Source organism: Sporolactobacillus spathodeae, from assembly GCF_016908935.1.
Classification (GTDB): domain Bacteria; phylum Bacillota; class Bacilli; order Bacillales; family Sporolactobacillaceae; genus Sporolactobacillus; species Sporolactobacillus spathodeae.
The window spans coordinates 1-57,671 of record NZ_JAFBEV010000015.1 but is presented as its reverse complement, the minus strand read 5'-3'; the positions used below and the strand labels follow the sequence as shown (position 1 = coordinate 57,671).

Sequence of the window (57,671 nt, the reverse complement as noted above, 5' to 3'; positions counted from 1 at the left end):
GCGGAAATGATTGAAAAAGTTGGTCTCGGCGTTGCGATGCGAAATGCCGTACCAGAAGTCAAAGAAAAGGCAGACTGGATTACGCGATCGAATAATATGGATGGCGTTGCTTATGTTGTCCGCGAAGTCTTTCGCAAACAATTGCGTGTGCATTAATACTAAAATTGTGTAATCAAATACGTTGATGAAACTCCTCATTCGAGGAGTTTTTTATTTAAAGATAGGCTCTGTTAAATATTAATGTTGATTTTCCCGAAAAAAAAACTATGTGTGAGACGCCTGCGGGAACAGCGTGCCAGACGGGCCTCGCAGATTATTGCCTGTTCGAGGAGGCTCGAGGGTAGCGCCCGCGGCAAGCGAACACATGACAAATAAATGATTGAAAACAACAACAGACTTTAACAGAGCCTAAAGATCAGCTTGCTGAGGCTGAGTGGATAATATTCAAACTACGGTGATTTACTTGCTCACAGAGCCGAATTCGCTCAACCTGCATGTATCCTCAACTCACCGATGATTGAGAACGTGTGATCGGTTGTGCTAAAATGGAAGAAAAAGGACAGGGACGAAGAATCATGATTCGATTTATTCATGCAGCGGATTTGCATCTCGATCGACCGTTTGAGGGATTATCTGATCTGCCTGCATCGATCCATGAACGAGTGAAAAACAGTATTTTTGAAGCACTGGATCAGCTGGTGCATCATGCAGTCATGGAAAAAGTTGATTTTGTGATTCTTGCTGGTGACATCTTTGATGATAGCCGGCGCAGCATCCGCGCACAAAAACAATTTATTCGGGCGATGGATGTGCTGAATCAATCTGATATCCCGGTGTGCCTTGTATTCGGCAATCATGATTATCTGGATAACCATTCGAAACGGCTTGACTTGCCGGCAAATGTGCATGTGTTCCCGGAACGGCCTGAGCCGTTTCGGATTGAAACGGCTTCTGGAGAAATAGCGGCTGTCTATGGATTCAGTTACCACCGTCGTCATATCAGCGAGGATATGGTCAAGTACTTTAAAAAGGACGGCAATGCGGATTATCATATTGGCATTCTCCATGGTGCTCAGCGGATGGCAGCTTCCGAGGATGTTTATGCGCCGTTTACGATCGAAGATTTACGTGCGAAAGCATTCGACTATTGGGCACTCGGTCATATTCATAAACGTGAGTCACTCGCAAGTGATCCGCCGATTGAGTACAGCGGCGATATTCAAGGACTGTCGATTAAGGAAACGGGAGAAAAGGGGATCTCGCTCGTCGCACTAGACGCATCAGGGGCCCATGTGCAGTTGCTTCCGACCGCGAGTATTCTTTGGGAAACTGCCGAATTATCTATCGCACCGCCGCATCTGAACCTGAACGACATTGATGAAGCGCTTAGTCAGGTCAGAGAGAAAAACCGTTTGCGCGATCGCGCAGTATTTCTCCGCGTTAAGGCAATTGTGACGAAGGCGGAACAAGAAATGGATGTTCTCGAACAAGAGATCAGTGATTTGATCGACGCCGGAAATGATGCGGAAGTTGATCGCAATAACTTTGTCTGGCTGCTTGACGCTTCAATCGATATTAAACCGATATGGTCCCATGAAGAAATGCTTGCGCGCCCGAATTTTATCGGCGACTTATTTCGGACGATTGATGCCCAGACTGATTTGGAGCCAGTTGTCCAGCCACTGCTTGCCCATCGCCAGGGCAGAAGATATCTTCGAATGCCTGATGACAATGAAGCGATGGAGATTCGGCAGAAAGCAGAGCAGATTCTGGCTGAGGCCTTGCTGCGCAAAAATTAACGGAATTTTTGGCAGAACACAGCAGATTGGCGCCTTTACGTCGAAAGGCAAGGGTTTCAAGGACTCTGAAAAAAGAAGGTGTTACATGATGCGGATCAAGAAGCTGGATATCAATCAATTCGGTTCATTCGAGAAAAGAAGCATTCGTTTTCCCGACTCGCCATTTGTGATTGTTTACGGGGAAAACGAGGCCGGAAAATCGACATTGATGCATTATTTGCTCTGTGTTCTTTTTGGATTTCCTCAGCGAAGCACGTGGATCAAATGGGGACGGGATTGTTCTGAGGAGCGGTTCGGCGGCGCTGTTACATTTGAGACGAGTGACCGAGAGATATACCGAATGGAACGACTATACAGCAATGGAAACACGCCGTCACTTCGCGATATCAGCGGCAATGATATTTCAGTGGCTGAATTTTTTGCTCACTTTGATCGCTATCTTTATGAAAATGTGTTCTGTTTCGATCTAGATGGGCTGCAAGGTATCGAACGATTCCGTCCGGAACAATTGAATAATTTGCTGCTTGGCGCGGGCATGCTCGGCAATCAGACAGTGTCGGATCTAGAACAGACACTAGATAAAAAAATGAATGCATTGTTTAAGAAAGGCGGAAAGATCCCTGATATCAATAATCTTTTTCACGAACTGGATTCAACTGAAAAGGAATTAAAGAAATGGGAAGAAAAACTGGATGCTTTTCAAGAACTTCAGGAAAAAATAAAAAAAGATCGCAAAACGCTGGTAACATTGGCTTCAGACAAAAAAGCAGAGATGAAATGCTACGAAAAGTGGAAAATATACAGTCGACTGATTCCGCTTTGGGCTAGCAACCGGGCACTCTCAGAAGAGCTTGAAAAAATGATGGGTCTGCCGGATTTGTCTTCGGAATGTCTCGAACAGCACCGTGCACTTTGTGATAAAATTCAATCACTGGAGGAGGATCTTGCAGCGCTTCGAGAAGAGAAAAGTCTGTTGGAAGAACAATTGAACGCGGTTCGTCATCAGCCGATTTGGTGTAATAATGAATCGCGCATTGTGGCGTTAAGCCGGGCTGCCATTATTGATGAACAGAATCAGATCGCGCTCGGTCAGCTAAAAAACGACCAACAGCATGCAACCTCAGAATATTCCGTATTGATGGCGCGACTTGGTAAAGGCTGGACCCCTGAACGTATTGAAGTAGCATCTATTGACCTTAGTTTTCAAAAGGAACTGAGCCATCGGATGGCGTCTTGGAAAGAAAAAAAATCCGAAAAAGAAAATGCTCAATCTGAAATACAGATGCAGCATGAACGCATGCGACAGATGAAGGAGAAAATGGATGTCCTGCAGCAAGACAGGTATACTGAAACTTCTGATCGTCGCCAGAATTTGTCAGCAAATCATTCGTTCAAGTCGGCCATTATCATGCCCCTAGCGGTTGTCTCTGTCATCCTTGCCCTCGTAGCCGGGGTGATCCTTGGAATAGCGGCAGCGCTCTTTACTCTTGCAACAGGGCTTCTCTGCATGTTTCTCGCTGTTTTTGTTGCCGGAAAGAAGCGCCCGTTCATGGACGCAAACACTGCTGCATTCGCGCAGCAGCGCCAAGTGGAGCGGGCGATGCTTGCTGATCAGTTGGATTTAGCGCAACGCACGCTTACGCGACTGGCTCAGCAGCAGGAGAAGGCGGAGCAGGAACAGCTACAACAGACACGAAATTTATCGGACTGGCTGCATGTACACGGCTATCCTGCAACCGATGATTTCGAAAGTATGCCGGCGCTCGTTGCACTGCTGATTGAATCCCGAAAAGCAATTGATCAGCTCCGCGGGCTGCAAACTGAAGCTGAGGAACGCCGCGCAGAACATCAGAACTTTCTCCAGACTCAGGATAAGCTCGCTCGTGATCTTGGCGTATCAGGTGCTGATGTGCGATCCATGGAGCAAAGGCTGAAAAAGGAAAAAGAAGCGGAGAATAAACGTCTTGCACGCGCCAATCAGCTTGATTTTTATATAAAGAAAATAACGCTTGGCGAGGAACGTCTTCAGAAACTGATGGAGGAAAAAGCGCGGCAGCTCAAGCAGGCTGGCGTGGCAAGCAGCGAGGCCCTCAACGAACGCGCCAAACAGGTTAACCGGCGTGAGGAGTTGCTGGACAAGCAAGGACGGCAGCAATTGCAAATGTATGAGATCGCAGGTGGAGAAGCATCGTTCCATGCCTGGATTGACGATTTGAAATCGGCGAAGTGGGATTCTTTTTCAAAAGAGGAATTCAGCAGCCGATTAACAGCGCTCGAACAAGAGGAAGATACGCTTCGAGAGCGTTTGATTCAAGAGGAGTCGACCTTAAAAAGTCTTGAGTCGGGTGACAGCTATCGAGAAACAAAGGATCGGTTTGCTGCACTACAAACGGAACTCAAAAATAAAGCAGATAAGTGGTGCGCCTATCAGACGGCGCGGTGGGCGATTCATGAAGTCAAGAACAAATATCGGCTTGAACGCATGCCACAGGTACTTGAACGGGCGGGACATTATTTGGAAGCCATCACTTGTGGCACTTACCATAAGCTGGAATTGACGGATTCAGATGGATTTATTGCTTGTCGACAAGATGGACATCGCTTTTTTGCATCGGAATTGAGCCGTGGAACTGCAGAACAGGTATATCTGTCGCTTCGGTTCGCTTTGACGGATATGTATCGGTTTGGCCAAGAACACCTGCCGATTATCGTTGATGAGGGTTTTGTCAACTTTGACGAGCAGCGCGCGGAACAGACTTATCAAGTTCTTTCCCGTCTGTCTGCGCAAAGACAGATTATCCTGTTCACCTGTCATTATTCGGATTATTTGGATCAGCATCCCCAATCGGTGCTTGCCCTGTCTGAAATAAAGAGACGTGTGCTCTGAATTCGTTGCCTCTTTTCGGCACGGATTATGAAAAATCTTCACGAACATTCACGGCATGCAGCTACATGGTATAATTTCAAGTAAAGCAACCCGCATGAAATCTGTAAACTATAAGGATGAGTGGATTATGGGTGAACCAATTTTTCAAATAAACCTCGTGGAAGATGAAGAAAGTCTGTCTTCTTTACTTCAAGCCTATATGGAGAAGGAAGGCTGGAACGTATCCGTTTTCCATACCGCAGAGGAAGCAGTCAAATTTATGCATAATGGTGTACATCTTTGGATTCTCGATATTATGCTTCCTGGGATGAACGGCTACGATTTAATTAAGAAAATAAAAGAGAATCATTCGGAACAACCAGTTATTTTCATCTCGGCACGCGATCAGGACTTGGATAAAATTATCGGTCTCGAACTTGGCAGTGATGACTACTTAGCCAAACCGTTTATGCCCAGAGAATTAATTATTCGTGTTAAAAAATTGCTTCACAGAGTCTATGGGAGCGGCATTCATGAAAACCGGTTGACGATTTCTAAATATCAAATTGATGTGGTCAAGCGCAAAGTTTTCGATGAAGGCGAAGGTGCTATCGAACTGACCACCAAAGAATTCGATGTATTGCTCTTTCTCGTTGAAAATGCGAACGTCGCTAAATCAAGACGTGATATTCTCGAAGAGGTATGGGGAAAAGATTATGTCGGATCCGATCGTGCGGTGGATGACGTTGTTCGCAGAATTCGACGAAAATTAAATCGGTTATCGCTCGAAACCGTATACGGTTCCGGCTACAGGGTTGTGTCTTGATGTTCCGGCTCAAATGGACGTTGACGAAACGAATCTGGCTCTCATTTGCCTTTCTTATTTTCTTGATGGGGCTGATCATGGCTGTTGTTTACCCTTTCTTGATAAAAAGTGCGCTGAGTGAAGATGCGTTTGCAACGATTGAATCGGTGCAAAGAAACGGCTATCAATTTCCAGGCGATTACAGCTTTGGCAATGCAAAAGACGGGGCGCTACGTCAGCAGGATGAAAAAGTTGTCGGAAATCTGCAGGTCGATCAAAATAATCAATTGGTTTACGGAAATCCGATTGCCCCTTCGATTTACCGGGAAATGCTACAAAAAGCGAAACATCAGAACAGTGAATCCGGTCATTATACCGTGCAATATAAGGGTGCAACACTCTATTATGTCATTAAACGGATCGATGATAATTCCGGAAACGGCTATTACATCTCTTTTATGTGGGATACGTATCCAAATACGTTGATGCATATGCTTTGGTGGCGGATGATTTTTATCTTCATTATGGTTGGAATTCTCAGTTTGGTTATCGCTTTTTGGCTGGCAAGGTATTTGAAACGTCCGCTTGATATTCTCGGACGTCGTTTTGAGGAAATTGCACGGATGAATTGGGAAAAGCCTTTTGAGTGGAAAGGCGATGAGGAATTCGAACGATTATCTTCACAATTCGAAAAGATGCGCCTGAACTTGATCAATTATGATCATGCGCAGAAAGTTTTTCTCCAGCAGGCCTCACATGAGCTAAAAACACCGATTATGGTTGTGCAAAGCTATGCCCAATCTGTCAAAGACGGCATTTTCCCGAGAGGCACGATCAACGATTCCATGGATGTCATTATTCATGAATCAGAGCAGATGGAGAAAAGGGTCCGCAAGCTGATCTATTTTACACGTTTTGATTCGCTGCGTAATCAGCAAATGAAATTGACGGAAGTTGTGTTCGGCACGCTCGCTGATCGCATCAAGCAACGTTTTATAACCCAACGCCCGGATATTAAAATTCAGGTTTCCGGTGAGTCCGTTCGTCTTTGGGCAGACTTGGAGCAGATGCAAGTCGTCCTTGAGAATTTGGTTGAAAACGGCTTACGCTACGCAAAGCAAAATCTTTGGCTTGCAGCAGAACAGAGGAATGGAATGACCACGATTACAATTAAAAATGACGGTCAGCCAATTCCAAATTCTGAGAAGCAAGCGTTGTTTGAGCCTTTTAAAAAAGGAAAAAAAGGCCAATTTGGTCTTGGTTTAGCGATTGTCAAACGGATTATCTCGGCACATCAGGGGAAAATTGAGATTAACAATCTTGACAATGGGGTTGCTTTCGTTATTCGCATTCCGAAAAAACCGGATCAGCGGAGAAATGATGGAGTTAGAGGAAAGGGAGGATGGAAGTGAGCGGTATTGCATATTGCAAGGAGGGCGATCGGGTCCACGAATTTCTGTTAATTAAGGATGTCAGCAAGGGGACGGCGAGTAATGGGAAACCTTTTCTGACCCTTATCCTTCAAGATAAAACGGGGGATGTTGAAGCGAAACTCTGGGGCATCTCTAATGAAGATGAGAAAAATTATAGTGTTGGTGCGGTGGTTTTGATTGAGGGTGACATGACCACATTTCGCGGTCGTAATCAACTCAAGATCCGAAACATTCGCTTGGCGAACGAACAGGATGAAGTCGTAAAAGCCAATCTTGTTATGTCGGCACCTTTATCGGCAGAGGCACTAAATGAAAAAGTGACACAATATCTTTTTGAGATTAAAAATCCAGTGATTCAACGGTTAACCCGATCGCTGCTCAAAAAAAATCAAGAGGCATTTTTCGATTATCCAGCTGCGATGAGCATTCATCATAATTTTCTTTCCGGATTAGCCTACCATGTTTGCTGCATGCTTGATATGGCAAAATCTGTCGTTCAGCTTTATCCTGAAGTGAATCAAGATCTGTTATATGCTGGCATTATTTTGCACGATATGGGTAAATTGAAGGAATTATCCGGTGTTACGGCCACGACTTATACGCTTGAAGGCAATATGCTTGGCCATATTTCGATAATGGTCGACCAAATTGGCGAAGCGGCACGGGAACTTCAACTGGAAGATAAGGAAGAAGTGCTCCTGCTCCAGCATATGGTGCTGAGTCACCATGAGAATCCAGAATGGGGCAGTCCGAAGGCACCGTTGTTTAAAGAAGCAGAAATCCTTCATGTACTTGATGATTTGGATGCGAAGATGAACATCATGACGCGTGCCTTACGTAAAACACGCCCAGGGGAATTTTCTGAACGGCTCTTTGCTATGAATAACCGTAGCCTGTACCGACCCGTTTTTGAAACAGAAAACGAGTAAATAGAATACACGATGCGAAGGGTGCCTGAAAATCGATTGTAATCGATGACTCTAGGACACCCTTTTAGATAAAGCATAAGGTTTATCGCTTCCTGAACCAGCTCGAATTTGCCTGGCGATGGTTTCTGCACCCACTCAGTACTGATGACTGAGTTCAGCCGCTGGTGGCTCTATCATTCCATAATAAGAATAGGGAACTTCTATGTTTAAAAACAAGAAATTAAGTCGGAAAGAACAAGAAGATGCCATTTTAGAAAAAGTCTTTAATCTTATTCTTGATGAACAAACACAAGATGAGGAACGCGATGCGTTAATTCCTTTAAAAATGATGTTGTTTGTTCATTCGTTTATTACCCTGTGTTCGCCCTTTAATAATAGGCTCTGTAAAATTTCAATGTTGATTTGCCGAACAAAACAATGTGTGAGAGGCCTGCGGGAACAGCGTGCCAGACTTTCCTTTGCAGATTATTGCCTATTCGAGGAGGCTCGAGGGTAGCGCCCGCGGCAAGCGAACACATGCCAAATAAATGATTGAAAACAACAACAGACTTTAACAGAGAGCATCCCAGTGCTAATAACTGTGATGCTTTTTTTTATGGACTTTAAACTTATTTTTCCAACGCAGCTTTCGTTAGTGTTGTGGCAAAATTGAAGCGGCGCTTGCAAAACATGTGGTTCATTTTTGCATACTTGTCCCGTTTCAAACATAAAGTTAACTGACAGGTAAGCCAATCTGTGAATTTCCAAAAAGGAGATGAAGGAAATGAAGCAGATCAAACGCTCGCTTTTTGCATTGGCGTTGCTTTTTCTGCTATTTATCGGGCAGCAATTCGGTTTGATCGGTCCACTCCTTACCAGGATGAGCCATATTGCTTGGTGGGTTTATCTTGTTATTGCCGGTATTCTCTTCAGTGGCTATCAAGCTTATGCATTGACGAAGCAAGATCAAGTCATTGATGACCAATGGAACGAACAGCAGGGAGATGTTTATATGAAGCGGATGCAAGATGAAAAAGAACGGCGCAAACAGGCGAAAAAAACGAAAGCAATTTAGACCCGCTTTCGCTTTTTTTTTGAGAATGGATAAGATTCTGCACGAAAAAATGCAGCGCAGGTGCTCTGGCGCCTTGCGGGAGAAGCGAGCCAAGTGAGCCCCCACAGATTCCAGCCTGTTTGAGGAGACGCGCGGCGCCCGCGGCAAGTGAGCAGCCGGAGCATAATTTTTGCAATAAAAGACTTGGCGTAGCCAAGTCTTACTTAACATGCTTGAATGAAACATGGCATCGTGTGACCAAAAAAGATGCCTCAAGCTCGAAAAATCGGCTTTGAGACATCCTATTTCTAAAATGGGGTTGATTCAGTTTAGAAAATGACTTATTGAGCAGTTGTCGTCGTTGAGCTACTGTTGAACAAATTTTTGAAGCTCTTGTCGTTGACTTTGATGTTTGCTTTTTTAATCAAACTGTTCATGACAGCAGTTTGAGATTTTTCTTTGCTTGCAAGATAAGCGTCTTTTACGGAAGACTTCAGACTATTATAATCATCGCGCTTGCCTTCAAGTTTGATGATGTGATAACCGCCATCACTGCTTGCGTAAACCGGTGCGCTAATCTGTCCGACTTTCAATTTCATCGCGGCATTGCTGAAGGCTGCAACCATTGTCGACTGTTTGAACCAGCCAAGTTCGCCGCCTTTAGCCTGTGAACCTGTATCAATCGAATATTTTTTGGCGAGCGTGGCAAAATCCGCGCCGCTCTTCAGTTTCTTTTCGATCATCTGTGCCGTTTTCTTTGACTTCACAAGAATATGGCGTGCCTTCAGCTCAGTCAGCTGAATTTTATTCTGGTTGTAATAGCTTTGCAATGCTTTGTCGGTGACTTTAACTCCAGCTTGCTGCGCCTTTGTCATCATTAGCGAATCTTTAATTTGTTTTTTGAATGAACTTTTCGTCAGGCTGTTTGAAGATAGAGCTTGTTCAAATTGAGCTTCAGTAGAGAATGTTTTGCGAACCTGATCGTATTTGGCATTCACCGCTTTTTGCGACACAGGGTAGCTCTTCTCAAGCAGTTTTTCATAAACAAGGTTCTGCAGCACGGTTTCGCCGCTCTGTTTCTTTAATGCATCATAAAATTCTTGTTTGGTGATATTGCCGCTCTTGGTTTCAACAACGGCAGCGTTATCACCGCTGTTGCCACAAGCTGCAAGGCTTGATAGGCCGACAACCGCGGCTAAAATAATGATTAGTTTCTTCACTCTGTCCACTCCTATTATATTTGTCCCCGTATAAAAACCTTCGCAGGAACATGTATTTATCCGTCGCATTGCTTGTCCGGAATTCGATGATTGTTTTCCTGCTCACGGCTTCATCCTTGTTTATTTTAACCGAAAGCACAAACAAATGCGAGGAAATGCAAAATAATGGGTAAATAAATTCCTTTCTGATACTTTCTCATGACAGCCATTGAGAGGCAGACGTCTGCGCGAGTGGCAGACACGAGAGAAAATCACTGCTCGCAAATTGCTGAGTAAATGATCTATAATATATGAATCGTAAAGCCATTAAGTGCTTGATCCATGATTGCCTCCTTTTGGAATAATTAATAAGAAAAAATAGCGAAGGCGCAGGATGGCCTGCGGGAAAAGCGAGCCAAGTGAGACCCCGCAGAATTTAGCCTGTCTGAGAGACGCGCGGCGCCCGCGGCAAGCGAGCAGCTGAAGCGCATTGTTGCAAAAAAAGATTTGGCGAACCCTATTTTTCTTATTCAGACCATGAAAAAAACCTAGCTTTCCTATCTAGGAGTTCACCAATGGGTATCTGTTTATTCAATTTTGACGGATATAGTTTAAAATTTGCTTAACGATGAGCGATGAGGGGAGCCAATATTTGTGAATGAAATGAGACGATCCTCAAGGATCAGAAAAAGTTCGAGTCTATGGCGTGCCGCCTTCTTTACCTTGTTGTTCTTGGTGGTGGCGACTGTAGGAATTGCCCTGTATTATTTGTCGTCTGGCTTTTCTGGCGACAGTGGAACACCGCAAAATTTTAGCGATCGTCAAACGAATCGGGCGATTTTCAGTGTTCAGGCAAATAAGGAGCAGCTGCAAAGCTTGATTAATCAGCAAATTGCGGACAATCGTGATAAACGGCTGAGTTATCACGTGGCAATTGGCGATCAGGTTGTCCTTAAAGGAAGCTATAAACTACTGTTTACCGGTATCCCATTCTCATTATCCTTTGAACCAGTCGTCAGTAATGGTGATATTATTTTGAAAGAAACCGGTGTGCGATTGGGTGATGTCAAATTACCGGATGAAGAAGTACTTGCCTTTCTCAAAAGTGGCACAAAGTTCCCCAAATGGGTGGCCATTCAGCCGGCTAAAAAGCAAGTCTACCTGAATCTGACTCGTGTTCAGGTGCAGAAAGGACTGTACCTGCGGGCGGAGACGATTAACCTGCCGCAAAACATTGTTTCTTTTTCCGTCCATCAGAAAAGCAAGTAACCCAGCAAGATGAATGAAATAGACCAAACCATTAACCTTAAATAGTATCTAGGAGGGATCGATCATGAGAACTTTTGCTCAGAGTCTTGAGAAATATGCGGAATTAGCTGTGTCTGTCGGTGCCAATGTTCAGAAGGGACAGAATGTGGTCATTAAGGCACCCGTTGATGCGGGTCCGCTTGTCCGTTTAGTGACGGAAAAAGCGTATCTTCGCGGAGCGCGGCAGGTTTATTTTAATTGGACGGATGACGGACTCGATCATCTTCGGCTGATGCATGCCTCAATGGAAGAAATAAGCGTTTACCCACAGTGGAAAGCGCAGTATCTTGAAAACTTGGTTCGTGGCGGGGCGGCATGCATTGATATTCGAACGACGGGCATTGGAGTGACTGACGGTATTGATTCTGCGAAAGTAGCTGCTGATCAAGATGCCTATTGGAAGGCGCTCCATACGTATTATGATTTTCGCATGTCTGATCGGGTGAGCTGGACGATTCTAATCTATCCGAGCACTGAATGGGCGAAAAAAATGTTTCCTGGGAAAATCCGTGAATCGGCGATAAACGATTTATGGTCGGAAATATTCAACTTCACGCGCGTTAATCAGCCAGATCCGGTGGCTGCCTGGAAAATGCATTTGGCGAATCTAGAAGAGAAAAAGTCGGTTCTTAATCAGAAGAAGTTCCGCAAATTGCATTACAAAGGACCAGGCACGGACCTTGAAATCAGTTTCGACGCGCAATATCATTGGGACGGCGGCGCTTCTGAGACGACGGATGGTGTGACTTTCGTGGCGAATATGCCAACCGAGGAAGTGTATACCTTGCCGAGTAAGACCGGAATCAATGGCACCGTGCGAAGCACGCGACCGCTCGTCTATGCGGGAACACTCATCGAGGGTATAGAACTGACGTTTAAGGATGGCCGGATCACGCAGCTACACGCCGATGCTGGTGAAGAGGTGCTTCGTCAAATCGTTGAGACAGACGAAGGCGCGCATTATCTTGGCGAAGTCGCGCTTGTAGCTAATGATTCGCCAATTTCTGCTTCAGGCAAAGTTTTTTATACGACGCTATTTGATGAGAATGCCTCTTGTCACTTAGCAATTGGAAAAGCTTATCCGACATGCCTCGATGGGGGTACGGAGATGACACGTGAAGAATTAAATGCCCATGGTGCTAACGACAGTCTTGTTCATGTTGATTTCATGATCGGATCCGGGGAACTAGATATAGATGGGCAAAAAGAGGACGGCAGCTGGGAGCCAGTGTTCCGCCAGGGATTATGGGCTTTCTGATTTGGTAACGCTCTAACGCCTTGCGGGAAAAGCGAGCCGAGTGAGCCCCCAAAGATTCTAGCTTGTTTGGGGATGCTCGCGGTACACTCGCGGCAAGCGAGCAGTCGAAGCTAATTTGCTGAGAAAATTGAAAAATTCAATTGAATGAAGTAAAAAAATTAAGGCTTCGCCATGGTCCACAAAGGACTTGGCGAAGCCTTAATAGCTCTCTCAGAGCGAAGGTGGTGTTTGTTCTTCGCCCGGCTTTTTTTCCGGTGCCTGTTCGGTCATTTTATTACTCAATTTTTCTTTAGCTGCTTCAAGCTGAACCACGTTGTTTTTAATTCGGGTCAAGTAAGGCTGGATGTCTTCTTTCCAATCCTTAAGCAGATTGCCAATGTCAGAAACCGTCGATTTTAAGACAGGAACGCTATCCTCTTTAAGGGCCATCACTCGTTCTTTGACTGCTGAAAGATTGTTCGCTGCATCCTTTAATGGCTGCTGGAAGTTTGATGCCTTTTCCTTTAAGTCATTACGGAATTCTTCGCCCCTTTTCGGTGTTGTTAGCAGTACAGTTGCACCGCCAACCACGCCACCGATAATCGCGCCTAACGTATAGGAAAGAAATTTGCCCATTTTAAGTTCACCCCAATTTCCAAATTTACGCTTCTTTATATTATTATACCCTAGCAACCAGGGATTATCACCCAATAGGTGATTAAGGATATGTCGGTTTGAAGCAAAAAATAACCCCCTCTTTGATTGGAGAGGGGGTTATACAAAACATATTAGACAGTGATCTCAGATTACCGAGCAGGTGTCGCAGCAATTTTGATAAAGCCGGCGCGTTCGCCAATCTTGATAACTAGCGGATAGAGCGCGGCAAAAAGAATCAAATTCACGGCTGCAGTTGGAAGAACCATGCCAACGAACATTGCCAGGAATAATGCTGCCGGAAGATTGGCGATCAGAATTGCCGCTGTCAGAAATATCGTTCCGCTCAGCACAGTTCCGAGTCCAGCAATCACGACGCTCAGCGCATATTTGGCTTTGCCTGTGGCTAAACGCGACACCAAAGTGAAAATCAAGAAAACGACGGAAGCCGTAATTGTTTTATCAATGACATTTGGAAAAAAACCGCCAGGAAGCGATGTTGTCAATCCAGCAAGAATTCCAGCAACAAGTCCAATCACAAGAAAGCTTTTCTTGTCGGCAAAAAAGACAAGCGCCAAGAATAGCATAACAAGTGAAAGATCGGATTTCATCCCAAAGATAATTCCAGGAAAAACAGCATGCAAAACGGTTCCAATGGCAAGAAACAATGCGACAACAATCAAATTTTTCAACTTCATAACACTAATCTCTCCTCAATCTATCTAAGCTCTTATTCCTCCGGCGGTGCCCTTATGGCCTGCCGCGAGGTGTAAAAATACTATACACTCTCATTCAGAAAAATGCAACAGATTTCAGTGCATTTTCATAGGAAATGATTTTCCTGTCACAAGACGGGGCAGAAAGTCTGCTTGAATATCCATTGCAGACAATTATTTTTCGAGATTTTCGGCGATCGATGCCGCCATTGCTGTCCGATCGTCATTGGAATAGTCATCCATATGGCTGGTAAATGTAAAATGGAACGTGTCCTCCGAACCGTAGCGTGGAATCAGATGGATGTGATAATGAAGAACCGATTGGCCGGCCGGTTCGCCATTATTATTCAGCACATTGAGCCCAACTGGATGAAAGGTCTTCTTTAGGGCAGAAGCAATCATTGGGACACGCTTGTATAATTTAGCGGCAGTCTCAGCATCCAGTTCGAAGATGTCTTTCTTATGATTTTTCGGAATGACGAGCGTATGACCTTTTGTCACTTGTCCTAAATCAAGGAAAGCAAGTACATCGTCGTCTTCGTACACCTTGGCACAAGGGATTTCGCCCTTAATGATTTTGCAAAAAATACAATCGTTCGCTTCTGACATGGCAAACATCCTTTCTGAACTCACTCATAAATTGTCTCTATTTTATCACAATTCTCATTCGGAGCGAACGTCTGCCTGAAAGCAGACGGCAAGCGCTTGCTTCGATGGGGAAAGGTTCAGTACAATAGAAGCGAGAGGAAAATAATGATTGGTTAATCATGATGGGGATCGTTTGATGACCAGCCGAAAAATGAATAGAAACGGGGAAAATGATGACTTACTTATTTGCTTTTCTCGCCCTAACGCTTCAGCCATCTATCTGGAAACATTACGGCAAGAGTCGTTTTTTCTTATTTCTTCAAGGTGCGCGCTTTGCAAGCGGGCTGCTAATTGTTTTTGTTTTGACCTACTTCAGTCTAATTGACCAAAGCTGGCAAGCATTTTTCAGTATTGGCACACTTTTTCTCGGTATTTTCATGCTGCTTGATTTGATTTTTGTCCGTGTGCCCTATGGAAGCGTCACGCCTTTAATCGGTGCGCTTTGCTTGCTTTTTTTCAGCTTCATCCATTTCTTGTACCCGCTGATGCAGACCAAGGCGGAATATCAATTTATTTCCGGACGAACAACGATTGTGACCAAAAAGGAAGAGTCGATGGATGAACAGCATATACCTGTAGTTCCTGAACCTTATGCCCGTTATAAGAGTGAGAAACTACTTGGGGAAATTGCCCATGTTTCTTACTATGAACTCGGGCATACATCACTGCAGAAGATCGATGGCACGTTGTATTGGGTGACGCCGATTGAATTGAATGGTTTCTTTAAATGGCTGAAAAGCGGTGAGGTGCCTGGTTATATCAAGATGAGTGCGGAAGATGAAAACGCGAATGCCGTGCTTGTTCGTTCAAAAATGAAGTATGTGCCATCTGCTTATTTTAATGATAATCTGAAACGGCATGTCCGTCTCGCTTATTCAAATCCTGTTTTATTCGCGGCAAGTTTTGAACCGGATGATTCTGGCAAGCCTTACTATGTTATGCCTTATGGTTATTATCAGAAATTGCGGCAGATTCCTAATATTAAAGGTGTGATTCTTATCGATCCGGAGAACGGTTCGATGAAACGTTATCCGATCGATAAGGTGCCAACTTTTGTCGATCAAGTCATTCCATCGAAGGTTGCGGAAATGTGGAATCAATGGTACGGCGAGAATGTGCATGGTTATTGGAATAAGCTGCTGGCTCAGGAAGATATTAAAAAGCCAACAGCCTGGTCGCAATCTGATGAAGTCAACGGGGTTTTTGACCGTAGACTTCGATTGAACTGGTTCACCGATTTTACACGGCCAAAGTCAGGCAGCGGTGCGATGGTTGGCTATTCAATGCTCAACACGCGTACTGGAAAAATGACGTATTATTCCGGAGCCAATGGCTTGCTTAATGGAAAATCAGCAATGAATATCGCTGAGAAGACGTTCAAGCAGAATCGTTATAATGCTGGCATTCCGACACTCTATACAATTTATGGTCAAGAAACTTGGGTCGTTCCGCTGATGGATTCCAATGATGTGCTTCGGGAAATGATGTTGGTGAATGCGAAAAACGAGAGTGTTTACAGTGCCGAGACAGATAAGCAAACACTGTTCGATAATTATAAGTATATTCTTGCCACAAAAATGACCAATGACACGTCAGTACCGACGGATCATGCCCACTTGAAAACGGTGAAAGGGACCATAGACAAGATTTATAAGTACCAAGATGATCAGACACATCAAACGTTGATTGAATTTATGCTTCAGGGATATAAAAGAATTTATACGGTTTCTTCTGATCAGAATCCTTATGCTGTTTTTCTAGAGAATGGCGACAAAGTGTCGGTTGTCTACACAGACACTTCTGAAGTGATGACTATTATTCAGAAACTGAAGATTGAAACAACAAAGTAGAGTCATTTGACTCAATAATGAACCAATCAGCGGTTAAATGAGGAAGGCGATTTCATGGTAGTACCTATTTTATCCGTCAATCAGCTAAGCGGCGGTTATTCACGGCAGCGTCCTGTACTTCACGACGTGTCTTTTGATATTAAATCTGGAGAGCTCGTCGGGCTTGTCGGTCTGAACGGTGCAGGGAAAAGCACGACAATCAAGCATATTCTCGGCTTGCTTGAGCCTTTTAGCGGCGAGGTTCGGATTGACGGGCGGACACTTAAAGAAGATCAGCAGGCCTGCCGGCAAAAGATGGCTTATGTCCCCGAACTGCCAGAATTATATGAGCAAATGACTCTGGAAGAACATCTGCAGTTGACCGCGATGGCTTATCATTTAGACAGACAGACTTATCAAGAACGCAGCAAACAGCTGCTTGACCTATTTCATATGGAGAAGCGGCTTCATTGGTTTCCTGTTCACTTTTCGAAAGGGATGCGCCAGAAAGTGATGATTATGTGCGCCTTTCTCGCACATCCTGCGCTCTACATTGTCGACGAGCCGTTTGTCGGTCTCGATCCGCTCGGCATTCAATCACTACTCGATTTAATGGTCGCAATGAAAAAAGAAGGCGCGGGGATTCTGATGTCGACGCATATTCTGTCGACAGCTGAACAGTATTGTGATCGCTTTATCATTCTGCAAGATGGGCAGATTGTCGTCCAGGGAACAATGGAGGAAATTCGCGAGAAGTTTGGACAGAAGGATGCCTCATTGCATGAAATCTATCTGGCGGTTGCACGAGGTGAAAATGAATGGAAGCAATAAACCAGTTATGGAGAAGCCGCTGCTCAGAAAACTTTAGAAGACAGCTGCGCTATTGGAATCTGATCGGCAAAAATAGTGGTCTGATGTTTTTTGTCTATGCGATGATTCTTGCTGGTGCTTTCTATTATAAAAAATGGCTCGACAGCCTGCCCGCTCATTTTCCCGGTGGTTTGCTTCTCACTTTGCTATTCACTCTTTTGGTGGTTCCGTCGCCTATCCGCACTTTTCTCCAGCGTGCCGATTGTGTTTTCCTATTACCTGCCGAAAGTGAACTGAACAGTTATTTTGTGAAAAGTTGCTTGTATTCCTTTGCCATGCAGAGCCTACTGCTTTCCGTTTTCCTAATTATTAGCGCGCCGCTTTATTTTCAGCAGTCGGGAAACAGCGAGACCGCTTACCTGATTGCGGCGCTCGCAATTTTTGCCGCAAAAGGCTGGAATATCTATTGCCACTGGAGGGAACAACGAATTGACGAGACGAAACCGCTGATTATCCTGCGTACGTTCTTATCTTTTTTATTACTTTTCGCGGTTCTCAATGGTATGCGCTGGGTCGCCTACTTATCGTGTGCGGCGGTAATGCTCGTTATTTCTTTTCTGTTGTTTGAAAAACAAGCGGCGCGCGGTCTGCTGAGCTGGGAACGATTAATTGCGATGGAAACGCGGCAGGAGATGAAATTTCTTCGCTTTGCCAACCTTTTTACGGATGTACCGAAGCTCCGCCGGCATGTGCGACCGAGAATTTGGCTCACGCGCTTTGTGCCGGCACGCGGTTTTGATAGAAACGAGGTATATCGGCAGCTTTTTCTCAAAACATTTATCCGTGCGGACGACTATTTCGGTATTTATTGTCGGCTGAACATCATTGGCTGTCTGACGGTTTATTTTGTTTCTATGGGTATATGGACGTTGTTTCTTATCGCTTCTCTTGTTTATCTGACCGGTCTGCAGCTGTTGCCGCTTTGGCGCTATTCATTTCCACAGGCGCTTGAAGGCATGTACCCGGTGAAGAAGGTCTATAAAAAAAAGGCATTCACTCGCTTAATGGCTGGGTTGCTCGCTGCTGAAAGTGTGCTCCTCAGCATTTCGGGGCTGCTGGCGGATTGTAGTCTTTTGAACCTACTCCTTTATCTTATTTCCGGGCTTGGCGTTAGCTTTGTATTTGTTTTCGGCTATGTGCGGCATCTCTTTGAGAAAGAGGGAACGCAACGCTCATGAGTTAGCCCACGTGCCATGGAAAAAATTGCGGTTCAGTACGTTGGATTTGCAAGGAAGCCGAATAATATGAGAATAACTTGGCGTAGCCAAATCCTTTTTTGCATTAATTGCGCTACGGTCGCTCGCTTGCCGCGGGCGCCTATGCTACGTCTTATACACAAAATTATTTATTGCATGCGCGTAAAAAAGAGGTTGTCCACCGTGTGGGGACAACCTCTTTTTTACTGACTAGATTTAAGCGAAAACTGGATCTTTTAATATTTTGGTTAACTTTTCTAGGTGATTCTGCTCATCGGCAATCATGTCTTCCAACTTGACGACGAGTTCAATCAAGCCTAATTCCTGTGCCTGATTGCGGCGTTCTTTATAATTTTCCAATGTTGCAGCTTCAGCAGCCTTCGCGCCTTCAAGCATGGCTTTCGCATCGGTTACTTTTTTGACCGGAGCTGGCACTGTAACGGGTTCACCGCCTAGATTGAATACTTTTTCCGACAGGTATGCGGCATGGCCTAATTCATCAGGAATTTCCTCTTCAAAGAAAGGTTTGAGAATCTGATAATTGAGACCAGAAACAGTTGTTGCATAATAGTTGTATTGAATAACTGCTGAATATTCACCAGCCAGGTCCTTATTCAATCCATCAATTAATGCCTGAACTTTTTGATCCATAGGGCAACACTCCTTGGGTAATTAATATATAATGTATTTCCGTTCCCTATTTATAATAAACCTTATTAAATAATTATAATAAAAAAATGCCCCGTATTCACTATTTCTTCACATTTGCAGAGAGTCCATCAGACCGGAGACGGAGAAAATAACGGGTTACAGTCCCTAGAAAAGGAAAAATGGAGCCTGTATAGTAGAAATTGTTAAAGGCTCGTATTCACCGCTCAACTTAGCTGTTTCAGCAGAAAGGGTGATGCTTATGTCATTAGGTAAGGCAGGAATGGCATTAGCTATTATTTGTATTGGTATTTATTTTTTTCTGCAAAATTTGCATATTATTTCCCCGGGAATGATGTCACAATTTGGCAATTTTATTCCTTTGATAATTATTGCTTTTGCTTTGTTACTTCTCTTGGCCCCGCTATTGCACGGGCACAGACCACATATGTTTTGGGGACTCTTGCTTGGGTTATACGGCAGCTTGCTGCTTGCTGATCAATATGGCAAACTGACCTTTCACTCGCAAGACTTCTGGAAATTATGGCCATATTTAATTGTTTATTTTGGCTTGTCGCTTCTTTTTGGACATACCCATGCGATTCATCACAGAAAACGCTTAGAGGGTAGGGTGCACCATAAAATGAGCAGCGATGGAGGAGCGGCTTGGCGATTAACAGAAAAATTTGTGAACGAGGCAACTTTCCGCAGTGATAACTGGATGGCACAGTCACTTGATGAGCACGTACGGATCGGTGATTATCTTTTTGATTTTACAAAAGCGTTTATTCCAGATGAGACGATTCCCATTCATTTGAGTGGGTGGCTTGGCGATATCAAAATCACCGTGCCTGAGGACCTGGCTTTCCAGATGCACTTAAAAGCAAAAGTCGGTGAAGCGAAGATAGGCAATAACAAGCAGAGCGGCATGCTCAAGAATATCAGTTATAAAACGGCCAATTATGACGAAGCGAGCCGTCGTCTGGATTTTGATTTCGATTTTCAGGTCATTGACCTTAGAATTAATCAGGTGTAACGATGCTGAAGGATCAATTACAGACATTAAAAAAGCAACTCATTGCCGCTGTCTTTACTTGTTTTGGCCTATTTCTTTTTTTACAAATTTTATTCATTTACTATCCAGTGCACAATCAGTGGACGATTGGCAGCCTCGCTGCTTTTGCTGCCTTCAGTCTGCAAGCTTTGGTAGAATTATGGCTTCATACGAAGGCGTATCATCGATTGCGAGAAAAAATGGAGGCGATTGATGTCTTCATTCAGACACTGACCTCAGGAAAACTTTCAGCACGTCTCAGTGTCAGTACTGAGGGCGCGTGGAAGCCTGTCGAACAATCATTGAACGAATTGGCAGACAAGCTTGACACTCAGGTCAAATCGCTGCAGCGGCTTGTGGATGCGAATGTGACCATGATGAGTAAAATTAAAAATGAGGCGGTCACTGAAGAACGGCAGCGACTGGCGAGAGATTTGCATGACGCGGTCAGCCAGCAGCTTTTTGCTCTATCGATGCTTGCCTCAGCGGCTGAACGGACAATTCAGACGAACCCGAAGCTTGCCGCTGAGAATATTGCTGACGTGTCTGATATCGCTCGCAAAGCACAAGCGGAAATGCGCGCGTTGCTGCTTCATTTGCGTCCCGTACATCTTTCCGGCGAATCACTGGCTCAAGGACTGACCCAATTGATTGAGGAATTGAATGGTAAAACACCGATGCACTTTGAAGCATCGATCAGTCCGATCGACGGTTTATCGAAAGGCGTCGAAAATCACTTGTTTCGGCTTTGCCAGGAAGCACTGTCGAATGCGCTTCGCCATTCAGAGGCAACGATGGTCAAAGTGTCGCTGACAACTATAGATCAAACCCTCGTGCTCAATATTTACGACAATGGACGCGGGTTCGACCCGGAAACAGATAAAATTTCATCTTATGGACTGAAAACGATGCGTGAACGTGTGGAAGAGATCGGCGGTCATTTTTCGCTGACGACACATGCGGAAGAGGGAACATCGATTTGGATTCGTGTTCCCATTCAAAGGGAGATGACATGAGTGGATAAAATCAAAGTCATGATCGTTGACGATCACGATATGGTTCGCAAAGGGCTAAAAGCCTATCTTGCTAGCGAGCAGACGATTGAAGTTGTCGGCGAAGCCAAGAGCGGTCATCAGGCGTTAGCGATTTATAAAGACTTGAATCCAGAAGTGATTCTGATGGATTTGATCATGGATGATGGGAATGGAATTGAAGCAACGAAAGGTATTTTGGATGAAAGCCCGCAAAGTAAGATTATCATTCTCACCAGTTATTATGATGATCGGCAAGTTTTCCCGGCAATTGAGGCCGGCGCAATGAGTTATTTGCTCAAAACTGCATCAGGCGATGAAATCATCGAAGCGATTTATAAAGCACATCGCGGAAAAAATGTGATCGATGGCAAGGTTGCTCAGAAGCTTGTTGCGGGTGTTCGTCATACCCTTCACGATCAGCTGACGTCGAGGGAACGCGAGGTGTTACAGTTGATTGCGGAAGGTAAAAATAATGCCCAGATCGCTGAAACGCTATTTATCGGTATCAAAACGGTCAAGACGCACGTCAGCAGTATCTTCAGTAAATTAGAGGTTACAGATAGAACACAGGCGGCTGTCTATGCTTTTCAGCATCATTTGTTTGACTAGAGGACGGAATCCTATTGACAAATTTGTTAAATTTAAAGTATAATAGTCTCAAAGTTAATCAGACTCTCTGAAGGGGAGTAGCCGAAAAAGAAATGTCGTCACTACGGGAGCAATCCCCGGCATTCTTTGGCAGCGTCTGCTGCTAGGCGAGACCTTTGCCTCGAACGGATGAAAAGGCAAAGGTTTTTTTTGTGGGCAGCCTTTCCACCATGAGTTGGAGGGGCTGTTTTTCTTTGATTCTAAGCGCGGAGGCTGATTGAATGGAATTTTTGAACATCGACTTTCTGACATCGCTGCTCCTTATTGTTGGTATCGATCTTGTTCTGGCCGGTGACAATGCCATTGTTATTGCGCTTGCAGCTTCGAAATTGGAAGAAAAGCAGCGCAAGACTGCGATCATCATTGGGACGATCGGTGCGATTGGCATTCGGGCGATTGCCACACTTGTTGTCGTTTGGCTGCTTCAGGTACCTGGTCTGCATCTAATTGGCGGCCTGTTGCTCGTCTGGATTGCTTACAGCCTGCTTCTTAATCCTAAAGAAGAGAAAGGAATTGAGGCGAAGTCAAGTCTTGGTGCAGCTATTGGCACCATTGTCATGGCAGACGCGCTGATGGGTCTCGATAACGTATTGGCAGTTGGCGGTGCAGCGTCCGGACATTATCTGCTGGTCATTATCGGTTTATTAATCAGCATCCCGCTTGTCATGGGTGGCAGTGTTTTGTTTCTAAAACTTGTGGCACGTTATCCTTGGATCACTTTTGCCGGTTCTGGTATTCTTGCCTTTACCGCGGGAAAAATGATTTTTACCGAACCGTTTATTCGCACGACGCTAGATGAAATCATCTGGCTCAAATGGCCAGCCATCCTTTTAATTGTTGGTTCCGTTGTTTTTGCGGGGTGGAAAAAACAGCGAAAATCTGCAAAAACGGTCCTGAAAACAGAGTCTGTCTAAGAAGCAATGATTGTTTTGGTGTATAGCAAATAACGTGTGTGTTATTCATAGTAATTCGTGTTTGAGGAGGTCAATCGTTTTCATGGAAATTTTCACACTTGAATTTTGGTCATCTTTTATCGTCATCGTCGGCATTGACCTTTTTTTAGCCGGTGACAACGCGATTGTGATTGCGCTCGCCGCTGGCCGTCTGCCGCACGAACAGCGGAAAAAAGCGGTGTTGCTGGGCACAATCGGCGCCATCGCCATCCGTATTATTTGTACGGTGAGCGTTGTCTATCTGCTTATGGTTCCTGGTTTGCATTTTGCCGGAGGATTGGCGCTCATTTGGATCGCCTATAAACTGCTTGTTCCTCAAGCGGGGGGTGCCAAACAAATTAAGGCAGCGACGGGTATCTGGGCAGCTGTCCGCACGATTATTGTCGCCGATGCCCTGATGAGCCTGGATAATATGTTGGCAGTTGCCGGTGCGGCAAAAAGCGACCCGTTCCTTGTGATCTTCGGTCTTCTTGTTAGCGTCCCACTTCTGATGGGTGGCAGTGCGATCATCATGAAATTGATTGACCGCTACCAATGGTTGATTTATGTTGGATCAGGGATTTTGGCGATGACGGCAGGGGAAATGCTCTTTTCCGAAGGCTTTGTCCATCGTTTATTTGAGGGAACGGCCGATTGGGTGGAATGGCCAATCGTTCTTGTTATTATTGCCGTTGTCCTCGGTCTTGGCTATATAGAGAAAAAGAAAATGAATCAGCCGCAGAAACGGAATCAGGCGGTCTGAAGCGTTGCGTCTAGAAAAATGAAATAGCGATGTGCGCTCATAAATAAGGCGTCTGCAAATCCGTTCAAACCGGTTTTGCAGACGCTTCTTTTATATATCGCAGTAGCTCGCGCCCAATCGGAGCGTAATTTTTGCAAGAGCTATGTTTAAATTTAATGTTTGTTTCTTACCAATAAGCAATGTGTGCGCCGCCCACGGCAAGCGAAAACATGGCAACAAACGTGTAAAAACAACAACAGACTTTAACAAAGCCTTTGCAAAAAGGACTTGGCTAAGCTACGTTTTTCATGTATTATTTATCATCCTGGTTTACTCGCAAATCCTTATTTAATCGCGCAAAATAATCAAGGATGAAGTCATAGAATTGTCTAACGATCGGCGGATGATAGTGCTCCTGATTCCAGGCAAGACTAATTGTTCGATAGCAATGGGGGCGGGTGATTTTTAGCGGGACAATCGATGCGTCTTCAACGGCATGAAGCGTCAGCGAAGAGAAGAAGGCTATGCCGAGTCCTTCGCGGACAAGGCCGCGTATGGACAGAGAATCATCCACTTCAAAGGCAATATCTGGTTGAAAACCAGCCATTCGGCAATATCGGTCAGTCGTTTCACGAAAAGCGCCGTCCGCTTTCAATACAAAAGGCTCGTGAGCGACGTCGCGCAAATCGACGCTTGTTTGCTGAGCGAGCCGATGCGATTTTGGAACAACGACATAAATTTCGTCATTGAGCAGCAGCACACGGTTATACGGATGATTCTCGTGACCCGGATAAGGGGAGATGCAGATATCGACCTCACCGCTTTCCAGCTGTTGGCTGATCAGCCGTCGGGAAATCTGTTTGACACGGAACCGGACAAAAGGGTGCTGTTTGCGGAAACTGCTTAATAAATCGGGGATAAGCGGTGTGCGCATCACAGCGAGCGATATCGAATCTTCCTTGACATTCGCTAAATCGCTGACCTGTTGCTTCGCTTCCTGAAGAAGGGAAAAAGCAGCCTCCGTTTTATCGAGAAAAATTTTGCCATAGCGATTAAGCTTAATCCGTCGTCCTTTTCGTTCAAACAGCGGGACGCCAATTTCTTCCTCAAGGCGCCGTATTGTTTGACTAAGCGAAGGTTGAGCAATTGAGAGAATATGCGCCGCACGTGTCATATGTTCCAAATGGGCGACGGTCTGAAAATATTTAAGCTGTAAAAGATCCATCTTTTCACTTCCCGAATTTTTTCAATAAGCTTTATTAAAAATCAGCTACCGTCCAAGAAACTAGCTTCGCCAACTTCGAAAAGAGAAACATAGCCTGCATATTAAACAAGGCACGGTAATTCATAGGTTTGATACTATCTTTTTATAATAATATATATATTTGTTTTGATAAACAATACGGACTATCATAGAAACTGCAATTAAATGCGCCACTTTCATAATGGGCGCATTTTCTATCTTCTCACTTTTAAGCATTCAATTTCACTGGAATAGATCAAGTAAAGGCAGGCTTTTTTTGTGCAGCGACCTTTGTGGAAGAAAAATCTTTACGTTTGCTGGTTTGGCTCATTTGCGACTGCAGCGGGAATGAGTCAAATTATCCCATTTCTGCCCCTCTATATTGCGCAGCTCGGGATTCACAGCACGGCGGCTATTGAAAAATGGTCGGGGCTGATTTTCGGTGGAACGTTTTTAATTTCGGCTTTGGTTTCCCCGCTCTGGGGGAAACTGGCTGATAAATATGGACGTAAGCCGATGTTGCTGCGTGCCAGCCTTGGCATGTGTCTCGTCGTTTTTTTTATGTCATTTGTTCAAAATGTTTACGAATTGCTGGCTTTGCGGATGATTATGGGTCTGGTCTCTGGATTTATTCCAGCATCGATTACGTTAGTCGCTACACAGACGCCAAAAGAACGTTCCGGATGGGCGCTCGGCATGCTCTCGACCGGTGCGGTATCGGGTATGCTGATTGGTCCGCTTCTTGGTGGCTTTCTCTCCCAAATCATGGGCATGCGCTTTGTATTTATTGATACCAGTATCATGCTAGCTTGCGCCTTTCTGGCAGCCTTTTTCTTTGTCGAAGAACATTTTCAAGCACAAACAATCAAGCAGCCGACTTTTCGTGAAATGGTTGGCATGACCCCGCATTTTGGCTTGATTCTTTCGATGTTCCTGACAACGTTCATGGTTCAGCTAGCAAATATGTCGATTCAGCCGATTATTACGGTATATGTGCAGCTCCTTGATCCCCATTCGACAAATATGGCTTTGATTTCAGGGATCGTTGTTGCCGCCTCTGGCCTTGCCAGTGTCCTGTCAGCACCGTATCTAGGCAAACTTTCTGATCGAGTCGGTCCACGGCGTGTTCTGATTTTTGCACTGATCTTCACCGGTGTTGTTTTCATCCCGCAAGCTTTTGTCTCAAATCCATGGGAATTGACCATTCTCCGCTTTATTCTCGGATTGGCGACAGCGGGTATTTTGCCATCGATTAATTCAATTGTTAAGAAAATGGCTCCTGGGCAAATCACCGGCCGTTTATTCGGCTATAATCAGTCCTTTCAATTTATCGGGACGCTCGGCGGATCGTTGCTCGGCGCTCATTTGGCTGCTGCGTATGGTATTCCTTTCGTCTTTTTTACAACGAGTTTTCTCCTGTTTCTTAACGCCGGTTGGGTTCTTGTGTCTGAATATCTTTCCAAGCGGAAAGATCGACAGGCGCATCTGCCTGCTCATAAACTACAAATTCACTAAGCACCGACCCGAAAAAAGGAGACCGTCTACTTGCCGAGACGGTCTCCTTTCTTTTTACGTGAAGTATGTGTAAGATTTCAGAGGCGCTAATTTTTCGAAAAACTAAGGATCAGCCGTTTTCAAAGGACTTGGCTGCGATAATTTTCTTTCAAAGCGACAAGGGGCAGGCATGACGTTCTGATAATCTCATTTAATGAATGCTGCGTTTTTTGAAACGGCCGCCTTTAACATCATGAATATCGCTGATGGCAAGGAATGCATCCTTATCGATTGAATCAACAATATTTTTGACTTTAGCCTCTTCTAGTCGGCTAATCACAGTGAAAATGACGTTTTTATCGTTGCCGGTATAGGCGCCTTCACCATTTAAATAAGTGACACCGCGCCCGAGTCGATCATTCAGCGCGTCACCTATTTCCTGATGCAGATCACTGATTATCCAAATTGCTTTTGAAGACTGAAGACCTTCACTGGTGATGTCAATCATTTTGTAAGCAATGAAATAAGCAATTAGCGAATACATCGCTGAATTCCAATTGAAGACGAAGCCAGCAAGAGCAATGATGAAGATGTTAATAAAAAGCACGACTTCGCCGACAGAGAATGGTGTCTTTTCATTAAAAAGTATCGCAAGAATTTCGGTTCCGTCCGATGATCCGCCATTTCGGACGACGAGACCGACACCGATACCCATAATGATGCCGCCGTAGACAGCAGCGAGAAGCGGATCGCTTGTGAAACGGTGGATCGGGCCGAACAATGTCGTCATAAATGATAGCAAAGCAACACCGCAGGCAGAGGTGATTGTAAATGTTTTTCCCATCGATTTATAACCAACAATAAAAAAGGGCGAATTAATTACAATTAAGAAAATACCAATTGGCCAGCCGGAGAGATGCGCGGACATAATGGAAAGACCGACAACGCCACCGTCGATTATGTTGTTCGGGACAAGAAAAATTTCAAGCGCAACGGCTTCAAGTGTGACGCCGATTGCGATCAGCAGAATTCTGGCGGCAAATTGAGCCGCGGGCAAGGGTTGATGCTGTTTGCTCTGGATGGGCGGATGAATCGTTGAATCATTTTTATTCATGAATATGCTGAACCAGCCTTTCCGGACAAAGTTATTTGTTACTCGCCTTTGGTCTTGTGTAACAAAGGATTGCAGGTGACGCGAGTCAGGAAATTTCCTCGCGAGTCGGTGGTGCCATGAAAGCCATACTTGCCGGATGCTCAATATTTTTTTCGAGAATGCGGTCGATTTCAGACATTGTTTCCTGATCCAGATGAAAATCATCAATCTGCGCGGCTGCTGCTATCTGTTGCGGATGCCGTGCACCCCATAGGGCAATGCCATTTTTCGTCTGATCAAGTACCCATCGGACAGCTAGGTCGAGCACTGTTTTCCCAAAACGTTCTTTAGCCAGAGTAGAGAGCTCCTGCACCGCTTGAAGATAATGCTGGAAATTTGGCGCTTGAAACTTCGGATCAGCCTGCCGCAAATCATCGCCGGTAAATAGGCGTGCGGCTGTCATTTTTCCGCTTAGCAAGCCGCGGCACAGGCTGCCGTAGCAAAACGCTGTCAGCTGATGCTGTTTCACATAAGGCAGAATCTCCTGTTCCATTTCTCTCTCGAAAAGATTATATGGTGGTTGAACAGTGTGCAGCGGTGCCGCCGAGCGGAAGGCATCCATCTGACTGACAGAAAAATTGCTGACGCCGATTGCTCGAATCTTTCCCTGACGATACAGGTCTCCGAGTGCCTCAGCGGTTTCCTCAACAGGAACAAGCGGATCTGGCCAATGCACTTGATAAATATCAATATAGTCCGTTTGCAATCTTCGCAGCGAATCGTCGATTTCTTTCAGCACACGTTGTTTGGAACCGTTGCGAAAAACATTTGTACCTTCCCAGTCGAGGCATACTTTTGTAGCAAGCACAATTTTGTCTCTGTGGCCGTATTCGCGGATTGCCTCACCAACGACTTGTTCGGCATGGCCTTGTCCATATGCCGGTGCTGTATCAATCGTTGTAATGCCACTGTCTAGCGCCTGGTGAATGGTTCGGATTGATTCACGATCATCCGATCCGCCCCACATCCATCCGCCAATCGCCCAAGTACCGAGAGCGATGCGTGTCGGATGAAGATCAGTGCCTTGAATTGTTGTTGTTTCCATAAGATCGCCCCTTTTTTTTCATCTATAGTTATTATAATAATTAAAAAGATTTAAAATCAAAGAATAACTATTCCCGGGTAGGGGCAGTGGAAGGATGCCTTCATAAATGAGCAACGAATTTAAGAAACGGGGGAAATTTATTTGCGACAAATTATTTGTTTTGGTGATAGCCTGACAGCTGGTTGGGACGGCAGTCACGTCACACCACGATTAAATGAACGGCTTGAAAATAGGCTTGGTTGCGCCGTGATTAATGCAGGCGTTCCGGGTGAGACAACTCGCCAAGCGTTGCGACGAATTGATGAGGAAGTCGTTCATCGCTTCAAAAACGGCGTGACCGTGTTGTTTGGATCCAACGATGCTTCTTTTCATAAAGGCATTCCGATTGATGAATATGAAGCGAACTTATTAGAAATCGCGCGTCGTCTGAATGATGTTCCTGTTTTAATGATCACGCCGCCACCAGTTATTGAAGCGTGTCAAATTGGGAAAAGGAAGAACGCACGCCTTGCCTGCTATGCCTCTGTGGTGCGCAAGGTTGCGGCAAATTTGCAGCTACCGCTTGCTGATTTTCATCAATTAATGGAGGAGCAGCAAAGGCTTCAAAACTTACTTCTTGCGGACGGGCTTCATCTTTCGGATAGCGGCTATGATTTGCTGGCGCAATTAATTGAAAAGTATATGTTGGACATGCTGAATAAAAAATGATTTCGTGCTCCTTTTGAATTTTTTGCTTCAAAGTAATTTTGTTTTGACGAAAAGAGTCAGGATGACGTGAATAATACGGCACTTTTTTCGAAAAGTGCTTTTTGAGTTCCTGCTTCTTTTTCTATATGCTGAATACGCAGGAACAAGAAAAAACTTATGCGGCAGCTAAGAGGCGGCCAATTGTATCTCTTTATGTTACGTGTTGCTTGTGGCACATCCTATTCGGGGAAGGCTGTGCTACCTGCGACAGCGAACATGCGCGCAATAAAGAATACACCAGCTGAGCGATTAACTGCGGTCGTAAGGAGAGTGAGGGTTGCAAGCAGATAACTGGCGGACAGCACACAAGTCATTTACAAAAACAATTGGATTGAGACAGAGGAACAATCAGAAAAAGGGAATAAAAGGGGTGAAAAAGGGAGCGTATTGCTCCCTTTTTCAAGAGATAAGAAAGATTTTTTGCACAAAAATGCAGCGAGGTCCGCTGGCGCCTTGCGGGAAAAGCGAGCGACTGAAGCACATTTGATACAAATAAGGACCAGGTATAGCCTGGTTTTTTTGATAAAATGCATCATTATTTTCATCAAACGGTCTTTTGTGTAAAATGGATAGATGTAACAAAGCAAAGCAAGTATTAGAGGTGAGTTATCGTGTTGCTTGATGGACAGTGCGTGGTGCCAGCGGTAAATAATATGAGAAGTTTTGAGAAGCTGCTGCAACAACCGTTTCGCAATCTTATTATTCTGGATAGTCATCTCTCGCAAATCGGTACGATGGTTAAGATGGGCAAGGAGAAGGGTAAAAAAATTTTCTTACATGCCGATCTGATCCAAGGCTTGAAAAGCGACCTGCCAGCCGCTGAATTTATCTGCCAGAATTTACGTCCCTATGGACTGATTTCGACGCGAAGCAGTGTGCTTGATGTCGCAAAAAAAAGAGGCCTAAAGACTGTTCAGCGGATTTTCCTGCTCGACTCGCGTTCTTTGGAAACAGGCTATCGCTTGCTCGAACAGGTACAGCCGGATATGGTTGAAATCTTGCCTGGGGTCATACCGGAGATGATTCGACAGGTGGTGAATGATGTGCGCGTTCCGGTCATCGCAGGTGGCTTGATTCATTCAGAACACGGTGTCTGCGCGGCACTTGAGGCAGGAGCAACCGCTATCTCCACATCGAATACGAGTTTATGGACGTTTGATGCCAAATAGAAGCGTGAATCAGCAAACAAGTCCATGCAACATTTTTTCAGCATAAAAAAATTGAACAAATTATTATTTTTTTGTGGCATTTAATTGACAACGCTTACAACGTTGTTTATTATAGGGATGTCAAGTTAATGCTCCACCACGGATATTGAGAGTGAACTGTCCACGGCAGGAAACAGGGCTTCTTAACCGCCCGTCTTCCATGTTGTGGCCTTTTTTTGTGCTTATTTACGAAAAAAGTCGGCTGAGTCAATTGGAAAACTTTGAAATGAAAACGCTTTATGAGGAGGGCTTTAGATGTCAGGCTTTTTGGGAGAATTAATTGGTACAATGATATTGATCATATTAGGCGATGGCGTGTGCGCGGGTGTTAGTCTGACTAAATCGTATGCAAAAAATTCCGGTTGGATTGTTATTACATTTGGTTGGGGACTCGCGGTAGCGGTCGGCGCCTATGCCGTCGGGCGTATCAGTGGCGCTCATCTGAATCCAGCATTGACGCTTGGTCTTGCCGCCATCGGCGATTTTCCGTGGAATAAAGTTCCGGCGTATCTTGCCGGTCAATTAATTGGTGGATTCCTTGGTGCTTGCATTGTCTATCTTCATTATTTGCCGCATTGGAAGGAAACAAAGGACGAAGCGGTCAAATTAGGAATCTTCTGTACGGGGCCAGCAATCAAACTAACGCCTGCAAACCTGCTAAGTGAAATCATCGGTACTTTTGTGCTTGTCGTTGGCATATTGGCGATTGGTGCCAATAAATTTGCCCTTGGTCTTAATCCGCTGATTGTCGGCTTCTTAATTGTTGTTATCGGCATGTCGCTAGGCGGAACAACCGGTTATGCCATTAATCCTGCCCGAGATTTTGCGCCTCGTCTGGCTCATGCGGTGCTTCCGATTCCTGGAAAAGGGAACTCGAATTGGGGCTATGCTTGGATTCCTGTCTTTGGACCGATCATCGGTGGCGTCTTCGGTGCCTTCTTCTACCAAGCCTTTTTTCTCGGCCATTTAACAACGGCTTTTTGGATTTTTGCTGCTGTTATTGTCTTGGTCATTGTGGCTGCAATTCGGAGCAGCAAGCGTTTTTCGGCAGATGATGAAATGTCCGGGCATAAAAAAATTACGGCATAAAGAATTACAACTGAGGGGAGAAATAGAAAAATGGGAAAATATATTTTAGCATTAGATGAAGGAACAACAAGCGTCCGCGCAATGATTTTTGATGAAATGGGCCAGGTGAAACAAATGGCTCAGAAAGAATTCAAACAATATTTTCCGAAATCCGGATGGGTTGAGCAGGATGCAAATGAAATATGGGGCTCCATCTTGTCGGTTATTGCTGACGCATTGTCGACCGGCGAAATTGATCCAAAGGAAATTGCCGCCATTGGTATCACGAACCAACGTGAAACAACTGTTGTCTGGGATCGGCATACCGGTCATCCCATTTATCATGCCATTGTCTGGCAATCCCGACAGACAGCGGATATCTGTCGACAACTTAAAGATCAAGGGTTGGAGGAGACGTTCAAAAGTAAAACAGGTCTTCTGCTCGATCCCTATTTTTCTGGTACAAAGATAAAATGGATTCTTGACAATGTAACGGGAGCCCGCGAGAAGGCGGAAAGAGGCGATTTGCTTTTCGGGACGATTGATACATGGCTTGTCTGGAAGCTTTCCGGCGGTAGCGCGCATGTGACGGATTATTCCAACGCCGCTCGCACCTTGCTCTATAATATTTATGATTTATCCTGGGATCAAGAATTGCTTGAAATTATGGGTGTTCCAAAATCAATGTTGCCGGAAGTCTGCCCGTCCTCTCAAGTCTATGCTAAAACGGTCAGCTATCATTTCTTCGGTGAAGAGATACCGATTGCTGGTATCGCCGGTGATCAGCAATCGGCGCTTTTTGGGCAGACCTGCTTTGAGCAAGGCATGGTAAAAAATACGTACGGTACCGGTTGTTTCATGCTAATGAACACAGGCGAGCAGGCTGTTCATTCGAAAACCGGACTGCTAACAACGATAGCCTGGGGGCTAAATGGAAAAGTTTCATATGCTTTAGAGGGCAGTATCTTTGTTGCCGGATCAGCGATTCAGTGGCTGCGTGATGGGCTGCGAATGATCAAGTCTTCGCCGGAAAGCGAAGAATATGCCAAGAGAGTAGAATCTGCTGACGGTGTCTATCTTGTGCCAGCTTTTGTCGGTCTTGGGACGCCTTATTGGGACGCAGATGCACGCGGAGCGGTTTTTGGATTGACTCGCGGCACGACCAAAGAACATTTTATTCGTGCGACGCTGGAGTCGCTCGCCTATCAGACAAAGGATGTCCTGAACGCGATGGAGAGCGATTCGGGCATTACACTAAAAAAGCTTCGTGTTGACGGTGGTGCTTCAATGAATGACTTTCTCATGCAATTCCAGAGCGATATTCTTGGTGTTTCAGTAGGAAGACCGACAAGTAGTGAAACGACGGCACTTGGCGCAGCATACCTTGCGGGTCTTGCAGTTGGTTTCTGGAGTGATCAGAAGCAACTTGCTGAAATCTGGCAAGTCGGAAAAGCCTATCATGCTGAGATGGCGCCGGAAGTACGCAGTCAGTTGTATCGTGGGTGGACGAAGGCTGTGGGAGCGACACGCGTCTTTAAAAATTGATTTGAAGCAATATGATGGCAAATTTGTGACAATCCGCTTATTCTAGTTATAAGAAGTAGAAATAATAGTTTTTGCGAACAGGTTCATAATTGGTCATGGTTCTGTAAAGACCGCAAAAAACGCCGCGTATCGATTGCTCTATATCATGAGCAGGATACCCCAAGTGTTGCTTGCGGTCTTTTTATTTTTTCGCTTTGATTTTGCGAGAGTTTAGGATAAAAATAAATTTTTTCAGGAGGCAAAAGAGATGTCTTTCTCAACTTTGGAACGCACGCAGCTTTTCTCTGAAATGGCGCGTCAGCCACTGGATCTTTTCGTGATTGGTGGCGGAATAACAGGCGCGGGTATTGCCCTCGATGCCGTATCGAGAGGGCTTCGAGTCGGTCTGGCCGACATGCAAGATTTTGCCGGCGGAACATCCAGCCGTTCAACGAAACTGGTTCATGGAGGTCTGCGCTATCTGAAGCAATTTGAAGTGAAGATAGTTGCGGAAGTTGGTAAAGAACGTGCCATTGTCTACGAAAATGCGCCGCATGTGACTAAGCCGGAAAAAATGATGCTGCCGATTTATCAAGGGGGAACGTTCGGCCGGTTCTCGACAGCTCTTGGATTAAAAGTATATGACTTTCTCGCCGGTGTAAAACGAAGCGAACGACGCGTAATGCTGAGTCGAAAACAAACTTTGAACAAGGAACCTTTGCTGAAGAAGGAAGGACTTAAAGGCAGTGGCTATTACGTTGAATACAGAACGGATGATGCACGACTCACTATTGAAGTCATGAAGGAAGCCGCTGCACGCGGTGTGCAAGCGATTAATTATGCCAAAGTTGAGCGGCTGCTTTATGACGCAGGGCATCGTATCATTGGTGTGATTCTCGTTGATCAGCTGACGAGACAGTCCTATAAAATTTTGGCACGCAAAGTCGTCAATGCAGCTGGGCCCTGGGTCGACACCATTCGCGAGCAAGATCATTCGAATAAGGGCAAGCATTTGCATTTAACGAAAGGCGTGCATATCGTGATCGATGGGCAACGATTTCCGATGGAACAAGCCGTTTACTTCGACACAACGAACGGCGACAAACGAATGATTTTTGTGATCCCGCGTGATGGAAAAGTTTACGCAGGGACAACAGATACGACATATGTCAGCTGGCCGATCGATCCCAAGCCGACAGCTGAAGACCGAGATTATATTCTGGATGCGATCAATGGTATGTTCCCAACCGTCCATCTAGGGCCTGACGACGTTGAGTCCAGTTGGGCGGGGGTTCGTCCATTGGTACAAGAAGAAGGTAAGTCGCCGTCAGAGATTTCAAGAAAGGATGAAATCTTTATATCGGAATCAGGGTTGATTTCGATTGCCGGCGGCAAATTGACTGGCTACCGCAAAATGGCGGAGCGAGTGGTCAACGAGGTAACGGGAGAACTGAAGGCTGAGACCGGTATCAATTATCCGGATTGCCGAACGGAAAAGCTTGAATTATCCGGTGGGCATTTCGGTGGTTCCGCTCATTTCCAAAGCTACGTTGCGGAGAAAATTAAGGAAGGGATAGAGGCAGGGATTGGTGCACGAGAAGCCTCCGAACTTGTAGGAAAATATGGAACAAATGTGTCGGAACTCTTTCATTATTGTGCGATCAATCATCAGGAAGCGGAGCACTATCATTTGACATCTGCTCAACTGGCAACCGTTCAATATGGTATTGAACATGAGATGGTCGTCTCACCGGTTGATTATTTCACGCGCCGAAGCGGGAAAACGTTGTTTTCGATTGATGAAGCGAAAAGTCAGGCAGAACCCGTGCTGGCCTATCTTGCTGATCGATTCAATTGGACATCGGAACAGAAAGCGCAATACACCGCCGAGCTTGAAGCGTCTTTTGCTGAAGCAACGGGATCGCCTGCGTCGAAGGCGATTGCCGGGCAGTGACGAGACAGTCAGAGAGGACTGGGAGCTTCCGCAGACTATTGGCCTGATTGCGGTTTCGTACAGTCGAAGTGAATTTCTAGCGCAAAAGGACTTGGCTACGCCAAGTTTTTTTGTGCTTTCAAGGTGAGAACCAGGCAGTGCAATTTTAATGCGGCTATAGCATCGACAGAGTAAGCCCGGACATCGACAGAGTAGGCCGGGACATCGACAGAGTAAGCCCGGGCATCGACAGGGTAGGCCTGGGCATCGACAGAGAAGGCCGGGACATCGACAGAGTAGAGCGCGGCATCGACAGAGTAGAGCGCGGCATCGACAGAGTAGAGCGCGATATCGACAGGGTAGAGCGCGATATCGACAGGGTAGGCCGGGACATCGACAGGGTAGGCCGGGACATCGACAGGGTAGGCCCGGACATCGACAGGGTAGGCCCGGGCATCGACAGAGTAGGCCGGAACATCGACAGAGTAAGCCCGGGCATCGACAGAGTAAGGCTCGGCATCGACAGGGTAGGCCTGGGCATCGACAGAGTAGAGCGCGACATCGACAGGGTAGGCGGGAACATCGACAGGGTAAGCCCGGACATCGACAGAGTAGGCCTGGGCATCGACAGAGTAGAGCGCGACATCGACAGGGTAGAGCGCGACATCGACAGAGTAGAGCGCGACATCGACAGAGTAGGCCCGGACATCGACAGGGTAGGCCCGGACATCGACAGGGTAGGCCGGACTATCGACAGAGTAGAGCGCGGCATCGACAGAGTAGGCCGGGACATCGACAGAGTAGGACTCAGCATCGACAGAGTAGGCGGGAACATCGACAGAGTAGGCCGGACTATCGACAGAGTAGGCCGGACTATCGACAGAGTAGAGCGCGGCATCGACAGAGTAGAGCGCGGCATCGACAGGGTAGGCCTGGGCATCAACAGGGTAGGCTCGGACATCGACAGAGAAGGCCCGGACATCGACAGAGTAGGCCGGACTATCGACAGAGTAGAGCGCGGCATCGACAGAGTAGAGCGCGGCATCGACAGAGTAGGCCTGGGCATCGACAGGGTAGGCCTGGGCATCGACAGGGTAGGACTCAGCATCGACAGAGTAGGCGGGAACATCGACAGGGTAGGCTCGGACATCGACAGGGTAGGCGGGAACATCGACAGAGTAAGCCCGGACATCGACAGGGTAGAGCGCGACATCGACAGAGTAGGCTTTGGCATTGACAGAGTAGGCCGGAACATCGACAGGGTAGGCCCGGACATCGACAGGGTAGGCCTGGGCATCGACAGAGTAGGCCCGGACATCGACAGAGTAGGATGAAGCATTAGCAGACGCTGCGCCCGTGGCAAACATGCAGCCGAAGCACATTTGATGCAACTAAGTATTAGGCGATTTTGCCCAGTCTTTTATACGCTTGAGAGTGTATTGGATTTCGATTTCAGAGGAATTAAGTATAAGAAAAAACTAAGACTCAGCCATCGTCCAAGGACTTGGCTTCATCAAGTTTTTCTAATGAAAAATTTCAAAAAAACGAGCTTTGCGCAGGTACTGGGGCAGGCTAGGACACGTATAGTGCTAGAGAAAGAACATTCTAGTCAAAGGCTGTGAGAGAAACAATGCAGGAAAAAACAACACGCCTTGAGTATGATTTTCTTGGTAGTCTTGAAGTTGCCTCTGATGCGTATTATGGAATACAGACAAAGCGTGCTGCAGAAAATTTTCCGATCACCGGTTACCGCATGCATCCAGAATTAATCCGCGCGCTGGCTCTTGTCAAAAAAGCGGCTGCACGAGCCAATATGGCCTGCGGCACACTTGATGCGTCATGCGGGCAGGCCATTGTTAAGGCCGCAGAAGAAATTATTGATGGGCGCCTGCACGAACAATTCCTTGTCGATCCGATTCAGGGCGGTGCCGGAACATCGGCGAATATGAATGCCAACGAAGTGATCGCGAATCGGGCGCTTGAGATTTGCGGTTTAAGAAAAGGCGATTACAGCCGGATTAGTCCGAACAACCATGTCAATCAATCACAGTCGACAAATGACGTCTTTCCTACAGCGACTCGTTTGGCGGCGATCACGCTGACCCGTCGATTGCTTCAAGTGATGCGCCAAATGTGCCAAGAGTTTGCAAATAAAGCAAAAGCATTTGACGACGTTTTGAAGATCGGTCGGACGCATTTACAAGACGCCGTTCCGATCCGTCTCGGCCAGGAATTTGCCGCTTATCAGGCTGTCTTTTCTCGGGATATTGCGCGAATCCAAAGAAGTCTGCAATCACTTTATGCGATTAATATGGGGGCAACAGCGATAGGCACAGGGTTGAACGCTAGTCCCGATTACCGGATTGAAGTCAAAAATTTTTTGATCCAAGACACTGGTTTTCCACTGTCTTTGTCAGCTGATCTCGTTGATGCCACCCAGAATACGGATGCTTATACAGAATTGTCGGCTGCATTGAAAATCTGTATGATCAATATGAGTAAAATTGCCAATGATTTACGACTGATGGCTTCAGGCCCGCGCGCAGGTTTGAATGAAATCATGCTACCGCCGCGTCAGCCGGGTTCTTCGATCATGCCCGGAAAGATTAATCCGGTGATGGCTGAAGTCATTAATCAAACCGCTTTTCAAGTGATTGGTAATGATCAGACGATTTCGCTAGCTTCAGAGGCGGGCCAGTTTGAACTCAATGTTATGGAGCCTGTTCTTGTTTTTAATTTACTACAGTCTTTGACGATTATGGCGAATGCGTTTCAAACTTTTACAAAACACTGCCTGGCGGGCATCACGGTCAATAGGGAACGTCTTGAAGCTTTTGTTCGCGGCAATATTGGTATTGTTACGGCGCTTGTTCCCGTTATCGGCTATGAGAAGGCATCTGAAATCGCAAAAGAGGCCTTGAGAGAAGGACATTCCGTTCGCGATATCGTCAAAAGGCGGCGCTTGATTACAGACAAACTGCTTGACCATTTGCTTGATCCACACCATATGACGGAACCGAAGAAAAAAGAATGAGCGAAACCATAGCCGATCCGGCGAAGTCGCGGATTGGCCAGTCTGCCCCTTGTTTGGACAAGCTGGCTGATCAATTGCTGTTTATACCCCAGTAGGGTATAATGAGGAAATGGAGGAGATTGTATGGAAGAAGAAAAGGATTGCTGTCGCTGCGGCGAGTTGGCTGCAGAGGGTTGTGGCACGGATGAGCAAAGAAAACCGGCAGAACCACGCACGTCTGAAGAAAAGCAGAAAATGATTAATCGCTTGAAACGAGTGGAGGGACAGGTTCGCGGCTTGCAGAAAATGATAGCTGAGGATCGCTATTGTATCGATATTTTGATTCAATTGTCGGCGGCGCAGGCGGCTCTACAGAAGCTTGGCTTCTCTGTTCTTGAGCGCCACACAAAGTCCTGCATCGCCAAGGCGGTCGAAGAGGGCCACGGTTCAGAATCGATCGATGAGCTAATCAAAGTATTGAGGCAATTTTATAAATAAATAAAGATGGAAGGAGCGCAGTCTATGAAGAAGGAAATGCAGCTTGGCATTACCGGTATGACTTGTGCTTCATGTTCTTCTCGGATTGAAAAAGTGCTAAATAAAATCGATGGGGTTGAAGCAAACGTCAATCTAGCTCTTGAACAGGCAAAAATTTCTTGGGACAGCGATCAAATAAAACCGAGGCAGATTTCTGAACGGATTGAGCGTCTGGGTTACGGCGTTCGACAAAACAAGCTCGAGTTTGCGATTGGCGGCATGACCTGTGCATCTTGCGCGGCACGGATTGAAAAAGGGCTCTTGCGCATGGATGGGATTGTTTCCGCACAAGTCAATCTTGCGACAGAAACCGGGACGGTCGTTTATCAGCCGGGAATGACGGAACAGGAAGCTATTTTTGATAAAGTACACCAATTGGGTTACCAAGCGTCGGCACATGGAGCACAGGATGTGGATGAAAGCGAGAAACTATTGCGGAAAAAGCGCTATAGATTGCTAATTTCTGCGGTTTTATCGCTACCATTGTTCTATACAATGGTGATGCATCTCCCGTTCCATACGGGTTTGCCGATGCCGGCGCTGCTTATGAATCCATGGTTTCAATTGGCACTCGCCAGTGTCGTGCAATTCTATATCGGTTGGCCGTTTTATCGCGGTGGCATACGCGCGCTGCTGAATAAAAGCGCCAATATGGACGTACTCGTTGCACTTGGAACAAGCGCCGCTTACGTTTACAGCTTGGGACAAGTCATCCTGTATGCACTTGGCCGGACAGCTGTACCTAATCTATACTTCGAGACCAGTGCGGTACTGATTACGCTTGTTTTGCTCGGTAAGTACTTGGAATCGCGGGCTAAGAAACGGACAACGGCTGCGATTGGCGAATTGGTTGAGCTTGGGGCCAAAGAGGCTACGCGTGTAGATCCGGACGGTATCGAACATAAAGTAGCTATCGACGCGGTTCGTATTGGTGATGTGCTGAAGGTGCGGCCAGGTGAGAAAATTCCGGTTGATGGCATGATAATTAGCGGCGAAGCAGCGATTGATGAGTCAATGATAACGGGCGAACCGATCCCTGCAACCAAAAGATCGGGAGACAAACTGATCGGGGCGACGCTCAATACAAATGGAACTTTGTTAATGAAAACAGAACGTGTCGGCGAGGATACAGCGCTTGCCGGAATTGTTCGAATTGTTGAAGAAGCTCAGGGCTCCAAAGCGCCAATTCAGCGGCTTGCTGATAGTATTTCCGGTGTATTTGTGCCCATTGTCATCGGAATCGCGCTGCTTGTATTTGTCGTCTGGATCTCGGCAATCCGTCCCGGCGAGCTAGTGCCGGCGATGACAGCGGCGATTAGTGTGCTGGTCATTGCTTGTCCCTGTGCGCTTGGTCTTGCAACACCAACCTCAGTGATGGTTGGCACGGGAAAAGGAGCGGAATCTGGGATCCTATTTAAGGGCGGTGAATATCTGGAGAGCATTCAAGATATTCAATCAATTCTTTTTGATAAGACAGGAACGATTACAAACGGGCGTCCAGAAGTGACCGATGTGATTTTATTCGGCAAGATGAGTGAAGAGGATATGATGACTTTAACTGCCTCGGCAGAGAATCAAAGTGAACATCCTCTAGCACAGGCTATTGTTTCCTATGCCAAAGAGATGGCGTGGCATCTGCAGCCAACCGATTCTTTTGAAATGCTAACTGGCAGTGGCATTACGGCGCAAGTGGGCGGACACCGGCTAATTATAGGCTCAAGGCGTCTGATGATGAAAGAAAATATCGTGATTCGTTTTGCGCTTGATGATGCCATTCGTTTAGAGAATTACGGGAACACGGTTATTTTTATCGGAATTGATGATCATCTGGAAGCCCTCGTGGCTGTTGCCGACACGATTAAAGAATCGTCTCAGGCGTCGATCAGCAAATTAAAAGCACTCGGGCTCGGGGTCTACATGATAACGGGCGATAACGAGAAAACAGCTCAAGCGATCGCCCGAAAAGCAGGGATTGATCATGTCTTCGCCGAGCTTCTGCCTGAAGAAAAAGTGGATAAAGTGAAAGAATTACAGCAGCAGGGCTATAGGGTAGCAATGGTCGGCGACGGTATTAATGACGCGCCTGCTTTGGCAGCGGCCGACATCGGTATTGCCATTGGCACTGGGACAGATGTAGCGATTGAAGCGGCAGATATTACGCTTGTCGGTGGAGACTTAAGCCACATTGTCAAGGCGCTTGATTTGAGCCGGAAGACGATGCGTAATATTCGCCAGAATTTGTTCTGGGCACTTTTTTACAATGCGATTGGCATTCCGGTTGCCGCGCTTGGGCTACTTGCCCCTTGGGTTGCTGGTGCAGCAATGGCATTCAGTTCGATCTCTGTTGTTGCCAACAGTCTGCGACTGAAGCGTGTCAAAATTTAACAGCGTTTATTTGAATGAAGGAGGTGAAAACAATGGCAGAACGTCAATTGCTAGTCCAAGGAATGAGTTGTGGTCACTGCAAGATGGCCGTCAGCGGTGCATTGAAAAATCTTGACGGTGTCTCATCGGTTGCTGTTGATTTAGCGAGCGGAAAAGTTGATGTTGCTTATGACGAAGGCAAAGTTGGTTTTGAACAGATGAAAAACGCTGTTGAGGACCAAGGGTATGATGTCGTTAAGTAAGTTATATTTGAAAAAATAAAAAGATGGCACTTGGATTTTTTCAAATGCCATTTTTTTTGCACACTTTTTTGCAAATTATCTGAATCGGCTAATCATTTGGGGGATGCTTTTGCACTTCAATATTTTTTAATTTTCGAACCCAGTAGCTTTCAATAGAATTATAGATAAAGACTATTTATAATATTAAGTAAAAAGAAAGCGCATTATTTGTCGATCAATGAGAGGCGGAATGGGGGGAGAGTCTCATGTTTTCAGCAAATGAGAAGAAAAAGTTCGGTAAGTTAAAAAAGGGTTTGATCGATATTGTTGGTTCAGAAAACATAGACGATTCGACGAGCGGGCGCCTCGTTTATTCTTATGATGCAACGCCGAACTACCAGTCGTTGCCGGATGTAATCGTTGCTCCGGGAAGTGCTGAAGAAATGGCGGCAGTTTTGAAGCTGTGCAACGATATGGAAACGCCTGTTTATGCCAGAGGTTCCGGAACGAATTTATGCGCGGATACGTGTCCGTTGAAGGGTGGCGTTGTTCTGCTTTTTAAACGGATGAATCAAATACTGGAATTGGATAAGGAGAACTTGACGATTACCGTGCAACCCGGCGTGATAACAAAGGAAATCTGCGATTGTGTGGAGGCACAAGGTTTGTTCTATCCCCCCGATCCAGGGTCAATGGCGATCGCAACGATAGGTGGCAATATCAGCGAGAACTCCGGTGGTTTGCACGGCTTGAAATACGGCGTGACTCGAGACTATGTACTGGCTCTTCAGGTCGCACTGCCGAATGGAAAACTAATTCGTACAGGCGGCAAACTGACTAAGGATGTCGCTGGCTATGATCTGACGCGTTTGTTTATCGGTTCTGAAGGAACACTTGGCGTGATTACAGAAGCAACGTTGAAACTGATCCCGAAACCGGAATCGCAGAAGACTATTCTGGCGCTTTATCAGGATCTCGAAGCAGCCGGCCGCTCGGTTTCTTCAATCATCGCGAACAAAATGATACCTGCTACATTGGAATTTCTCGACCAAGATACACTGAAAGCTGTTGAAGGTTTCGCACATATCGGCTTGCCGACTAATGTTCAGGCGATTTTGCTGATTGTTCAGGATGGTCCTGCAGAAATTGTTGATCGTGATATTCAACGGATTGCGGAAATCTGTCGCGAGCAACAGGCTGTTGATGTGCAGCTTGCAGCTTCGGAAGAAGAGGCCCAAAAATTAGCCACAGCGCGTCGAACCGCGCTAAGCGCGCTTGCTCGGCTCAAACCAACGACAATTTTAGAGGATGCGACCGTGCCACGTTCGGAAATTGCGAAAATGGTTCGGGCAATTGCTGATATCGCTCAAAAATATGATTTGCGTATTTCTACATTCGGACATGCCGGCGATGGCAATCTGCATCCGACATGTTTGACCGATGCGCGCAACACTGAGGAAATGGAACGTGTCGAGAAGGCTTTTGCTGAAATCTTTGAGAAAGCAATTGAGCTGGGCGGCACATTGACTGGTGAACATGGCGTGGGTGCTACGAAAGCGCCCTATCTGAAATGGAAACTTGGCGAAGCGGGTCTTGAAGTGATGCGCGGCATCAAGCAGTCAATAGATCCGAAAGGCATTATGAACCCAGGAAAAGTATTCGCGGATGTTTCAATAGAAAGGGAGGCGACGGCAAAATGATGACAGAAACTGAGAAAAAAGCGATTCAAAATGATTTTAAAGAACAGATGGATTATGACGAATTGCTGAACTGTATGCGCTGCGGCTTCTGTCTGCCGTCATGCCCGACCTACATCGAAACCGACCAGCAGGAACTCTACTCGCCGCGCGGCCGTATCGCATTAATGAAAGGCATTACAGATGGTGTGATTGAACCAGATGAAGAAGTGACGCATTCACTCGATCTCTGTCTGGGTTGCCGTGCCTGTGAGACCGTCTGTCCGTCCGGTGTAAAATATGGCCATCTGCTTGAAGACGCTCGAAGTATCATTCAGTCGCATAAGAAACAGTCGGTTCCAGTGAAAATGCTGCGAAGAGGAATTTTTGACGAATTGTTCCCGAATCAAAACCGGCTGGAGCATGTGACAAGCTTGCTTGGTTTCTATCAGCGAAGTGGATTGTCAAAAGTCGTGCGCAAGGTTGGTTTTATGAATCTGTTTCCAGAGAGTATGGCAACCATGGAACGGGTGCTTCCAGAAGTCCCGAAACGTAAAGAAATCAGAGAACGTCCGAGGTATTTTGAACACGAAGGAGAGCGTCAGGCGACTTGCGCAATGTTCACTGGCTGTCTCATGGATACGGTTTTCTTCACAACGAATAATGCAACCATTCGCCTGCTACAGAAAGCTGGCTGCGATGTCCTTGTTCCAGAAAATCAGCTCTGTTGTGGCGCACTGCACGGGCATAACGGGGAACTCGAGCGGGCGAAACAAATGGCGAAACAGAATATCGCAGCTTTTGAGCATTCCGGCGCTGATTACATTGTCACGAATGCGGGCGGTTGCGGCGCATTTTTGATCGAGTACGATCACCTGCTTGCTGATGATCCGGAATGGGCGGATCGCGCCAAGAACTTCGTTTCAAAATTGAAAGACATTTCTGCCGTGCTTGTGACCCTTGAATTTCATAAAACGCACCGGCTGAAATTACCACAACAGACAGTCACCTATCAAGATTCCTGTCATTTGCGCAATGTGATGCATACCTATGAAGAACCGCGCCTTTTGCTGCAATCGATTGAAGGAATTCATTTTGAGGAAATGGAAGGCGCCAATACGTGCTGTGGATCGGCGGGCGATTATAATATTGTTGAACCCGAGATGGCGATGCAAATCCTTGATCATAAAATGGAGCAAGTAGTGAAGACAGACGCCAAAACAATCGTGACCGCCAATCCCGGCTGCTTGCTAGAGATGAAGGTTGGCATTGAACGCAAACATCGGACGGGTTCGATGCGAGCAGTGCACATTGTTGATCTTTTGCTTGAAGCTTTGGATGGCTGAACGGCTGTTGCAAAGGATTATAAGCATGTAAAACGGGAACTGCTACTTTTCGGCTGTTCCCGTTTTGTCTTTTTATTTATTGTTTTTTCGTGCCCGTTCTTCAAGTTTTGAGACGGGCGCTGACGGATCGCCGGGTGCTCGCCCGGAAGGATTGACACTCGAAGCTGTCTTCCCCGAATTTGAGCGGTATTCTTTACGTCTTGCTTCAGACATAGACACACCTCCTGTTTCCTATTATGTACAGGAGGTGTGTTTGCTTATGCATCTTCAAATCAGACGCTTGGTCATATTAATATCTGTGTCAACAAAACCGAGCTTCTGGTAAATATGGTGGGCACGTGTATTATGCGCGAAAACGTGCAGGCTAACTTTTTCAAGGCCAATATGTCGGCAGTAGTCGAACAGACTGAGCAATGTCGCCTGACCGAGCCCGTTGCCACGATAGGGTTCGAAAATTTCAAAGTCATAAATAAAAGCTTCTCGTGAGCGAGTTGCCAACGAATAATGAAGCCAGATGATCCCGATTTTTTGTTCAAAGCAATCAAAAAGCGATAAAAAGTAATGATTGGGCGTATCTAAACCAAGGGGCAGTAGATTCTTAAATTCAGCTTGGGCACGCGAAAATGCTTCATTTGGTAACCATGTGCCCGCACGTTGTTTCTCAACGGCGTATTCGCGTATGCTATGCTGCATATAAGGCACAAAGTCGTGCGGATGCATCGGTTTGAGTGAAACAGACACAGTCATCCCCCTCTTTTCATCTGGATACAAATTATCGAAATTTCTGCTTTTATTCTGGAAAAGTGGCGCGCAAATTACGGGCGAGATCCAGAAAAAAATCAGGATCGTTTTCAATGAATCGCTTCAAATGTTTGGCTGTCTGCCAAGCTTGAGCATATTTCTCTTGATCAATAATTCCTTCGTCCAAGGCCTCAGTCAGTTCATCTTGATCAACCAGGTAGAGATCATGGTTGGGAAAGAGAATTAAATCTAAGTAGAGATCATCAAACCACAGGATCGCCGCGCTATCCTTTCCTTTTCGAGCAATCACATCGAAATAACATTGAACAAGCTGTCTTTTTTCATCGAACATCGCTGTGACAACATATTGAGCAGCGCCTGAGGGAAAGAGTTGCAACCAGGAATAGTCGCGATCAACGGTTTTCGTGCGTGTTCCACCATAAAAGACAGATAACGGCGCTTTTACGGCATCAAAATGTATTAGTACGGCTTCACCATGGAATGTTGGCCACATAAATTCTTTTTTGGAGAGATGACTTGAAATAATTCGACGCCAGCCGCGGCGATCCGCATATTTTCTTTTCATTTTAGTCAGTTTCACAGAATCACCTTCTATCGACTACTCCTCTATTGTATCCTAAGCTTAAGCGTATTGGGACCTGAAAGTCTCGGAATACACGATGAATTTTCTAATTAAATAATTATATGGGTATGCGCTACGGAATAGCCAAGATATTTCAAGAGAAATCGTGCTATGATTCAGTATAGCTGAAGAATGCTTACTTCAAACGATCAGTGTGGCGATTTAGAAGGTAACGACGCAAACAAAAAACAAGACAGGCACGCCGAACCGCTTCGCAGCAGAACGGACGTGCCTGAAAAAACAAATTTTGGTTGTTCATAAGAAGCGCCGATTAGTCAATAACAGGAAGTATTCTCGTTTCCTTTTTCATTTCAGAATGGCAGAGCGGACATGTTGGATGGCTGTCAAAAGAGAAGGCATCCCTCATCCAACCGGAACACGAGTCATTGGTACATGTCCAAATAGCGGTTTCTGCTTCAGGAACCGGTTCTTGCGGGCCACGATTAAATCCCATCGATCAAAATCCCCTTTCCTGTTAATTTTTCTATTATAACATTTTTTAATCGATAAAGGAAAAGAAAGCACTTTCCGACAATTAATCAGTAATACCTGTTTGCTGGATAATGACTGATACCTTGCAATGGAAACGGGCATGACGATAACGCTCGGGCCATGATTTTCCATCAAAATGATAGGTGAAACTTCTTACCTTATCGCCAATTTGTAGCGGATCAATGCCTTTTTTTTGTATTTTGCGTACGAGCTGCCGGGCGTCAGACGCTAGCCCTTTTTCCATTATCCTTGCGACTTGCGGTGTTTTTACTTTGCTCACAGAACCAGGATAGGCCTGGCGTACTTGACCGATAACATGGATCGTTGTGTAAATATCTGGCGAGGCACTATTGCCATGCCGTACCTTATAGTTTACTGAAGTCTTCACATTGCGCAGTGCAATATGCCTTCCTGGGCGATATTCAAGATCGTAAACACCCAGAGTGAAATTCTGATAGAGCATTTTAAAAACAAAGACCTTAGAATCTGGAATGCGCATTGCAAGTTTATCATGATTGAATAACGCTAATCCGCGCATCTCAAGGTGATCACCGTTCTTTTGGATAATTGGCATAAACGGATCCATATAGGCGCCAAAGTAAGCATATAAAAAAGATGACAGATCGCTATCCGGATAATTTTGGGTATTATTTTGCATGATCATATCTTGTGCATAACGCGAGACCGGAATTTGCGTCTGATAATCGGTTGCTTTGAGCAGCTTTTTACAACTGCCATCGACAACTGCAAGCGTCAGGTCGCGAGGAACGTCTGGATCACGATTGCGAAAAGACATTTGAATCGAGAGACCATGTTTGGCCATTGGCAGATTAAATAACATCAGTCGAATTTTCCCGGCCTGGATCGCTACCTGTCCTTCGGATTGAAGTCTATCGACCAATGATTTTCCATTATACGTCTGGACGCTGAGCGAGCGAATTAAGGACGCAGTTGATGGCAGCCCAGCCCCCTGACCGCCCTGGTTGCCGCTTTGGACAAAATTCGGCATTGTGACGGTTCCGATCACTTTATTGTGGCCAATGTAGTCATAACCTTCTGCTTCAACAATAAGGATATCGTCAATGATATGCGTCGGTACGCAGCCGGCAAGCAACAGACAACTGAGAACGCCAACCATTACTTTTCGTCTCATGCGGTTTCTCCAGTAAATAAGTTTTTTAACCATTGGCATAGGAAAAGAAGTGGAATATAGCAATAAATTGCAATAAATCCGATTATGTTAAAGAGACGAGTCAACATCATTACTTGTTGCCCATCTCGAATGAGATAGGCGGTGACAATCGTAAGAATTAGGATCGCGATTAAAGAGTATTTCTTTTTAATCTTCGGGAAGGTGAACTTGATGCCGCGCGTGAGCACCCAGGAACAAAGGCTGACCAGTGGAATTAGGCTCCAAAGCAAGATAATGGAAAAAATGATATCCACATGTTCAAAAAACGGAAATTTTATGCTCTTCCAAAAAGTTAGGGTTGGCCAAATTGTTTTTTGCACTTCACCTTGGCTGTAATAGACGATGCCAAGAATGATAAAGATGAGATAGATGTACAGGGTTGTCAGCAGACTGAAGTATGCCCATTTTTTAGCTTCTTCCGGTTTTTTAATAAATGGATAATAAAACAGAATAAATTCAAAACCGACATACACATGGGTATTCATAAAAAAAGAAAGAAAAATTTGCTGTGGACGATGCTCCATTATCGGTAGGAGGTTGGAAAAATGGGCATGCGGGACGACAAAGACATTAGACAGAAACAAAGGGAGAAGATAAATAAAATTAATCAGACTGACACCGACGATATTACGGAAACCACCCATGACAATATACCAGACGATCAGGCAGAAGAGTACAGAAAAAACGAGTGTGGATAATTGTGGAAAAATTTCAACCTGAAGCAGTTCAATTAAACTGCGTAAATAGGTGACAGAGTAGAGAAAAACGTAAATCGAAACAATTAAATTCAGCATACTGCCGATCAGTTTGCCGAAGATACGGCGTTGTATGGAAAAAAGATCGGCTTGCCCATATCTTCGTTCCTTTTCAAGTAGACGTAGAATCAGCCACATCACTGGAAATGTGGAAAGGCCACCTAGGAGCACAGCGATCCATGCATCCTGCTGACTATCTTTTGTAACGAGCTGCTGAATGAAAACGAATTCAATGGCGATTTGCATCGTCTGAGTCAGAAAGAAAACGGCCATCGGACCGGCTTTATGCGTGTCGTTAATCGGATTTGCCTTTGCCATCATCTACGTCTCCTTGAATGATCGTCTGTTCGCTGTCCTATTCATCGATATCCGGCGACTGTTTGCCTACTTTTTCTCGGGCACGCTGTGGATTGGTACGGTCGGCGTCGCCCGTTCGCAAAAATTGTGGGCGGCGGTTTTGAAAATTAAACGGCAAGCGGATATAAGCGTCTTGCATATCGGTCACGCGCAACGGATAAATCGGTTCGATGTACGGTCTACCAAGAGAAGTCAGCTTAATCAGGTGGCAGACAAATAACATGAAGCACAATGCAATTCCAAGTAAGCCGAGAACTTCCGCGAAGAGGATGAAAGGAAAACGAATAAAACGGATGGTTGTTGCCATTCGGTAATTAGGCGTGATGAAGGCGGCAAGCGCCGACATGGCGATGATGATCAGCAGAATATTGCTGGCAACTCCTGCTTGAACAGAAGCGGTGCCAATCACAATACCGCCAACGATACCCATTGTCTGACCGACTTTTGTCGGAAGGCGTGCGCCCGCCTCACGCAAAAGTTCAATCATAATTTCAAGAAGAAGGACCTCAATCACCGGATCATAGGGCACTGAACTCCTCGAAACAATTAACGCGCCCATCAAATCTTTAGGTACCAATTGATAATGATACGTTAGCACAGCGACATAAAGCGAAGATGAAACGATTGAAAAAGCAACAGCGAATAGCCTCAAGAGACGGTAAGCGGTAGCGATTGGCCAAACGAGAAAATAATCATCAAAAGCAGCGAAAAATTCAACGATGGTCGAAGGCATAATAAGTGCGTTGGGTGATCCATCGACGAGCACCGCTACTTTTCCTTCATAAAGCGCGCCTGCCACGCGATCGGGACGTTCCGTATCAATAAATTGCGGAAATAATGAGTGATTATTGTCGCCGATATGCAAGGCAAGCATCGTCGCGTCAATCAAGCTGACAACTTCAAGATCAGAAATACGCTGGACAACAGTATTTAAATTTTCCTTATTCGCAATGCCGTCGACAAACAGCACACAGACGCGTGTCCGCGATATTTTTCCGACGCGCAGTTCTTTTATCTGGAATTGTGGAATTGGCAGCCGTTTCCTGATGAGGTTTATATTCGTGTCGATCGATTCAACAAAACCTTCATGCGATCCGAGAATACTTGTCTCAATCTCAGTCTGCTCGACTTGCCTGCCTTGAACTTTTATTGAAGGAATAATTAAGCAATCCGGCTTGTTCTCCGATTCTTGAATGACAATGAATCCTTCAAGGAGTTTCGATTGAATCACCGACAATTCTTTCGTACGGATGATTTCCTCGAACGGTAGTATCGTCTGAACATCAGACAAACAATGCACCTGGTTGCTGTATAAATAAGGAAAAACATCACGATGCACATAATCGACATCAACGAGTGTCTGCATGAAGGACACCCAACAGGAAAAATGTGGTCCTTTATGGTGAAAATGAGTAAAATCCGGGTTAACTTTTAATTGTTTCAATAAATCAACGATACTTTTTGCCGGCGTTTGCGGATCGGTTTTCTTCAGTCGCCTTTTTTTCCAAAACATGTGTCTCGCCTCGCTTAATTGCCATCTGAGTGCTCAGAAATTTGTGCCTTTTTCTTTTCTACTTTGCTTTGCTCGAGATAAATAACAACAAAAGGAATCGTATTTGGAAAGAAGATTAGTACATAGGCCAAAGCGGCAGAGAAAGTATCGATCCGGAAAATCACAAATATAAAAAACAGACCCATAATTGCAAAATTACTAAGAAACAAACAGATACTAAGCATCTCTATACGCCACTTTTCTAGGCAGGTTTGGCTTGCGAAGCAAGGCAAACCTCAAATTCATTGCGTTTGGTTATTTTTCCCGAAGATCGGATGATTATTCCTCAATCACGGACTGAATTGGGTAGTGTGGTCATAACTGGCGAACATCTGTCGAAAATAAGAGAGTGGACTCTGAATTCACTTTTCTTTTCCGGCACTATTGTGTTAAAGTGAGAGATGTGAGTTTTTTTTTTATTAACTAAGAACTGTTACATTGGAAGGATCAACCGATGAAATCTGCATGGAGAGTTATCAAAGAACAATTAAGCAGCCTTTACTTGATTCGCCGGCTGTCGCTCTATGAATTAAAAAGCGAGAACAATAATAATTATCTTGGAATGGCTTGGATTGTCATCAACCCAATGATCCAAATTTTCATCTATTGGCTTGTTTTTGGAGAAATTCTTAACAAGAAAGCGGTTATTGTTGAAAACGGGGAAACGGTACCCTATTTTGACTGGCTCGTAGCCGGGATCTTTATTTGGTTCTATTTGCAACCAGCGGTTATTCAGGGCTCAAAGTCCGTTTATTCGCGCATTAAATTTATCGCAAAAATGAATTTTCCAATGAGTACAATTCCAACCTATGTCATCTTTGAAAAATTTTATCAGCATCTGTTGTTAACGGTGCTTGTTTTGATTTATTTACAGTTTACACCGTATAAAGCCAGTCTCTATCTCATTCAATTGCCTTATTTTATGTTTGCTTCTTTGGCATTTCTTGTTTCGATCTCGCTGATCACGTCAACCTTTTCTACGATTATTCGCGATGTGCATCAAATTCTGATTTCCTTCATGCGAATGATTTTTTATTTGACGCCATTTTTGTGGGAGCCTTCGCGGTTGGCCAATCTGCCGCATTTTGTCCATAATATTCTGCTACTTAATCCGATGTATTATCTTGTACAGGGCTATCGATCGACGATGCTTGGCATCTCCTGGTATCCTATCGATCATCTGTCGTACACAATTTACTTTTGGTTAACAGTATTGTTAATGTTTATTCTCGGATCTAGTGTTCACTTGAAATTCAGAGACCATTTTGTCGATTATTTATAAGGCTTATAAGGTGGGAAACACATGCCAAAATCAGTTATTGTCCATCATGTGACGAAGACCTATAAAATGTACAGCAAGAATTCCGAAAAACTGCTCGATCTGCTTTCACCGCGCAGCCATGGCAAATCGTTCTATGCGCTTCAAGACATTAGTTTTGATGCGAATGAAGGCGATGTGGTTGGTATTATTGGCGTGAACGGTTCCGGCAAATCGACACTGTCGAATATTATTGCAGGGATTATTCCGCCTACCTCCGGATCTGTTGAAGTTCATGGCGAAACGGCTTTGATTGCCATACAGTCCGGTCTAAAGGGCGAGCTCAGCGGCAGAGAGAATATCGAATTGAAATGTTTGATGCTCGGTTTTAATAAACGCCAAATTAAGGAAATGACACCGCAGATTATTGAATTTGCCGATATCGGTGATTTTATTGATCAGCCAGTAAAATCGTATTCGAGTGGGATGAAATCGCGGCTCGGCTTCGCTATTTCAATACATATTGATCCGGATATACTTGTTATTGACGAAGCCCTGTCTGTCGGTGATCAGACATTTGCTGATAAATGCTTGGATAAAATGAACGAGTTCAAAGCGCGCGGAAAGACCATTTTCTTTATTAGCCATTCGATTACTCAGATGAAGGCATTCTGCGAAAAGGCGCTTTGGATTCAATATGGACAGGTTGAGCAATACGGCCCGATGGAAAACGTAATGCCTGAATATGAGAAGTTTATTAAGAAGTACAAGAAAATGACTAAGGAAGAGAAAAAAGCTTTTCAGAACAGCGTACGCCAAAAGCGAATGATTGAAGCATAAGCAATGTTTTGTTAAATAATTAAGTTTCGAGTGCTTCAAAAACCGAATGGCTGAAGCAGCGCCCGCGGCAAGCGAGCGACCGAAGCACATTTGCTATAAATAAGGATCGGGCGGAGTTTTTGGTTTTCTGAGAAGATAACAAGCATATGATTTTGTGCGAAAAATGTAGCGAAGGCGCGAGACGCCTGCGGGAAAAGCGAGCCAAGTGAGACACCGCAGATTCTAGCCTGTTCGAGGAGGCTCACGGATCGCCCGCGGCAAGCGAGCAGCCGAAGCGCATTTGTTAAAAAAAGGACTGGGCGAAGCTATAATTTAAAGAAAAAATAAATATATTTATAGATGAATTGACTTCGTTGCATCGTAAGTTTGTGACTGAAGTCACTTTTTTTTTGAAAAAAGGAATCTTTTATTATAAAATTGCAGTATAGTATTATTATAAACGCTTACATGAAAACGAATAGGCGATGACATGAATCGCTCAGGTACACGGAATGGTGTATCTGCTGTTTAAGAAAATAAAATACTGTGCATATTAAAAGAAGAGCTATCGATGAAAAAAGTCATGGGCGCCCAGAAAGGAGGAAGGGGCAGTGCGCAACAGCAAAAAAATGAAAGCGTTTGCTGCCTGTCCCAAGCAGATGATACAAAAAAATTTATTGCGCGTGGCGGTCGAGAATCGGAAAAAGTATTTAATTCACTTGCTTCAGTCCCATCAAGTCACAAGCGAGCCGCATGAACTGAGTACGTGGACGCTTTCTGAACTCGAACATGAATGGAAACGATATCAAGCACGCTGCCAACAGGATATTGGTTGATTGACAGTATACATGCTGCCGTACAATGTACGCCCATACGATCGGCGCATGATGTATAATTGTGAGGAATCAACGCACGACTCAATTTGCTGTCAGTTGGGGAAAAAGAGGAAAGCCAGGTGATTGGTTGAATCAAAGTTTGTCATTCAGTGATTATTACGGTAATGAAGTACGCCTTGCGCTTGGTAGCCGCCCATTTTCAAATCAGCCGAGACATGTCTGGGTTATCTGCCGATTTCACAAGCAGTGGCTGCTCACTCGGCACAAACGGCGTGGCTTAGAATTCCCCGGCGGCAAGATTGAACCAGGAGAAACTGCAGAGCAGGCAGCCTGCCGAGAGGTTTATGAAGAGACAGGCGCGCACGTCGCTACGCTTTACGGCTTGGGACAATATCAGGTAATCGGTCGAAATGAATCCATAGAGAAGAATATCTATTTTGCGGAAATTGATACGATTTCAGTAAAGGAGGACTATCTCGAAACAGATGGCCCTTTTCTTCTCAATAAGTTTCCGGAGTATCTGGAAAAGGATAGACGTTTCAGCTTTCTTATGAAGGACAAGGTGCTGACGGCTTCGATGCATGCCGCGCGTGAAGCGTTCTGGATTGATCGCTATCGAAACAGTACAGAAATTCAACCCGGTCCTACATAAAAAACTATCAAGCGTTCAAAAGTTCTCAACGTAAAAAAAGTACCGCGCGATTGTTGCGCGGTGCTTTTTTATGTTTATCTTGTCATTATTTTTCAGCAGGAGATGGGTCCGGCAGCCCGAATTTCATCAGAGGCCTCCGGAAAGTTTTTGAAATTGCTTCTGAATTGGGTGACCAGATCTTTTGCCTGTTTCGAATAAGATTCTTTGTCGTTCCAAGATTCCCAAGGAAGCAGGACGCTTTCGGGAATGCCTGCGCACGTTTTCGGAATATGCAGGCCAAAAATAGGATCGGTTATTGTCTCCGCTTCAGCGAGTTCGCCGCTTAACGCCGCGTCAATCATCCGCCGTGTGTAGCCAAGTTCCATCCGCTTGCCGACACCGTAAGGACCACCAGTCCAGCCGGTGTTGACGAGATAGGCGCGAACATTGTGTTTTTTAATCCGTCTGCCGAGCAGCTCCGCGTATACGGCGGCTGGACGAGGCATGAATGGCGAACCAAAGCAGGTTGAGAATGTCGCTTCCGGATCAGTCACACCACGTTCTGTACCCGCCAGCTTGCTTGTGTAGCCGGAGAGAAATTGGTACATCGCTTGTTCCGGTGTCAGAATACTGATCGGCGGCAGTACACCGAAGGCATCCGCGGTCAGGAAAATGATACTATCTGGCTGACCACCGATGCTTGGAATAATCGCGTTTGGCACATTATCAAGCGAATAGGCGGCTCGCGTATTTTCTGTCAGCGCGCCATTATCAAAGTCAGGCTTACGATCATCATAGTGAACAATAACGTTCTCAAGTATTGTACCAAACTGAATACTGTTGTAGATTTGCGGTTCTTTTTCTTTAGAAAGACGAATCGTTTTCGCATAGCAGCCACCTTCGACATTGAAGACGCCATCGTTTGACCATCCATGTTCATCGTCGCCGATCAATTCGCGGCCAGGCGCATTTGAGAGCGTTGTTTTACCTGTGCCGGATAAACCGAAGAACAAGGCGACACGGCCACTTGCATCCTGATTGGCAGAGCAGTGCATCGGCATGATATTTTCTTGCGGCAGAAGGAAGTTCATGATCGTGAAGATTGATTTTTTAATTTCGCCGCCGTATTCTGTGCCGCCGATCAAAACAGTTCGATGTGTGAAGGATATAATGATAAAGGCCTCGGATCGTGTCCTGTCAATTACCGGATCTGCCTTGAATCCCGGTGCGGAAAGTACCGTAAAATCCGCTTGGTGCGTTTTCAATTCACAAGCATTCGGTACAATGAATAGCTGGTTGCAGAAGAGGTTCTGCCAAGCGTATTCATTGATCACTTGAATAGCCAGCCTGTGTTTCGGATCCGCGCCAGCAAATCCTTTGAAAACAAAACGTCTGTCAGTCCGGCTCAAATAGCGGACCATTTTCTGGTAGAGATTCATAAAAACGGTTTCATTTATCGGCTGATTGCGAGTCCAGTCGATTGTATCCGCTGTCAATTTGTCTTTTACAAAGAATTTGTCTCTGGGGGAGCGGCCGGTGTATTTGCCTGTTGTCACTGCCAGAGCTCCTTTGTCCGTTAAAACGCCTTCATTTTTTTCAAGCGCTTTTTGAATTAATTCTGGAACTGAGAGATTAATAAACGTATCCTTTGTGTTGAAAAGTTCCAAGATGGACGTGTTCGGTACCGTGGCATTCATAACAAACATCCCTTTCTAAAATAGAATTTGTCTATTCAATGAAAATAGTATAACACAATTAAACTAATGAAACACAATAAATTTTCAATCAAAAGGATAGAAATTATGTTAAAAATTTCACAAAGTAAATTGGCCAAAGAAAGAAAACGCTTTCATACCTTTATTATATACTGATGTATTCCTTTTGTTAACTTTCGCAAACTGTACTTCTGTGAACATTGCTTGTGTTTTGCAGAAGTACCAACGGGTCTTACATTGACAGGAATAAATCCCTGTTGTATCATGTGAATTAATAATACGGCTGCTCTTATTCCGAGTAGGCGGAGGGACAGGCCCGATGAAGCCCGGCAACCGGTCGCAAGCGATACGGTGCTAACCTGCAGGAAAATTTATTCCTGATAATAAGAGGCGCGCGACATGCGAAGGAGTAAGCCTACCCATTTTTTTGCGGGGGCTTTTTTCATGCCTTGAAAACAAGCGGCGGGTTCGGGTACCGTGTGATTGATAGCTGACGCGAAATAATTTTTTGCTCGGCATGCCGGAAGAGTATTTTCCTCTTCGGACAGTTTTTTATCAACCTCATATAATGTTTGAAAGGCAGGGTGAAGATTTATGGCAGGAAATGATTCAAGAAGGCTTTTTACATCAGAATCCGTAACTGAGGGGCATCCAGACAAAATTTGTGACCAGATTTCAGATGCGATTCTTGATGAATTATTAAAGGGTGATCCGAATGCGCGGGTTGCTTGTGAAACAGTGGTTAATACCGGATTGGTCCTAGTAACCGGGGAAATCTCAACCTCTACTTATGTTGATATCCCGAAAGTAGTTCGTCAGACGATTGAGAAGATAGGCTATACAAATGCTAAATATGGCTTTGATGCGTCGAATTGCGCTATTTTGACATCAATTGAAGAACAGTCTGCTGATATTGCGCAAGGTGTGAACCAGGCGTTGGAAGCTAGAGAAGGCAAAATGACGGAAAATCAAATTGAAGCGATTGGTGCCGGTGATCAGGGTTTAATGTTCGGATTCGCTGTCAACGAAACGCCAGAATTGATGCCGCTGCCGATTTCCTTAGCGCACCAATTGGCGAAACGACTTGCCGATGTCCGGAAAACAGGCGAAATCAATTATTTGCGTCCAGATGGAAAAACACAAGTGACTGTCGAATACGATGAAGCGGGTCATCCGGCGCGTGTCGATACAATTGTTGTTTCGGCCCAGCATGATCCGGAAATCACTGAAGCGCAAATCAAGAAAGATATACGCGAAAAGGTCATTGCGCCGACTGTTCCAACTAAATTTCTTGATGAAAATACAAAATATTTCATTAACCCGACAGGCAGATTTGTAATTGGTGGACCACAAGGTGATGCAGGGTTAACAGGACGCAAAATTATCGTCGATACGTATGGCGGCTATGCGCGCCATGGTGGCGGTGCGTTTTCTGGAAAAGATGCAACGAAGGTTGACCGTTCCGCCTCATACGCTGCGCGTTATGTTGCCAAGAACATTGTCGCGGCGGGACTTGCGGAAAAATGTGAAGTCCAGTTTGCGTATGCGATTGGCGTGGCGCAGCCGGTGTCGATCTCGGTCGATACTTTTGGAACCGGAAAAGCAAGCGAGCAGCAGCTTGTGGCGCTGATTCGCCGCAATTTCGATTTGCGTCCAGCAGGAATTATTAAGATGCTCGATCTACGCCGGCCAATTTATCTTCAGACGGCGGCATACGGACATTTTGGCCGTACAGATATCCTATTGCCGTGGGAGAAAACCGATAAAGCTGAATTGTTGAAGCAGCAATTGGCTGGCAGCGTAAAATAATCCCAAGGTTTTATAAGATGCTAGTGACACGTTTAACAGCATGGTAAAAAAAACGATACAGCGGTTCGCTCTTACAAGATGAAGAGGCGGACCGCTTTTTTGAAAAAGCTCTGTTTCATTTAATATTGTTTTTTGATAAAAAGATAGCGCAGATTATCGCCTGTTTGAGGAGGCTCACGGATCGCCCGCGGCAAGCGAGCGACCGGAGCAGTTTAATGCAAATAAGCACCAAGCGATCGCCTGTTTTTCTAAAAAGATAAGGAATAAGGCTTTTTTGTAAAAATAAAGCGCAGGTGCGAGACGCCTGCGGGAACAGCGAGCCAAGTGAGACCCCGCAGATTATCGCCTGTTTGAGGAGGCTCACGGATCGCCCGCGGCAAGCGAGCGACCGAAGCAGTTTAATGCAAATAAGGCGATCGCCTGCTTTTCTAAAAAGTAAGGCATAAGACTTTTTTGTAAAAATAAAGCGCAGGTGCGAGACGCCTGCGGGAACAGCGAGCCAAGTGAGACCCCGCAGATTATCGCTTGTTTGAGGAGGCTCACGGATCGCCCGCGGCAAGCGAGCGACCGGAGCAGTTTAATGCAAATAAGGCGATCGCCTGTTTTTCTAAAAAGTAAGGCATAAGACTTTTTTGTAAAAATAAAGCGCAGGTGCGAGACGCCTGCGGGAACAGCGAGCCAAGTGAGACCCCGCAGAT

General features: G+C 45.4%; 52 protein-coding genes and 1 riboswitch (1 of these 53 running past the window's edge). Of the genes, 35 read left to right on the top strand and 17 right to left on the bottom strand.

The window, feature by feature from the left end; genetic code table 11:
* The 8 genes from JOC27_RS08830 to JOC27_RS08795 form a co-directional block, all read left to right on the top strand.
* On the top strand, positions 1-156 hold the final stretch of the coding sequence (locus JOC27_RS08830) for a Cof-type HAD-IIB family hydrolase (protein WP_205006928.1). The gene continues 681 nt to the left of window position 1, outside the view; only the last 156 of its 837 coding nucleotides appear in the window; the start codon falls outside the window, past its left edge; it ends in the stop codon at positions 154-156.
* 419 nt (positions 157-575) lie between these two features.
* Positions 576-1,799 (top strand): metallophosphoesterase family protein, encoded by a 1,224-nt coding sequence (locus tag JOC27_RS08825; RefSeq protein WP_205006927.1) that lies wholly within the window; start codon positions 576-578, stop codon positions 1,797-1,799.
* 85 nt (positions 1,800-1,884) lie between these two features.
* Complete coding sequence (locus JOC27_RS08820; RefSeq protein WP_205006926.1) at positions 1,885-4,686, top strand: ATP-binding protein; 2,802 nt, start codon at positions 1,885-1,887, stop codon at positions 4,684-4,686.
* A gap of 127 nt (positions 4,687-4,813) precedes the next feature.
* Positions 4,814-5,491: a response regulator transcription factor gene (locus JOC27_RS08815; protein ID WP_205006925.1), complete on the top strand. Its 678-nt coding sequence runs from the start codon at positions 4,814-4,816 to the stop codon at positions 5,489-5,491.
* A complete protein-coding gene (locus tag JOC27_RS08810) occupies positions 5,491-6,882 on the top strand; it encodes a HAMP domain-containing sensor histidine kinase (protein ID WP_205006924.1) in 1,392 nt (463 codons plus the stop codon). Before JOC27_RS08815 ends, JOC27_RS08810 begins: the two co-directional genes overlap by 1 nt.
* The gene (gene yhaM, locus JOC27_RS08805; RefSeq protein ID WP_205006923.1) at positions 6,873-7,832 is read left to right on the top strand and encodes a 3'-5' exoribonuclease YhaM; all 960 of its coding nucleotides are present in this window, start codon (positions 6,873-6,875) and stop codon (positions 7,830-7,832) included. The genes JOC27_RS08810 and yhaM overlap by 10 nt, the downstream gene beginning before the upstream one ends.
* A gap of 202 nt (positions 7,833-8,034) precedes the next feature.
* Entirely contained in the window at positions 8,035-8,328 is a 294-nt protein-coding gene (locus JOC27_RS08800; RefSeq protein WP_205006922.1) for a hypothetical protein, read from the top strand.
* A 267-nt stretch (positions 8,329-8,595) separates the two neighbouring features.
* Positions 8,596-8,886, top strand: coding sequence for a sporulation YhaL family protein (locus JOC27_RS08795; protein ID WP_205006921.1), 291 nt, complete (start codon positions 8,596-8,598; stop codon positions 8,884-8,886).
* Between the two features lie 320 nt (positions 8,887-9,206).
* Here JOC27_RS08795 and JOC27_RS13605 read toward each other — a convergent pair whose 3' ends face one another.
* Positions 9,207-10,085 (bottom strand): peptidylprolyl isomerase, encoded by an 879-nt coding sequence (locus JOC27_RS13605; RefSeq protein ID WP_205006920.1) that lies wholly within the window; start codon positions 10,083-10,085, stop codon positions 9,207-9,209.
* Between the two features lie 642 nt (positions 10,086-10,727).
* On the opposite strand from JOC27_RS13605, the gene JOC27_RS08785 reads away from it, so the two are divergent.
* Positions 10,728-11,333 (top strand): YpmS family protein, encoded by a 606-nt coding sequence (locus JOC27_RS08785; RefSeq protein ID WP_205006942.1) that lies wholly within the window; start codon positions 10,728-10,730, stop codon positions 11,331-11,333.
* A 64-nt stretch (positions 11,334-11,397) separates the two neighbouring features.
* Positions 11,398-12,630, top strand: a complete 1,233-nt coding sequence (locus tag JOC27_RS08780; protein ID WP_205006919.1) for an aminopeptidase — start codon at positions 11,398-11,400, stop codon at positions 12,628-12,630.
* Between the two features lie 210 nt (positions 12,631-12,840).
* On the opposite strand, the gene JOC27_RS08775 is transcribed toward JOC27_RS08780, so the two are convergent.
* The 3 genes from JOC27_RS08775 to JOC27_RS08765 form a co-directional block, all read right to left on the bottom strand.
* The gene (locus tag JOC27_RS08775; protein WP_205006917.1) at positions 12,841-13,245 is read right to left on the bottom strand and encodes a YtxH domain-containing protein; all 405 of its coding nucleotides are present in this window, start codon (positions 13,243-13,245) and stop codon (positions 12,841-12,843) included.
* A 170-nt stretch (positions 13,246-13,415) separates the two neighbouring features.
* The gene (locus JOC27_RS08770) at positions 13,416-13,961 is read right to left on the bottom strand and encodes a tryptophan transporter (RefSeq protein WP_205006916.1); all 546 of its coding nucleotides are present in this window, start codon (positions 13,959-13,961) and stop codon (positions 13,416-13,418) included.
* Positions 13,962-14,153: 192 nt separating this feature from the next.
* Entirely contained in the window at positions 14,154-14,588 is a 435-nt protein-coding gene (locus JOC27_RS08765) for an HIT family protein (RefSeq protein WP_205006915.1), read from the bottom strand.
* Positions 14,589-14,800: 212 nt separating this feature from the next.
* Between JOC27_RS08765 and JOC27_RS08760 the strand changes: the two genes are divergently transcribed.
* From JOC27_RS08760 to JOC27_RS08750, 3 genes are read left to right on the top strand one after another with little or no spacing between them, the layout of a single operon-like run.
* A complete protein-coding gene (locus tag JOC27_RS08760) occupies positions 14,801-16,477 on the top strand; it encodes a hypothetical protein (protein ID WP_205006914.1) in 1,677 nt (558 codons plus the stop codon).
* A gap of 54 nt (positions 16,478-16,531) precedes the next feature.
* Positions 16,532-17,287 (top strand): ABC transporter ATP-binding protein, encoded by a 756-nt coding sequence (locus tag JOC27_RS08755; RefSeq protein WP_205006913.1) that lies wholly within the window; start codon positions 16,532-16,534, stop codon positions 17,285-17,287.
* Positions 17,275-18,504 (top strand): ABC transporter permease, encoded by a 1,230-nt coding sequence (locus JOC27_RS08750; protein ID WP_205006912.1) that lies wholly within the window; start codon positions 17,275-17,277, stop codon positions 18,502-18,504. The genes JOC27_RS08755 and JOC27_RS08750 overlap by 13 nt, the downstream gene beginning before the upstream one ends.
* A gap of 234 nt (positions 18,505-18,738) precedes the next feature.
* On the opposite strand, the gene JOC27_RS08745 is transcribed toward JOC27_RS08750, so the two are convergent.
* Positions 18,739-19,173: a ferritin-like domain-containing protein gene (locus JOC27_RS08745; RefSeq protein WP_205006911.1), complete on the bottom strand. Its 435-nt coding sequence runs from the start codon at positions 19,171-19,173 to the stop codon at positions 18,739-18,741.
* 253 nt (positions 19,174-19,426) lie between these two features.
* Between JOC27_RS08745 and liaF the strand changes: the two genes are divergently transcribed.
* The 5 genes from liaF to JOC27_RS08720 all read left to right on the top strand — a co-directional run bounded on the left by liaF (position 19,427) and on the right by JOC27_RS08720 (position 23,601).
* Positions 19,427-20,206, top strand: coding sequence for a cell wall-active antibiotics response protein LiaF (gene liaF / locus JOC27_RS08740; RefSeq protein WP_205006910.1), 780 nt, complete (start codon positions 19,427-19,429; stop codon positions 20,204-20,206).
* Positions 20,207-20,208: 2 nt separating this feature from the next.
* Positions 20,209-21,240, top strand: coding sequence for a sensor histidine kinase (locus tag JOC27_RS08735; RefSeq protein ID WP_205006909.1), 1,032 nt, complete (start codon positions 20,209-20,211; stop codon positions 21,238-21,240).
* Positions 21,241-21,258: 18 nt separating this feature from the next.
* The gene (locus JOC27_RS08730; RefSeq protein WP_205006941.1) at positions 21,259-21,867 is read left to right on the top strand and encodes a response regulator; all 609 of its coding nucleotides are present in this window, start codon (positions 21,259-21,261) and stop codon (positions 21,865-21,867) included.
* Positions 21,868-22,127: 260 nt separating this feature from the next.
* Positions 22,128-22,820 carry a YjbE family putative metal transport protein gene (locus JOC27_RS08725; protein WP_205006908.1) on the top strand — a complete coding sequence of 231 codons (693 nt, stop codon included), beginning with the start codon at positions 22,128-22,130 and terminating at the stop codon, positions 22,818-22,820.
* Positions 22,821-22,902: 82 nt separating this feature from the next.
* Positions 22,903-23,601, top strand: coding sequence for a TerC family protein (locus tag JOC27_RS08720; protein WP_205006907.1), 699 nt, complete (start codon positions 22,903-22,905; stop codon positions 23,599-23,601).
* 292 nt (positions 23,602-23,893) lie between these two features.
* Here JOC27_RS08720 and JOC27_RS08715 read toward each other — a convergent pair whose 3' ends face one another.
* On the bottom strand, positions 23,894-24,805 hold the full coding sequence (locus JOC27_RS08715) for a LysR family transcriptional regulator (protein ID WP_205006906.1): 912 nt from the start codon (positions 24,803-24,805) through the stop codon (positions 23,894-23,896).
* Positions 24,806-25,102: 297 nt separating this feature from the next.
* Between JOC27_RS08715 and JOC27_RS08710 the strand changes: the two genes are divergently transcribed.
* Positions 25,103-26,338 carry an MFS transporter gene (locus JOC27_RS08710; protein WP_205006905.1) on the top strand — a complete coding sequence of 412 codons (1,236 nt, stop codon included), beginning with the start codon at positions 25,103-25,105 and terminating at the stop codon, positions 26,336-26,338.
* Between the two features lie 190 nt (positions 26,339-26,528).
* Here JOC27_RS08710 and JOC27_RS08705 read toward each other — a convergent pair whose 3' ends face one another.
* Both JOC27_RS08705 and JOC27_RS08700 read right to left on the bottom strand, forming a co-directional pair.
* Positions 26,529-27,431, bottom strand: coding sequence for a YitT family protein (locus tag JOC27_RS08705; RefSeq protein ID WP_205006904.1), 903 nt, complete (start codon positions 27,429-27,431; stop codon positions 26,529-26,531).
* 85 nt (positions 27,432-27,516) lie between these two features.
* Positions 27,517-28,515: an aldo/keto reductase gene (locus tag JOC27_RS08700; protein ID WP_205006903.1), complete on the bottom strand. Its 999-nt coding sequence runs from the start codon at positions 28,513-28,515 to the stop codon at positions 27,517-27,519.
* A 141-nt stretch (positions 28,516-28,656) separates the two neighbouring features.
* Between JOC27_RS08700 and JOC27_RS08695 the strand changes: the two genes are divergently transcribed.
* From JOC27_RS08695 to JOC27_RS08675, 5 genes are all read left to right on the top strand, one after another.
* Positions 28,657-29,223: a GDSL-type esterase/lipase family protein gene (locus JOC27_RS08695; RefSeq protein WP_205006902.1), complete on the top strand. Its 567-nt coding sequence runs from the start codon at positions 28,657-28,659 to the stop codon at positions 29,221-29,223.
* 650 nt (positions 29,224-29,873) lie between these two features.
* Positions 29,874-30,431 (top strand): glycerol-3-phosphate responsive antiterminator, encoded by a 558-nt coding sequence (locus tag JOC27_RS08690; protein ID WP_205006901.1) that lies wholly within the window; start codon positions 29,874-29,876, stop codon positions 30,429-30,431.
* Between the two features lie 294 nt (positions 30,432-30,725).
* A complete protein-coding gene (locus JOC27_RS08685) occupies positions 30,726-31,559 on the top strand; it encodes an MIP/aquaporin family protein (protein ID WP_205006900.1) in 834 nt (277 codons plus the stop codon).
* Positions 31,560-31,589: 30 nt separating this feature from the next.
* Positions 31,590-33,083 carry a glycerol kinase GlpK gene (gene glpK / locus JOC27_RS08680; RefSeq protein WP_205006899.1) on the top strand — a complete coding sequence of 498 codons (1,494 nt, stop codon included), beginning with the start codon at positions 31,590-31,592 and terminating at the stop codon, positions 33,081-33,083.
* 247 nt (positions 33,084-33,330) lie between these two features.
* Complete coding sequence (locus tag JOC27_RS08675) at positions 33,331-35,016, top strand: glycerol-3-phosphate dehydrogenase/oxidase (protein ID WP_205006898.1); 1,686 nt, start codon at positions 33,331-33,333, stop codon at positions 35,014-35,016.
* Positions 35,017-35,111: 95 nt separating this feature from the next.
* Here the strand turns inward: JOC27_RS08675 and JOC27_RS08670 are convergent, their stop codons facing one another.
* Positions 35,112-36,362, bottom strand: a complete 1,251-nt coding sequence (locus JOC27_RS08670; protein ID WP_205006897.1) for a hypothetical protein — start codon at positions 36,360-36,362, stop codon at positions 35,112-35,114.
* A gap of 263 nt (positions 36,363-36,625) precedes the next feature.
* On the opposite strand from JOC27_RS08670, the gene JOC27_RS08665 reads away from it, so the two are divergent.
* The 6 genes from JOC27_RS08665 to JOC27_RS08640 all read left to right on the top strand — a co-directional run bounded on the left by JOC27_RS08665 (position 36,626) and on the right by JOC27_RS08640 (position 44,173).
* Complete coding sequence (locus JOC27_RS08665) at positions 36,626-38,029, top strand: aspartate ammonia-lyase (RefSeq protein WP_205006896.1); 1,404 nt, start codon at positions 36,626-36,628, stop codon at positions 38,027-38,029.
* Positions 38,030-38,263: 234 nt separating this feature from the next.
* Complete coding sequence (locus JOC27_RS08660; protein WP_239530212.1) at positions 38,264-38,506, top strand: metal-sensing transcriptional repressor; 243 nt, start codon at positions 38,264-38,266, stop codon at positions 38,504-38,506.
* A 24-nt stretch (positions 38,507-38,530) separates the two neighbouring features.
* Positions 38,531-40,930 carry a heavy metal translocating P-type ATPase gene (locus JOC27_RS08655; RefSeq protein WP_205006894.1) on the top strand — a complete coding sequence of 800 codons (2,400 nt, stop codon included), beginning with the start codon at positions 38,531-38,533 and terminating at the stop codon, positions 40,928-40,930.
* Positions 40,931-40,962: 32 nt separating this feature from the next.
* Positions 40,963-41,172 carry a copper chaperone CopZ gene (gene copZ, locus JOC27_RS08650; RefSeq protein ID WP_205006893.1) on the top strand — a complete coding sequence of 70 codons (210 nt, stop codon included), beginning with the start codon at positions 40,963-40,965 and terminating at the stop codon, positions 41,170-41,172.
* A gap of 245 nt (positions 41,173-41,417) precedes the next feature.
* Positions 41,418-42,851 carry a glycolate oxidase subunit GlcD gene (gene glcD / locus JOC27_RS08645; RefSeq protein ID WP_205006892.1) on the top strand — a complete coding sequence of 478 codons (1,434 nt, stop codon included), beginning with the start codon at positions 41,418-41,420 and terminating at the stop codon, positions 42,849-42,851.
* Positions 42,848-44,173 (top strand): (Fe-S)-binding protein, encoded by a 1,326-nt coding sequence (locus JOC27_RS08640; RefSeq protein ID WP_205006891.1) that lies wholly within the window; start codon positions 42,848-42,850, stop codon positions 44,171-44,173. Before glcD ends, JOC27_RS08640 begins: the two co-directional genes overlap by 4 nt.
* 72 nt (positions 44,174-44,245) lie before the next feature.
* Here the strand turns inward: JOC27_RS08640 and JOC27_RS08635 are convergent, their stop codons facing one another.
* From JOC27_RS08635 to JOC27_RS08605, 7 genes are all read right to left on the bottom strand, one after another.
* Positions 44,246-44,386 (bottom strand): hypothetical protein, encoded by a 141-nt coding sequence (locus JOC27_RS08635; RefSeq protein ID WP_205006890.1) that lies wholly within the window; start codon positions 44,384-44,386, stop codon positions 44,246-44,248.
* Positions 44,387-44,440: 54 nt separating this feature from the next.
* A complete protein-coding gene (locus JOC27_RS08630) occupies positions 44,441-44,914 on the bottom strand; it encodes a GNAT family N-acetyltransferase (RefSeq protein WP_205006889.1) in 474 nt (157 codons plus the stop codon).
* Positions 44,915-44,963: 49 nt separating this feature from the next.
* Positions 44,964-45,515: a DUF402 domain-containing protein gene (locus JOC27_RS08625; RefSeq protein WP_205006888.1), complete on the bottom strand. Its 552-nt coding sequence runs from the start codon at positions 45,513-45,515 to the stop codon at positions 44,964-44,966.
* 313 nt (positions 45,516-45,828) lie between these two features.
* Complete coding sequence (locus tag JOC27_RS08620; protein ID WP_205006887.1) at positions 45,829-46,011, bottom strand: cold-shock protein; 183 nt, start codon at positions 46,009-46,011, stop codon at positions 45,829-45,831.
* Positions 46,012-46,092: 81 nt separating this feature from the next.
* Positions 46,093-47,202: a Ger(x)C family spore germination protein gene (locus JOC27_RS08615; RefSeq protein ID WP_205006886.1), complete on the bottom strand. Its 1,110-nt coding sequence runs from the start codon at positions 47,200-47,202 to the stop codon at positions 46,093-46,095.
* On the bottom strand, positions 47,199-48,314 hold the full coding sequence (locus JOC27_RS08610; protein WP_205006885.1) for a GerAB/ArcD/ProY family transporter: 1,116 nt from the start codon (positions 48,312-48,314) through the stop codon (positions 47,199-47,201). The genes JOC27_RS08615 and JOC27_RS08610 overlap by 4 nt, the downstream gene beginning before the upstream one ends.
* A 37-nt stretch (positions 48,315-48,351) precedes the next feature.
* Positions 48,352-49,866, bottom strand: coding sequence for a spore germination protein (locus JOC27_RS08605; protein WP_205006884.1), 1,515 nt, complete (start codon positions 49,864-49,866; stop codon positions 48,352-48,354).
* Between the two features lie 493 nt (positions 49,867-50,359).
* Here JOC27_RS08605 and JOC27_RS08600 point away from each other — a divergent pair, with 493 nt between their 5' ends.
* The 4 genes from JOC27_RS08600 (at position 50,360) to ytkD (ending at position 53,470) form a co-directional block, all read left to right on the top strand.
* Positions 50,360-51,187, top strand: a complete 828-nt coding sequence (locus tag JOC27_RS08600; protein ID WP_205006883.1) for an ABC transporter permease — start codon at positions 50,360-50,362, stop codon at positions 51,185-51,187.
* A 21-nt stretch (positions 51,188-51,208) separates the two neighbouring features.
* A complete protein-coding gene (tagH, locus tag JOC27_RS08595) occupies positions 51,209-52,003 on the top strand; it encodes a teichoic acids export ABC transporter ATP-binding subunit TagH (RefSeq protein ID WP_205006882.1) in 795 nt (264 codons plus the stop codon).
* 590 nt (positions 52,004-52,593) lie between these two features.
* Positions 52,594-52,818: a Fur-regulated basic protein FbpA gene (locus tag JOC27_RS08590; RefSeq protein ID WP_338062793.1), complete on the top strand. Its 225-nt coding sequence runs from the start codon at positions 52,594-52,596 to the stop codon at positions 52,816-52,818.
* A gap of 127 nt (positions 52,819-52,945) precedes the next feature.
* Positions 52,946-53,470, top strand: coding sequence for an RNA deprotection pyrophosphohydrolase (gene ytkD, locus JOC27_RS08585; RefSeq protein ID WP_205006939.1), 525 nt, complete (start codon positions 52,946-52,948; stop codon positions 53,468-53,470).
* A 92-nt stretch (positions 53,471-53,562) separates the two neighbouring features.
* Here ytkD and pckA read toward each other — a convergent pair whose 3' ends face one another.
* The gene (gene pckA, locus JOC27_RS08580; protein ID WP_205006881.1) at positions 53,563-55,146 is read right to left on the bottom strand and encodes a phosphoenolpyruvate carboxykinase (ATP); all 1,584 of its coding nucleotides are present in this window, start codon (positions 55,144-55,146) and stop codon (positions 53,563-53,565) included.
* A 304-nt stretch (positions 55,147-55,450) separates the two neighbouring features.
* Positions 55,451-55,554: riboswitch (SAM riboswitch) on the top strand.
* 204 nt (positions 55,555-55,758) lie between these two features.
* Here pckA and metK point away from each other — a divergent pair.
* A complete protein-coding gene (gene metK, locus JOC27_RS08575; RefSeq protein ID WP_205006880.1) occupies positions 55,759-56,973 on the top strand; it encodes a methionine adenosyltransferase in 1,215 nt (404 codons plus the stop codon).
* The last annotated feature ends 698 nt before the right edge of the window (positions 56,974-57,671 follow it).

Coding starts and splice junctions, on each gene's coding strand:
- JOC27_RS08745 (WP_205006911.1), bottom strand. CDS start 19,173: ATGGATCAAAAAGTTCAGGCATTAATTGATGGATTGAATAAGGACCTG.
- JOC27_RS08610 (WP_205006885.1), bottom strand. CDS start 48,314: ATGGCAAAGGCAAATCCGATTAACGACACGCATAAAGCCGGTCCGATG.
- JOC27_RS08705 (WP_205006904.1), bottom strand. CDS start 27,431: ATGAATAAAAATGATTCAACGATTCATCCGCCCATCCAGAGCAAACAG.
- JOC27_RS08665 (WP_205006896.1), top strand. CDS start 36,626: ATGCAGGAAAAAACAACACGCCTTGAGTATGATTTTCTTGGTAGTCTT.
- JOC27_RS08620 (WP_205006887.1), bottom strand. CDS start 46,011: ATGGGATTTAATCGTGGCCCGCAAGAACCGGTTCCTGAAGCAGAAACC.
- JOC27_RS08770 (WP_205006916.1), bottom strand. CDS start 13,961: ATGAAGTTGAAAAATTTGATTGTTGTCGCATTGTTTCTTGCCATTGGA.
- copZ (WP_205006893.1), top strand. CDS start 40,963: ATGGCAGAACGTCAATTGCTAGTCCAAGGAATGAGTTGTGGTCACTGC.
- glpK (WP_205006899.1), top strand. CDS start 31,590: ATGGGAAAATATATTTTAGCATTAGATGAAGGAACAACAAGCGTCCGC.
- JOC27_RS08800 (WP_205006922.1), top strand. CDS start 8,035: ATGTTTAAAAACAAGAAATTAAGTCGGAAAGAACAAGAAGATGCCATT.
- JOC27_RS08765 (WP_205006915.1), bottom strand. CDS start 14,588: ATGTCAGAAGCGAACGATTGTATTTTTTGCAAAATCATTAAGGGCGAA.
- liaF (WP_205006910.1), top strand. CDS start 19,427: ATGCTTATGTCATTAGGTAAGGCAGGAATGGCATTAGCTATTATTTGT.
- JOC27_RS08810 (WP_205006924.1), top strand. CDS start 5,491: ATGTTCCGGCTCAAATGGACGTTGACGAAACGAATCTGGCTCTCATTT.
- JOC27_RS08820 (WP_205006926.1), top strand. CDS start 1,885: ATGATGCGGATCAAGAAGCTGGATATCAATCAATTCGGTTCATTCGAG.
- JOC27_RS08780 (WP_205006919.1), top strand. CDS start 11,398: ATGAGAACTTTTGCTCAGAGTCTTGAGAAATATGCGGAATTAGCTGTG.
- JOC27_RS08795 (WP_205006921.1), top strand. CDS start 8,596: ATGAAGCAGATCAAACGCTCGCTTTTTGCATTGGCGTTGCTTTTTCTG.
- JOC27_RS08600 (WP_205006883.1), top strand. CDS start 50,360: ATGAAATCTGCATGGAGAGTTATCAAAGAACAATTAAGCAGCCTTTAC.
- JOC27_RS08815 (WP_205006925.1), top strand. CDS start 4,814: ATGGGTGAACCAATTTTTCAAATAAACCTCGTGGAAGATGAAGAAAGT.
- JOC27_RS08730 (WP_205006941.1), top strand. CDS start 21,259: ATGATCGTTGACGATCACGATATGGTTCGCAAAGGGCTAAAAGCCTAT.
- JOC27_RS08785 (WP_205006942.1), top strand. CDS start 10,728: ATGAGACGATCCTCAAGGATCAGAAAAAGTTCGAGTCTATGGCGTGCC.
- JOC27_RS08675 (WP_205006898.1), top strand. CDS start 33,331: ATGTCTTTCTCAACTTTGGAACGCACGCAGCTTTTCTCTGAAATGGCG.
- JOC27_RS08640 (WP_205006891.1), top strand. CDS start 42,848: ATGATGACAGAAACTGAGAAAAAAGCGATTCAAAATGATTTTAAAGAA.
- JOC27_RS08755 (WP_205006913.1), top strand. CDS start 16,532: ATGGTAGTACCTATTTTATCCGTCAATCAGCTAAGCGGCGGTTATTCA.
- yhaM (WP_205006923.1), top strand. CDS start 6,873: ATGGAAGTGAGCGGTATTGCATATTGCAAGGAGGGCGATCGGGTCCAC.
- JOC27_RS08605 (WP_205006884.1), bottom strand. CDS start 49,866: ATGTTTTGGAAAAAAAGGCGACTGAAGAAAACCGATCCGCAAACGCCG.
- JOC27_RS08735 (WP_205006909.1), top strand. CDS start 20,209: ATGCTGAAGGATCAATTACAGACATTAAAAAAGCAACTCATTGCCGCT.
- JOC27_RS08660 (WP_239530212.1), top strand. CDS start 38,264: ATGATTAATCGCTTGAAACGAGTGGAGGGACAGGTTCGCGGCTTGCAG.
- JOC27_RS08700 (WP_205006903.1), bottom strand. CDS start 28,515: ATGGAAACAACAACAATTCAAGGCACTGATCTTCATCCGACACGCATC.
- metK (WP_205006880.1), top strand. CDS start 55,759: ATGGCAGGAAATGATTCAAGAAGGCTTTTTACATCAGAATCCGTAACT.
- JOC27_RS08725 (WP_205006908.1), top strand. CDS start 22,128: ATGGAATTTTTGAACATCGACTTTCTGACATCGCTGCTCCTTATTGTT.
- JOC27_RS08750 (WP_205006912.1), top strand. CDS start 17,275: ATGGAAGCAATAAACCAGTTATGGAGAAGCCGCTGCTCAGAAAACTTT.
- glcD (WP_205006892.1), top strand. CDS start 41,418: ATGTTTTCAGCAAATGAGAAGAAAAAGTTCGGTAAGTTAAAAAAGGGT.
- JOC27_RS08635 (WP_205006890.1), bottom strand. CDS start 44,386: ATGTCTGAAGCAAGACGTAAAGAATACCGCTCAAATTCGGGGAAGACA.
- JOC27_RS08775 (WP_205006917.1), bottom strand. CDS start 13,245: ATGGGCAAATTTCTTTCCTATACGTTAGGCGCGATTATCGGTGGCGTG.
- JOC27_RS08825 (WP_205006927.1), top strand. CDS start 576: ATGATTCGATTTATTCATGCAGCGGATTTGCATCTCGATCGACCGTTT.
- JOC27_RS08715 (WP_205006906.1), bottom strand. CDS start 24,805: ATGGATCTTTTACAGCTTAAATATTTTCAGACCGTCGCCCATTTGGAA.
- JOC27_RS08670 (WP_205006897.1), bottom strand. CDS start 36,362: ATGTTTGCCACGGGCGCAGCGTCTGCTAATGCTTCATCCTACTCTGTC.
- JOC27_RS08720 (WP_205006907.1), top strand. CDS start 22,903: ATGGAAATTTTCACACTTGAATTTTGGTCATCTTTTATCGTCATCGTC.
- tagH (WP_205006882.1), top strand. CDS start 51,209: ATGCCAAAATCAGTTATTGTCCATCATGTGACGAAGACCTATAAAATG.
- JOC27_RS08615 (WP_205006886.1), bottom strand. CDS start 47,202: ATGAGACGAAAAGTAATGGTTGGCGTTCTCAGTTGTCTGTTGCTTGCC.
- pckA (WP_205006881.1), bottom strand. CDS start 55,146: ATGAATGCCACGGTACCGAACACGTCCATCTTGGAACTTTTCAACACA.
- JOC27_RS08760 (WP_205006914.1), top strand. CDS start 14,801: ATGACTTACTTATTTGCTTTTCTCGCCCTAACGCTTCAGCCATCTATC.
- JOC27_RS08685 (WP_205006900.1), top strand. CDS start 30,726: ATGTCAGGCTTTTTGGGAGAATTAATTGGTACAATGATATTGATCATA.
- JOC27_RS08655 (WP_205006894.1), top strand. CDS start 38,531: ATGAAGAAGGAAATGCAGCTTGGCATTACCGGTATGACTTGTGCTTCA.